61 protein-coding genes and 4 tRNA genes (2 of these 65 cut by a window edge) are annotated in these 57,671 nt (G+C 38.6%); 39 read left to right on the top strand and 26 right to left on the bottom strand.

From position 1 onward, the window contains the following. From UR08_RS06365 to UR08_RS06350, 4 genes are all read right to left on the bottom strand, one after another. Positions 1-8, bottom strand: a tRNA-Gln gene (locus UR08_RS06365); it reaches 67 nt to the left of the window's first position. A 6-nt stretch (positions 9-14) separates the two neighbouring features. Next, positions 15-98 (bottom strand) — tRNA-Tyr (locus UR08_RS06360). Positions 99-107: 9 nt separating this feature from the next. Then, positions 108-181, bottom strand: a tRNA-Thr gene (locus tag UR08_RS06355). A gap of 89 nt (positions 182-270) precedes the next feature. Further along, a tRNA-Glu gene (locus tag UR08_RS06350) sits at positions 271-342 on the bottom strand. A gap of 279 nt (positions 343-621) precedes the next feature. Here UR08_RS06350 and UR08_RS06345 point away from each other — a divergent pair. From UR08_RS06345 to glmS, 8 genes are all read left to right on the top strand, one after another. Continuing rightward, positions 622-2,451 carry an APC family permease gene (locus UR08_RS06345; RefSeq protein WP_115753737.1) on the top strand — a complete coding sequence of 610 codons (1,830 nt, stop codon included), beginning with the start codon at positions 622-624 and terminating at the stop codon, positions 2,449-2,451. A gap of 267 nt (positions 2,452-2,718) precedes the next feature. Continuing rightward, positions 2,719-3,597, top strand: coding sequence for an arginase family protein (locus UR08_RS06340; RefSeq protein ID WP_115752839.1), 879 nt, complete (start codon positions 2,719-2,721; stop codon positions 3,595-3,597). A gap of 185 nt (positions 3,598-3,782) precedes the next feature. Continuing rightward, complete coding sequence (locus tag UR08_RS06335) at positions 3,783-4,031, top strand: hypothetical protein (RefSeq protein WP_115752838.1); 249 nt, start codon at positions 3,783-3,785, stop codon at positions 4,029-4,031. A gap of 229 nt (positions 4,032-4,260) precedes the next feature. After that, on the top strand, positions 4,261-5,082 hold the full coding sequence (gene cdaA / locus UR08_RS06330) for a diadenylate cyclase CdaA (protein WP_115752837.1): 822 nt from the start codon (positions 4,261-4,263) through the stop codon (positions 5,080-5,082). Then, on the top strand, positions 5,079-6,443 hold the full coding sequence (locus tag UR08_RS06325) for a CdaR family protein (RefSeq protein ID WP_115752836.1): 1,365 nt from the start codon (positions 5,079-5,081) through the stop codon (positions 6,441-6,443). The genes cdaA and UR08_RS06325 overlap by 4 nt, the downstream gene beginning before the upstream one ends. A gap of 190 nt (positions 6,444-6,633) precedes the next feature. Beyond that, the gene (gene glmM / locus UR08_RS06320) at positions 6,634-7,986 is read left to right on the top strand and encodes a phosphoglucosamine mutase (protein WP_115752835.1); all 1,353 of its coding nucleotides are present in this window, start codon (positions 6,634-6,636) and stop codon (positions 7,984-7,986) included. A 67-nt stretch (positions 7,987-8,053) separates the two neighbouring features. Continuing rightward, positions 8,054-8,881, top strand: a complete 828-nt coding sequence (locus tag UR08_RS06315) for a hypothetical protein (RefSeq protein ID WP_115752834.1) — start codon at positions 8,054-8,056, stop codon at positions 8,879-8,881. A gap of 412 nt (positions 8,882-9,293) precedes the next feature. Then, entirely contained in the window at positions 9,294-11,102 is a 1,809-nt protein-coding gene (gene glmS, locus UR08_RS06310; protein WP_115752833.1) for a glutamine--fructose-6-phosphate transaminase (isomerizing), read from the top strand. A 47-nt stretch (positions 11,103-11,149) separates the two neighbouring features. Here the strand turns inward: glmS and UR08_RS06305 are convergent, their stop codons facing one another. Beyond that, complete coding sequence (locus UR08_RS06305) at positions 11,150-13,111, bottom strand: ABC-F family ATP-binding cassette domain-containing protein (RefSeq protein ID WP_115752832.1); 1,962 nt, start codon at positions 13,109-13,111, stop codon at positions 11,150-11,152. Between the two features lie 303 nt (positions 13,112-13,414). On the opposite strand from UR08_RS06305, the gene UR08_RS06300 reads away from it, so the two are divergent. Further along, entirely contained in the window at positions 13,415-14,056 is a 642-nt protein-coding gene (locus UR08_RS06300) for a redox-sensing transcriptional repressor Rex (RefSeq protein ID WP_036070572.1), read from the top strand. 114 nt (positions 14,057-14,170) lie between these two features. Next, positions 14,171-14,890 carry a DUF2238 domain-containing protein gene (locus UR08_RS06295; protein WP_115753736.1) on the top strand — a complete coding sequence of 240 codons (720 nt, stop codon included), beginning with the start codon at positions 14,171-14,173 and terminating at the stop codon, positions 14,888-14,890. 33 nt (positions 14,891-14,923) lie between these two features. Here UR08_RS06295 and UR08_RS06290 read toward each other — a convergent pair whose 3' ends face one another. Continuing rightward, positions 14,924-16,759: an LTA synthase family protein gene (locus UR08_RS06290; RefSeq protein ID WP_115752831.1), complete on the bottom strand. Its 1,836-nt coding sequence runs from the start codon at positions 16,757-16,759 to the stop codon at positions 14,924-14,926. A 215-nt stretch (positions 16,760-16,974) separates the two neighbouring features. Between UR08_RS06290 and UR08_RS06285 the strand changes: the two genes are divergently transcribed. From UR08_RS06285 to UR08_RS06265, 5 genes are all read left to right on the top strand, one after another. Further along, positions 16,975-18,363 (top strand): branched-chain amino acid transporter BcaP, encoded by a 1,389-nt coding sequence (locus UR08_RS06285; protein ID WP_240616047.1) that lies wholly within the window; start codon positions 16,975-16,977, stop codon positions 18,361-18,363. Between the two features lie 155 nt (positions 18,364-18,518). Beyond that, complete coding sequence (locus UR08_RS06280) at positions 18,519-19,475, top strand: magnesium transporter CorA family protein (RefSeq protein ID WP_115753735.1); 957 nt, start codon at positions 18,519-18,521, stop codon at positions 19,473-19,475. A gap of 18 nt (positions 19,476-19,493) precedes the next feature. Further along, complete coding sequence (locus tag UR08_RS06275; protein WP_115752829.1) at positions 19,494-20,138, top strand: GntR family transcriptional regulator; 645 nt, start codon at positions 19,494-19,496, stop codon at positions 20,136-20,138. 12 nt (positions 20,139-20,150) lie between these two features. Further along, on the top strand, positions 20,151-22,838 hold the full coding sequence (locus UR08_RS06270; RefSeq protein WP_115752828.1) for a YhgE/Pip domain-containing protein: 2,688 nt from the start codon (positions 20,151-20,153) through the stop codon (positions 22,836-22,838). Between the two features lie 260 nt (positions 22,839-23,098). Beyond that, positions 23,099-23,752: a GntR family transcriptional regulator gene (locus UR08_RS06265; protein ID WP_115752827.1), complete on the top strand. Its 654-nt coding sequence runs from the start codon at positions 23,099-23,101 to the stop codon at positions 23,750-23,752. 49 nt (positions 23,753-23,801) lie between these two features. Here the strand turns inward: UR08_RS06265 and UR08_RS06260 are convergent, their stop codons facing one another. Then, positions 23,802-24,332, bottom strand: a complete 531-nt coding sequence (locus tag UR08_RS06260; protein ID WP_165849955.1) for a GNAT family N-acetyltransferase — start codon at positions 24,330-24,332, stop codon at positions 23,802-23,804. Beyond that, positions 24,316-25,200 carry a DUF975 family protein gene (locus tag UR08_RS06255; protein WP_115752825.1) on the bottom strand — a complete coding sequence of 295 codons (885 nt, stop codon included), beginning with the start codon at positions 25,198-25,200 and terminating at the stop codon, positions 24,316-24,318. Before UR08_RS06255 ends, UR08_RS06260 begins: the two co-directional genes overlap by 17 nt. 190 nt (positions 25,201-25,390) lie before the next feature. Here UR08_RS06255 and UR08_RS06250 point away from each other — a divergent pair, with 190 nt between their 5' ends. The 3 genes from UR08_RS06250 to UR08_RS06240 all read left to right on the top strand — a co-directional run bounded on the left by UR08_RS06250 (position 25,391) and on the right by UR08_RS06240 (position 27,341). Then, positions 25,391-25,594, top strand: coding sequence for an Lmo0654 family protein (locus UR08_RS06250; RefSeq protein WP_115752824.1), 204 nt, complete (start codon positions 25,391-25,393; stop codon positions 25,592-25,594). Positions 25,595-25,676: 82 nt separating this feature from the next. Next, entirely contained in the window at positions 25,677-26,411 is a 735-nt protein-coding gene (locus UR08_RS06245; protein ID WP_115752823.1) for a metallophosphoesterase, read from the top strand. A gap of 24 nt (positions 26,412-26,435) precedes the next feature. Further along, positions 26,436-27,341, top strand: coding sequence for an alpha/beta hydrolase (locus UR08_RS06240; RefSeq protein ID WP_115752822.1), 906 nt, complete (start codon positions 26,436-26,438; stop codon positions 27,339-27,341). A 51-nt stretch (positions 27,342-27,392) separates the two neighbouring features. On the opposite strand, the gene UR08_RS06235 is transcribed toward UR08_RS06240, so the two are convergent. From UR08_RS06235 to UR08_RS06225, 3 genes are all read right to left on the bottom strand, one after another. Next, positions 27,393-27,956 carry a DUF420 domain-containing protein gene (locus UR08_RS06235; RefSeq protein ID WP_115752821.1) on the bottom strand — a complete coding sequence of 188 codons (564 nt, stop codon included), beginning with the start codon at positions 27,954-27,956 and terminating at the stop codon, positions 27,393-27,395. Between the two features lie 120 nt (positions 27,957-28,076). After that, the gene (gene pdxK, locus UR08_RS06230; RefSeq protein WP_115752820.1) at positions 28,077-28,898 is read right to left on the bottom strand and encodes a pyridoxine/pyridoxal/pyridoxamine kinase; all 822 of its coding nucleotides are present in this window, start codon (positions 28,896-28,898) and stop codon (positions 28,077-28,079) included. Between the two features lie 23 nt (positions 28,899-28,921). Continuing rightward, positions 28,922-29,788 (bottom strand): Cof-type HAD-IIB family hydrolase, encoded by an 867-nt coding sequence (locus tag UR08_RS06225; protein ID WP_115752819.1) that lies wholly within the window; start codon positions 29,786-29,788, stop codon positions 28,922-28,924. Between the two features lie 314 nt (positions 29,789-30,102). Between UR08_RS06225 and UR08_RS06220 the strand changes: the two genes are divergently transcribed. Next, positions 30,103-30,684, top strand: a complete 582-nt coding sequence (locus UR08_RS06220; protein WP_115752818.1) for a hypothetical protein — start codon at positions 30,103-30,105, stop codon at positions 30,682-30,684. Positions 30,685-30,699: 15 nt separating this feature from the next. On the opposite strand, the gene UR08_RS06215 is transcribed toward UR08_RS06220, so the two are convergent. Both UR08_RS06215 and UR08_RS06210 read right to left on the bottom strand, forming a co-directional pair. Beyond that, complete coding sequence (locus tag UR08_RS06215) at positions 30,700-31,101, bottom strand: hypothetical protein (protein WP_115752817.1); 402 nt, start codon at positions 31,099-31,101, stop codon at positions 30,700-30,702. Positions 31,102-31,108: 7 nt separating this feature from the next. After that, positions 31,109-31,306, bottom strand: a complete 198-nt coding sequence (locus UR08_RS06210; RefSeq protein ID WP_115752816.1) for a helix-turn-helix transcriptional regulator — start codon at positions 31,304-31,306, stop codon at positions 31,109-31,111. 235 nt (positions 31,307-31,541) lie between these two features. Here UR08_RS06210 and UR08_RS06205 point away from each other — a divergent pair, with 235 nt between their 5' ends. The 3 genes from UR08_RS06205 to UR08_RS06195 are packed head-to-tail and all read left to right on the top strand — an operon-like array spanning position 31,542 to position 32,781. Next, positions 31,542-32,099: a maltose acetyltransferase domain-containing protein gene (locus UR08_RS06205; protein ID WP_115753734.1), complete on the top strand. Its 558-nt coding sequence runs from the start codon at positions 31,542-31,544 to the stop codon at positions 32,097-32,099. 4 nt (positions 32,100-32,103) lie between these two features. Further along, complete coding sequence (locus tag UR08_RS06200; RefSeq protein ID WP_115752815.1) at positions 32,104-32,382, top strand: YwdI family protein; 279 nt, start codon at positions 32,104-32,106, stop codon at positions 32,380-32,382. Between the two features lie 15 nt (positions 32,383-32,397). Beyond that, positions 32,398-32,781, top strand: coding sequence for a DUF423 domain-containing protein (locus UR08_RS06195; protein ID WP_115752814.1), 384 nt, complete (start codon positions 32,398-32,400; stop codon positions 32,779-32,781). Positions 32,782-33,113: 332 nt separating this feature from the next. Here UR08_RS06195 and UR08_RS06190 read toward each other — a convergent pair whose 3' ends face one another. Together UR08_RS06190 and UR08_RS06185 are read right to left on the bottom strand one after the other, a co-directional pair. Next, positions 33,114-33,569: a MarR family winged helix-turn-helix transcriptional regulator gene (locus tag UR08_RS06190; RefSeq protein WP_115752813.1), complete on the bottom strand. Its 456-nt coding sequence runs from the start codon at positions 33,567-33,569 to the stop codon at positions 33,114-33,116. A gap of 18 nt (positions 33,570-33,587) precedes the next feature. Next, complete coding sequence (locus UR08_RS06185; RefSeq protein WP_115752812.1) at positions 33,588-34,364, bottom strand: SDR family NAD(P)-dependent oxidoreductase; 777 nt, start codon at positions 34,362-34,364, stop codon at positions 33,588-33,590. Between the two features lie 237 nt (positions 34,365-34,601). Between UR08_RS06185 and UR08_RS06180 the strand changes: the two genes are divergently transcribed. Further along, positions 34,602-34,889 carry a DUF3116 family protein gene (locus tag UR08_RS06180; protein WP_165849954.1) on the top strand — a complete coding sequence of 96 codons (288 nt, stop codon included), beginning with the start codon at positions 34,602-34,604 and terminating at the stop codon, positions 34,887-34,889. A gap of 83 nt (positions 34,890-34,972) precedes the next feature. Here UR08_RS06180 and UR08_RS06175 read toward each other — a convergent pair whose 3' ends face one another. From UR08_RS06175 to UR08_RS06155, 5 genes are all read right to left on the bottom strand, one after another. Next, entirely contained in the window at positions 34,973-36,919 is a 1,947-nt protein-coding gene (locus UR08_RS06175) for an ABC transporter permease (protein ID WP_115752810.1), read from the bottom strand. Next, entirely contained in the window at positions 36,906-37,673 is a 768-nt protein-coding gene (locus UR08_RS06170; RefSeq protein ID WP_115752809.1) for an ABC transporter ATP-binding protein, read from the bottom strand. Before UR08_RS06170 ends, UR08_RS06175 begins: the two co-directional genes overlap by 14 nt. Positions 37,674-37,907: 234 nt before the next feature. Next, complete coding sequence (gene hemQ, locus UR08_RS06165; RefSeq protein WP_115752808.1) at positions 37,908-38,663, bottom strand: hydrogen peroxide-dependent heme synthase; 756 nt, start codon at positions 38,661-38,663, stop codon at positions 37,908-37,910. 166 nt (positions 38,664-38,829) lie between these two features. Next, a complete protein-coding gene (manA, locus tag UR08_RS06160) occupies positions 38,830-39,792 on the bottom strand; it encodes a mannose-6-phosphate isomerase, class I (protein WP_115752807.1) in 963 nt (320 codons plus the stop codon). Positions 39,793-39,864: 72 nt separating this feature from the next. Beyond that, the gene (locus UR08_RS06155; RefSeq protein WP_420812333.1) at positions 39,865-40,575 is read right to left on the bottom strand and encodes an NADPH-dependent oxidoreductase; all 711 of its coding nucleotides are present in this window, start codon (positions 40,573-40,575) and stop codon (positions 39,865-39,867) included. Between the two features lie 140 nt (positions 40,576-40,715). Between UR08_RS06155 and UR08_RS06150 the strand changes: the two genes are divergently transcribed. After that, positions 40,716-40,952 carry a helix-turn-helix domain-containing protein gene (locus UR08_RS06150; RefSeq protein ID WP_115752805.1) on the top strand — a complete coding sequence of 79 codons (237 nt, stop codon included), beginning with the start codon at positions 40,716-40,718 and terminating at the stop codon, positions 40,950-40,952. Between the two features lie 38 nt (positions 40,953-40,990). Here the strand turns inward: UR08_RS06150 and UR08_RS06145 are convergent, their stop codons facing one another. The 6 genes from UR08_RS06145 to UR08_RS06120 form a co-directional block, all read right to left on the bottom strand. Then, on the bottom strand, positions 40,991-41,155 hold the full coding sequence (locus tag UR08_RS06145) for a FeoB-associated Cys-rich membrane protein (RefSeq protein WP_115752804.1): 165 nt from the start codon (positions 41,153-41,155) through the stop codon (positions 40,991-40,993). A gap of 15 nt (positions 41,156-41,170) precedes the next feature. Beyond that, the gene (feoB, locus tag UR08_RS06140; protein ID WP_115752803.1) at positions 41,171-43,165 is read right to left on the bottom strand and encodes a ferrous iron transport protein B; all 1,995 of its coding nucleotides are present in this window, start codon (positions 43,163-43,165) and stop codon (positions 41,171-41,173) included. After that, on the bottom strand, positions 43,155-43,388 hold the full coding sequence (locus UR08_RS06135) for a FeoA family protein (RefSeq protein WP_115752802.1): 234 nt from the start codon (positions 43,386-43,388) through the stop codon (positions 43,155-43,157). The genes feoB and UR08_RS06135 overlap by 11 nt, the downstream gene beginning before the upstream one ends. Positions 43,389-43,601: 213 nt before the next feature. Further along, positions 43,602-44,687 carry a DUF4097 family beta strand repeat-containing protein gene (locus tag UR08_RS06130; protein WP_115752801.1) on the bottom strand — a complete coding sequence of 362 codons (1,086 nt, stop codon included), beginning with the start codon at positions 44,685-44,687 and terminating at the stop codon, positions 43,602-43,604. Then, entirely contained in the window at positions 44,684-45,166 is a 483-nt protein-coding gene (locus UR08_RS06125; RefSeq protein WP_115752800.1) for a DUF1700 domain-containing protein, read from the bottom strand. Before UR08_RS06125 ends, UR08_RS06130 begins: the two co-directional genes overlap by 4 nt. Further along, positions 45,159-45,488, bottom strand: coding sequence for a PadR family transcriptional regulator (locus UR08_RS06120; protein WP_115752799.1), 330 nt, complete (start codon positions 45,486-45,488; stop codon positions 45,159-45,161). Before UR08_RS06120 ends, UR08_RS06125 begins: the two co-directional genes overlap by 8 nt. 220 nt (positions 45,489-45,708) lie before the next feature. Here UR08_RS06120 and UR08_RS06115 point away from each other — a divergent pair, with 220 nt between their 5' ends. The 15 genes from UR08_RS06115 to UR08_RS06045 all read left to right on the top strand — a co-directional run. Next, positions 45,709-46,551: a YusW family protein gene (locus tag UR08_RS06115; protein ID WP_115752798.1), complete on the top strand. Its 843-nt coding sequence runs from the start codon at positions 45,709-45,711 to the stop codon at positions 46,549-46,551. 255 nt (positions 46,552-46,806) lie between these two features. Then, positions 46,807-47,382 (top strand): hypothetical protein, encoded by a 576-nt coding sequence (locus tag UR08_RS06110; protein WP_115752797.1) that lies wholly within the window; start codon positions 46,807-46,809, stop codon positions 47,380-47,382. Between the two features lie 9 nt (positions 47,383-47,391). Further along, positions 47,392-48,024 (top strand): DUF5105 domain-containing protein, encoded by a 633-nt coding sequence (locus tag UR08_RS06105; protein ID WP_115752796.1) that lies wholly within the window; start codon positions 47,392-47,394, stop codon positions 48,022-48,024. A gap of 154 nt (positions 48,025-48,178) precedes the next feature. Continuing rightward, positions 48,179-48,397 carry a hypothetical protein gene (locus UR08_RS06100; protein ID WP_115752795.1) on the top strand — a complete coding sequence of 73 codons (219 nt, stop codon included), beginning with the start codon at positions 48,179-48,181 and terminating at the stop codon, positions 48,395-48,397. 184 nt (positions 48,398-48,581) lie between these two features. Then, positions 48,582-48,812, top strand: coding sequence for a YkuJ family protein (locus tag UR08_RS06095; protein ID WP_115752794.1), 231 nt, complete (start codon positions 48,582-48,584; stop codon positions 48,810-48,812). 175 nt (positions 48,813-48,987) lie between these two features. Next, complete coding sequence (cbpB, locus tag UR08_RS06090) at positions 48,988-49,440, top strand: cyclic-di-AMP-binding protein CbpB (protein WP_115752793.1); 453 nt, start codon at positions 48,988-48,990, stop codon at positions 49,438-49,440. Continuing rightward, entirely contained in the window at positions 49,437-50,315 is an 879-nt protein-coding gene (locus tag UR08_RS06085) for a LysR family transcriptional regulator (protein ID WP_115752792.1), read from the top strand. Before cbpB ends, UR08_RS06085 begins: the two co-directional genes overlap by 4 nt. Before the next feature lie 45 nt (positions 50,316-50,360). After that, positions 50,361-51,071 (top strand): 2,3,4,5-tetrahydropyridine-2,6-dicarboxylate N-acetyltransferase, encoded by a 711-nt coding sequence (dapD, locus tag UR08_RS06080; RefSeq protein ID WP_115752791.1) that lies wholly within the window; start codon positions 50,361-50,363, stop codon positions 51,069-51,071. Positions 51,072-51,141: 70 nt separating this feature from the next. After that, positions 51,142-52,254 carry an N-acetyldiaminopimelate deacetylase gene (locus UR08_RS06075; RefSeq protein WP_115752790.1) on the top strand — a complete coding sequence of 371 codons (1,113 nt, stop codon included), beginning with the start codon at positions 51,142-51,144 and terminating at the stop codon, positions 52,252-52,254. 29 nt (positions 52,255-52,283) lie between these two features. Further along, complete coding sequence (locus UR08_RS06070) at positions 52,284-52,928, top strand: response regulator transcription factor (RefSeq protein WP_115752789.1); 645 nt, start codon at positions 52,284-52,286, stop codon at positions 52,926-52,928. Further along, the gene (locus UR08_RS06065; protein WP_115752788.1) at positions 52,925-54,046 is read left to right on the top strand and encodes a sensor histidine kinase; all 1,122 of its coding nucleotides are present in this window, start codon (positions 52,925-52,927) and stop codon (positions 54,044-54,046) included. Before UR08_RS06070 ends, UR08_RS06065 begins: the two co-directional genes overlap by 4 nt. 99 nt (positions 54,047-54,145) lie before the next feature. Beyond that, positions 54,146-55,087, top strand: a complete 942-nt coding sequence (locus UR08_RS06060) for an ABC transporter ATP-binding protein (protein WP_115752787.1) — start codon at positions 54,146-54,148, stop codon at positions 55,085-55,087. Positions 55,088-55,101: 14 nt separating this feature from the next. Further along, entirely contained in the window at positions 55,102-56,202 is a 1,101-nt protein-coding gene (locus UR08_RS06055) for an ABC transporter permease (protein ID WP_115752786.1), read from the top strand. A 4-nt stretch (positions 56,203-56,206) separates the two neighbouring features. After that, positions 56,207-57,352: an ABC transporter permease gene (locus UR08_RS06050; protein ID WP_115752785.1), complete on the top strand. Its 1,146-nt coding sequence runs from the start codon at positions 56,207-56,209 to the stop codon at positions 57,350-57,352. A gap of 82 nt (positions 57,353-57,434) precedes the next feature. Continuing rightward, positions 57,435-57,671: the 5' end (the start) of an acyltransferase gene (locus UR08_RS06045; RefSeq protein ID WP_115752784.1), read on the top strand. It continues 579 nt past the right edge of the window; 237 of the gene's 816 nt are visible here — the first part of the coding sequence; the start codon lies at positions 57,435-57,437; its stop codon lies beyond the right edge, outside the window.

Genomic DNA, 57,671 nt, shown 5'->3' with positions numbered 1-57,671 from the left:
ATAGCCCAATAAACTGGTGGAGGAGAGTGGATTCGAACCACTGAACCCGAAGGAGCGGATTTACAGTCCGCCGCGTTTAGCCACTTCGCTACTCCTCCTAAATAAAGTGCCGACTGCAGGAATTGAACCCGCAACCTACTGATTACGATTCAGTTGCTCTACCAGATTGAGCTAAGTCGGCATGTTATACCAAGTGAATCGTCACTTTATTATAGTATAACATTTTTTAAAATAATGCCAGTTTTTTCGAAGAAAAAAACTGGGCTTTGATGACCCGTACGGGATTCGAACCCGTGTTACCGCCGTGAAAGGGCGGTGTCTTAACCACTTGACCAACGGGCCAAACTTTGAAAAGAAATTTCACAGCCAAAAACTATTATATAAACTGTCGCGGCATTTGTAAATAGTTAAAATAAAGTTTTTTTTTTCTGAAAATAAGACCTCCTTAAAATAAAGATTATGTAAGGATTACCTTCGTCAAATTTCCGGTCGTAATGCTGTTAACATCAAGCTGTATTCGATTTGTAATAAAAAGTTGCACATATTGGTTGAGCCCTGTGCTATAATGTGTGATATTGTATAGCTTGTTGTACGAAATTCAAAAAAAGGTAGGGAATGAAATTGGCATCGCCTTTAAAAAGATTACTCATTGGGCGCCCGCTTAAAAGCTCAGAAGCAGGAGAACAAAAATTAGGGAAACTAAAAGCTTTAGCTGTGCTTTCATCAGATGCACTGTCTTCCATCGCATACGGAACAGAACAAATTTTGCTTGTTTTAGTTGCTGTGAGTGCAGCTGCAATGTGGTATTCGATTCCAATCGCACTTTGCGTATTGGTTCTTTTATTTGCATTAAATCTTTCTTATAAGCAAATCATTCATTCATATCCGCATGGTGGTGGAGCTTATGTAGTTTCACGAGAGAATCTCGGGAAAAATGCTGGGCTTATAGCTGGTGGTTCACTTCTTGTAGATTACATGCTTACGGTTGCGGTTAGTATTTCTTCAGGGACAGACGCCATTATTTCTGCTGTTCCATCCCTTTATCCGTTTGCCGTTCCACTTGCGGTGTTTCTCGTTATTGTTGTAACAATCATTAACCTACGAGGGATTACGGAGTCTGCTAGTATTTTAGCCATTCCGGTTTACCTCTTTGTTTTTTCTATTGTTGTACTCATTTTAACGGGAATTGTTAAGATTCTTTTAGGGATGGATGCAACACACGAAACGGCTTCAATTGGTACGCACGTGCAAGGTGTGACTTTGTTTCTATTATTAAGAGCGTTTGCATCTGGATCAGCCTCATTAACTGGAATTGAAGCGATTTCTAATGCCGTACCGCTATTTAAGAAACCGCAAGCTAAAAATGCTGCTAAAACACTGACGATTATGGCAACGATTCTAGGGTTCTTTTTCCTTGGAATTACTGTGCTTGCTTTCGTTTATGGCACCGTGCCAGAACTCAAAGTAACCGTTCTTTCGCAAATTGCAGAAAATGTTTTTGGCAGGAATTTCATGTTTTATTTTATTCAAGCAACGACTGCCCTAATTTTAGTACTCGCGGCTAACACGGGATTTTCTGCTTTTCCGCTTCTGGCATTTAACCTTGCAAAAGATAAATATATGCCACGTATGTATTTAGCAAGAGGGGATCGGCTTGGCTATTCAAACGGTATTATTACGCTTGCTGTCGGCTCGATTTTACTTATCATTTTATTCAAAGGAAAAACAGAATTACTTGTTCCGCTTTACTCTGTAGGGGTGTTTATCCCATTTACACTTTCACAAACAGGGATGATTATCAAATGGTGGAAAGAGCGTTCAGAAGGCTGGCATAAAAAGCTGGCTGCTAATTTGCTAGGGGCGATCATTTCTTTCACTGTACTCATCGTTTTATTCCTTACACGAATTGAATCGGTGTGGCCAGTTTTCGTTTTCTTGCCAATTATGATTTTTGTTTTTCATCGGACAAGAAGTCACTATATGAATTTAAAACGGCAACTTCGAGTGGATGAATCGATGGACATTGATGTTTCTGATTTTAAAGGAAATGTTGTGATTGTAGCCGTTTCTGATACTACAAAAGTCGTGGAAGGTGCACTAAAATATGCCAAATCAATTGGGGACACAGTTATCGCGGTTCATGTTTCGATTGATCGGGTGCAGGGAAAAGAATTCGTCGAGAGGTGGAATCGAATTCATCCTGAGGTCCGTGTTGCTCATCTTTATTCGACCTATCGTTCGATTTCTGAACCGCTGATGAAGTTTATCGATACAGCTAAACAAAAAGCGGATCACGATAACTATTCATTAACTGTGCTTATTCCTCAATTCATCCCTAAAAAAGGTTGGCAAAACTTGTTGCATAACCAAACGAGTTTAATGATCCGAACAAGGTTGATGATGCAGCGCGATGTTGTTGTTGCTACTTATCCGTATCATCTAAAGGAATGAATGCGAATTAAAACGGAGAACCTTTTTCTAATTCGCTTTTGGAATGAAGCAAGTTTAACAAAATCATTCAAACCTGTAAAAAAGGAGCTATTAGATTTTTACAACTAAAATTACTTTAAAAAACGCATTTTCCTAAAAAGAAAATGCGTTTTTTAAAACTCTTTTGTATATAAAAAAACAAATTTAGCATTAACCGAAATTTTTTATTTTTGAGTTGAAGCATGATAAAATGAGTGTATTATTAATAAATAGAAAATAGGTGGATGAATGATGTTGAAAGTAGGAATATTTGGAATTCCGTGGGTTTTTTCAAATCGCCGACAAGGAACCGCGTTAGCTCCTTTCGCGATTCGCTACACGGGCATTTTGGATCAACTCGCAAACTCAAGAATTGAGCTATCTGATTTTAAGAATTTGGATTTTTGCACGGAAGAAACGCTTTTTTTAAGTTCAGAATTGAAAGCGGTTACAAGTGAAATGTTAAATCAAATGGAGCCGCTTGATTGCATGCTTCAACAAGTAGACACTTCCCTTGTTCTTGCCGGAGATGAGTGGAATGCATTGTTACTTATTGGTGCTGCGCAAAAACAAAGTCCGGAAAGCGTCTATGTTATTCTCGATGCGCCAGGACAAACTGATTCTTTTGATTCTTATCTAGGCGTTTTAAAAAAACTTTTTGAGGGAAAACGCTTGGGTTTAAACAACTTGGAGTTAAAACCTTCACAAGTCTGCATTTTGAGTGCCAAACGAGAATTTGAAAGTGAAAAGACTTTTTTTGAGAAAGAGGGCATTCAGTATTTCGGCTTGACGGACATTGAAAATTTTGGCTTTAAAGCAGTTGTTTTGAAGGTGCTCGCTTGGGTTCAAGGAGGAAAATCGCAAGTTCATTTATTGTTGAGTGCGAGTGCGATAGATCCGATTTTTGTTCCGGGAGTGAATCAGGTAACGCCTGGTGGGCTGACTTATAGAGAAATTGCTTGTTTTATGCAAGTTATGGCGGAGGAGATTTCTTTTTCGTCAATCATGATTGCGGGATTAAACCCACTTCGAGATGAAGGAAATAAATCTGCAAAATTCATGGCCAGATTGCTTGAAATTTATTTTCAAGCACGAACTTTAGTAGATGAAAACAGGTTGAAAATTTAAAATGAGTTGAAATGATAAAACTGAGACAAGAAATCAGATAAATTCCATCTTGAATTCATTAAACTTGACAATTTTGTGAACTTGAAAAAACGCCTTGAAATTGGCGGCTGCGAGTCGTATACTTATATTAAGAGACAAGTTCATGAAGGAATTTGAAGTTATTTGGAAGGTGAGGAGTACGCGAGATGTCAAATCTGGATATTCGTTATTATGTTGTACCCATGATTGTTATTTTCATACTTGGCATTGCTGGAATGAACGGAATGACTTTCCCAGTACTTGATTTTCTCACAATCGTGCTTGTTGCTTGCATTTCTGGTGGTGTGGTTGGTGCACTGCATCAGCTATTTTGGTTTGGTATGAGTTTTACTACAGAATATAAGAAAAAAAGAGCTCCTAAAAAAGATTTAAAAACCCAATATCATGAAATTTAACAGGTAAAAACATCCTCCAATTTTTAAGAGGGTGTTTTTTTATATTTCTTGGGAAACCTTCTTAAAAAGGCCTTAATAAAAAAAGCAAAATCTTCTTCATTTCTCATGTGATATTAATCGTTGTTAGAAAGCTTTTATGGTACAATAATAAAAGTGAATCTGTCCGAATGGTGTCGGATAGTTTGTAATTATCTAGGCAAGTTTGCCTAAAAAAGACGGAGGCGAAAAGATGAGCTTTTCAAACATTTCAATTCTACATTATCTTGCAAACATCATAGACATTCTTGTTGTTTGGTTTGTAATCTATAAGCTGATCATGCTCATCCGCGGAACAAAAGCTGTTCAACTTTTAAAAGGAATTTTCATTATTATCGCGGTAAAAGTCATCAGTAGCTTCCTCGGTCTTCAAACAGTTGAGTGGATTACGGATCAAGCGTTAACATGGGGATTTTTGGCGATTATTATTATTTTCCAACCTGAGTTGCGACGAGCTCTTGAAACACTTGGACGGGGAAATATTTTTATGCGGATTGGTTCGCGAATTGAAAAAGAGCAGCACCAAATTGTGGATGCGATTATTGATTCAACCAAGTATATGTCAAAAAGGCGGATTGGTGCACTTATTTCAATCGCCAAAGACACGGGGATGGAAGACTACATTGAAACAGGGATTCCCCTTCATGCCCACATCTCTTCACAATTGCTAATCAATATTTTTATCCCGAATACGCCGCTTCATGATGGGGCTGTTATTATTAAGGGAAATGAAATTGCTTCGGCAGCAAGTTACTTACCTCTTTCGGATAGCCCATACTTATCTAAGGAACTTGGAACGAGGCACCGGGCAGCGCTTGGGATTAGTGAAGTTACAGATAGTTTAACCGTTGTTGTTTCAGAAGAAACGGGCGGAATTTCTGTCACAAAGAGTGGCGAGCTGTTTCGAGATGTGTCAGAAGAACGTTTAAAAGAGATTCTTGAAAAAGAGCTTGTTAAATTACCAGAGAAAAAGACAACCTTCTTTTCTAAGTGGCTAGGAGGCGGTAAAAAATGATGGATCGAATTTTAAATAACAAATGGTCGATTCGCATTGTTGCCCTTGTGTTAGCAGCCATTTTGTTTACTTCCGTAAGTACGGATAATAAAAATAGCGGTGGAACCTTTCAAACCACTACCCAAAATGATACAGAGGTTATCCAAAATGTTCCGGTGGAAGTTTACTATGACAAAAAGAATCTTTATGTTTCAGGACTTCCAGAAACCGTATCGGTGACGATTAGTGGACCGAGAAGTATTGTGCAAAATACAAAAGCGCAACAGGATTTCAAAGTATATGCAGATTTGCGAAATGCTTCAATTGGTGAAAAAAATGTAAAACTGCAAATCAAAAATCTTTCCAATCGCTTGAAAGCTACAATCAGCCCGCAAACGGCGAAAGTGAATGTACAAGAAAAAGTCACGAAGAAGTTCTCGGTTGATGCTGAACTAAGTAGCAATGCAGTTGCGCGAGGTTACAAAGCTGGGAATATTAAAATCAGCCCAGGCAAGGTTTCTGTCACTGGCGCGAAAGACACAGTGGAAGAAATTGCATATGTTAAAGCGAATATCAATGATAACAAGAAACATAAGGAGGACTTTGAGTCCGAAGCGACTGTTTCGGCGTTTGATCGAAACTTAAATAAATTAGATGTCGAAATCAGCCCACAAAAAGTGAAAGTAAAGGTACCGGTAAAAAAGGTGGGGAAGTCCGTTCCGCTTAAATTAAAAGCGGAGGGCAACTTGCCAGATAATATTTCCATTCAAAGTATGACAGCGGATCAAGATGAAGTGGTGGTTATTGGTGATGATGCTGCACTGAAAAATGTTGATCAAATCACTGTCAATGTTCCAGTTGCTAATTTAACTGCGGATACAGTAAAAGAAGTTACAATTCCAGTTCCGAATGGAGCTGAAGCAGTGCAACCTTCTTCTATTGAAGTGAGGATTAAGACAACAAAAAAGTCTAGTAGCAGTGGGGAGTCTTCAGACAAAAGTAGTGGCGAGAGGAACGAAGACAATAACACAAGCAATGATACAAGCGAACAAAATAATGCTGGTCAAGAAATTGGCCAAGAGGATACAGAGTCTTCTAAGACTTTATCAGGGCATAATATTTCTGCGCAATCTTTGCCATCAAATTTAACAGCGACTTTAGTTTCACCAGCAAATGGTAAAGTTAACCTGACGCTACATGGAAAAAGTAGTTTGCTAAATGATCTTAATCCTTCCAGTGTAAGTGTGATGGCAAATTTAGCTAATGCAACAGTGGGACGCTACAGTGCTAGAATTGAAGTTGGTGGACTTCCAAGAGGAGTTACTTATTCATTATCTACAAGTACGGCTATTTTTACTATTGAAGAAAAAAGTGACGAGTAATGTGTAAAAGCAAGCCAAATGCAGTCTTTGAAAGCGATATTTTAGACTTTAGGTGAATTTTTCTTATAAAAAAGGTATAATGTAATCTGCAGTGAATTTTGCTAGTTAAGAGAAAGAATAAATTTGCTTGATTTTAAGCAGTAGAAAATTGGATTTTAATGTTTCTTTGAATAGAAGGAGAGAATTAATAATGGGTAAATATTTTGGAACAGACGGAGTTCGTGGAGTTGCTAATGAAGAATTGTCACCTGAACTAGCTTTCCGATTGGGACGCATGGGTGGCTATGTGTTAACAAGGCACGTGGGAGAACATCCTCGAGTACTTGTTGCACGTGACACGCGTATATCGGGGGAAATGCTTGAATCGGCGCTTATTTCTGGACTCGTTTCTGTTGGAATAGAAGTTATGCGACTTGGCGTGATTTCAACACCGGGCGTAGCTTACTTAACGACAGCGCAAGGCGCCTCAGCAAGTGTAATGATTTCTGCTTCACATAATCCAGTACAAGACAATGGAATTAAATTTTTCGGATCTGATGGTTTTAAACTTTCGGATGATCAAGAGCTTGAAATCGAAGCATTGTTAGAGCAAGAAACGGACGATTTGCCTCGCCCAAGCGCTGAGGGACTTGGAACTGTAAGTGACTATTTTGAAGGTAAACAAAAATATTTACAGTTCTTAAAACAAACGGTTGATCAAAGTTTTGACGGCTTGCTAGTGGCGCTTGATTGTGCAAATGGAGCTACGTCTAGTCTAGCAACTCACTTGTTTGCAGATCTAGAAGCGGATACAGTTTCAATGGGGGCTTCGCCTGATGGTTTAAACATTAATGATGGCGTGGGTTCAACTCATCCTGAAGCGCTAGCAGCTTTCTTGAAAGAAAAAGAGGCAGATGTCGGACTTGCTTTTGATGGCGACGGGGACCGTGTAATTGCAGTTGATGAAAATGGAACCATTGTGGATGGAGATAAAATCATGTTCATCTGCGCGAAATATTTAAATGAACAAGGGTTATTAAAACAAAGTACTGTCGTTTCGACCGTGATGAGTAATCTAGGCTTTTATAAAGGCCTAGAAGAGCTTCAAATTCATGATGTTCAAACAGCTGTTGGAGACCGTTACGTGGTTGAAGCTATGCGAAATGGTAACTATAATCTTGGTGGCGAACAATCTGGACATATTGTTTTCCTTGACCATAATACAACAGGTGATGGGTTACTTTCTGGAATTCAGTTGATTAACGTGATGAAAGCAACTGGTAAAAAGCTTTCTGAACTTGCTAGTGAGATGCAAACTTATCCGCAAAAACTCGTGAACATTCGTGTAACAGATAAGCATGCTGTAACAGATAACCCGAAAGTTCATGCTGCGATCGAGGTAGTTGAAATGGAAATGGCCGGAAATGGCCGTGTGCTTGTTCGTCCTTCTGGGACTGAACCGCTTGTGCGTGTTATGGTAGAAGCTAAAACAGCAGAGGAAACAGAAAGGTACTGCAACCAAATTGCAACTGTTGTGCAAGAAGAAATGGGTTTAGATAAATAAAATTTAACCAAAGTCCCGTTATCGCGTTTTCGGTAGCGGGATTTTTATTTAGAAGGGATTTGAAAAAATGATAGAGCGAGCTCGAAAAATAAGCGCGAGTGTTATTTTTATGCTTGGCTTTACACAGTTTCACAGCTTTTTGAGTGCGGTTTATAGTTATTTTAAAGAAGAGTATTCGTTCGTATGGAATCAGTGGGTAACGGGTCTTTTTGTGATTTTACTTTTTGGATCTGGCTTTTTACTTTTAAAGAAAAATCCCGTTCGAATTCCTGCCCTTGTAGTCTTGCTCGCGTTCGCACTTTTCCATGGGCTATCAACCTATTTTTACCAATTTAAATTGTTGGAAAATTTTGGGGGTGATGACTTTCCATTTGAATATACCGGCGTCACTTTAATGGCTATTTCAATTCTTTTATTTGTATTTTTATTATTTATCCGAGGTGATACATCAACGAGTGTTGACGTACAAGTGGAAAAGTGGAAGACGAAATGGCGCATTTCAGGTATAGTGACTGCATTTCTTGCTGCAAGTCTCGCCATTTGGGCACTAGTCTCACTCATCCTTGAATATAATCGGCCGTCAAAGGATAGCGCTACTTTCAGCTTTAATACAAATTTCGATATGATTATCGCAAGCTTAAGTGCTGTTTTACTTTTAGTGGCAGCAATTCTCACTTTCAAAAAAGGCTCTTATCTTCTGGCAGGAATCGTTTTGGGAATTGGTTTTATTTACTTGATGAATTATGTCTGGTTTGACGAATGGATGCGCTATGCGGCTAAAAATGGTTTGAAACTGGCTGAGGGAGAAAATCGTATTTTTGGTATCTATTTATTAATTGCTTTATTTGCCACACTTTCAGGTGTATTTCAATTAGTTGGAAAAAAAAGAGCATAATGCTAGCTGGCATTATGCTCTTTTTTGTATAGACCAATTTTATTAGGATGACTAATTGTAGGGCTTGACGACATATACATTTTATTGTAAACTTAGGGAAGTTTCCTTGAATACTGAAAAAGGAGGATCGTTAACAAGTAAATAAAAGCGCCAGAACTGATTGCAGTCTATAAATAAGCAGGTGAAATTCCAGCTTATCTGAAATCAGTTGACGAGGAGGAGATTAATCGAGAATTCGGCGGGAGTCTCCCGGCTGTGCATGCAGTCGTTATGCTTTAGCTACAAACCAATCAGGTGACTGGTTGAACAGAGCGCTAAAGAACATGCGAAATACCCTCCAAGGAAACGTGAAAAATAAAGGCAGTAAGGAAATTGGATTCGTCTGTCTTAAATTAATTGGAGGCTTTTTGTTATGTGTGGAATTGTTGGATATATCGGAAGAAATAATGCGAAAGAAATTTTACTAAATGGACTTGAAAAATTAGAATATCGTGGTTATGATTCGGCGGGCATCGCCTTACTAGATCATGAACAATTGACGGTGATTAAAGAAAAAGGACGGATTGCTGACTTGCGCAAAAAAGTGGGAAGTGAAGCTTTTGGTGAAGTTGGAATTGGTCACACGCGCTGGGCAACTCACGGCAAACCAAGTGAAGAAAATGCTCACCCACATCAAAGTGCAACGGGACGTTTTGTGATTGTGCACAACGGAGTTATCGAAAACTATGCTTCTCTCAAAGAAACTTACTTAGAGGGTGCTCAGTTTAAAAGCGATACAGATACAGAAGTTATCGTTCAACTGATTGAAAAATTTGCGCAAGAGGGTATGAAAACGAGTGAAGCTATGCGTAAAACTTTACAACTGCTTCATGGTTCTTATGCAATTTGTGTGATCGACAAAACGCAGCCAGATACACTTTTTGCAGCTAAAAATAAAAGTCCGCTTTTAATTGGCGTAGGTACTGGGTTTAATGTTATTGCAAGTGATGCAATGGCTGTATTAAAAGAAACAAGTGAATTTATTGAAATTGCAGATGAAGAACTTGTTATTTTGAGCCGGGATCAAATTAAAATTGAAACACTTGATGGTGAAGAAGTGGAACGCGCTCCATTTACAGCAACTATTGATGCTTCTGACATCGAAAAAGGAACTTATCCGCATTATATGTTAAAAGAAATCGATGAACAGCCAGCTGTGATGCGCCGTATCATCCAGTCTTATCAAAATGAAGAGGGAGACATTTCTGTTGATCAAGCTGTACTTGACGAAATTCTTGCTTCCGATCGTATTTATATTATCGCTTGTGGAACAAGTAGCCACGCGGGGTATGTCGGTAAGGTATTAATCGAGCGGTTGGCTAAAATTCCAGTGGAAGTTCATATTTCTAGTGAATTTGGTTATAATATGCCGCTACTTTCTGAAAAACCGTTATTCTTGTTTATCACGCAAAGTGGGGAAACGGCGGATAGTCGCCAAGTGTTAGTGAAGGTGAAAGAAATGGGGCACCGTACGCTTACGCTTACGAATGTACCGGGATCAACGCTTGACCGAGAAGCAGACCAAGCCATGTATCTCTATGCTGGTCCTGAAATTGCGGTAGCCTCAACGAAAGCTTATACAGCGCAAGTGGCCGTGTTAAGCATTTTAGCGGTAGCAGCAGGGCGCGCTCGCGGAAACGAAGCAGCCAACCAATTTGATATTGTATCAGAGCTTGGAATTGCAGCAACAGCCATGGAAGCTATGGTTTCGAGTAAAGAACTTGTGGAGCATATTGCTGGCGAGTTTTTAGCGACAACACGCAATGCTTTCTTCATAGGTCGGAGTGTTGACTATTTTGTAGCAATGGAAGCGGCACTTAAGCTAAAAGAAATTTCCTATATTCAAACAGAAGGGTTTGCAAGCGGTGAGTTGAAACATGGAACGATCGCGCTTATTGAAGATGAAACGCCTGTTTTTGCGCTCATTACGCAAGAAAATATCAATTGGAATATTCGCGGAAATGTCAATGAAGTTTTAGCACGTGGGGCGAATGCTTGTGTATTTGCGATGGAAGGCTTAGAACAACCTGGAGATCAGCTTATTTTGCCGCATGTGCACGAACTTTTAACGCCGCTTGTTAGCGTTATTCCTTGTCAGCTACTAGCCTATTATGCAGCACTTCACCGGGATTGTGATGTGGATAAACCACGGAACTTGGCGAAAAGTGTAACCGTTGAATAAATAAAAAAACAAGCTCACGGATGATTATCTATCCGTGAGCTTGTTTTTTATTCTTCAGTCAGTGCTTCAATTTCCACGCTTAGCGTTTCCCAATCTTCCATTAGTGCTTCAGCTACTTGTTTTATGCTATCCAGCTCTTCTGTAATTTGAAGCGTTTTTTCATGATCGTTAAAGACGTCAGGTTGCGTTAAAAGTTGTTCAAGTTCTGCAATTTTACCATCGGCATCTTCCATTGCGGTTTCAATTTCTTCAAGTTTTCTTGTTTTTTGACGGAACAATTTTTGATTTTCTTTGCTTTTTTGATAGGATTCTTTACTTCCAGAAATACTTTTTTCTTCAATTTGCCCCGCTTGAAGTTTCTCTTCGAATTCAAGTTGAGCGATTTCTTTTTCATAAGCTAGTTTTTCAAGATAGTAGTCGTAATCACCAAGGTAAACGCGAGCGCCTTCTGAACTAAGTTCAACAACTTTAGAAGCTACTCGGTTGATAAAGTAGCGGTCATGCGAAACGAAGAGAATCGTTCCCGCGAAGTCAATTAAAGCTGCTTCAAGCACCTCTTTACTATCAATATCAAGGTGGTTGGTCGGTTCATCTAGAATCAGCACATTGGCTCCTAACAGCGTGAGCTTGGCAAGGGCAAGTCGCGCTTTTTCTCCACCACTCAATGTTGATACAAGTTTTAAGACATCATCTTCAGAAAAAAGGAAATTACCAAGCGTTGTTCGAATGGTTTTTTCATCTAACTCTGGATAGTCATCCCAAAGTTCAAGAAGTACGGTTTTGTTTGAAGAAAGTTTTGCTTGTTCTTGGTCGTAGTAACCGATTTTTACACCAGTCCCGAATCGGAAACTTCCGCTTAACGGGGATAGCTCTTGAATTAGTGTTTTAAGCAGTGTTGATTTTCCAACCCCGTTTGGTCCAACAAGAGCAATGCTGTCTTGGCGTTTGATTTCAAATGTTAAGTTTTTCGAAACGGTTTTTTCTTTTTCATAGCCAATTGAAAGATCTTCAACAAACAAAACATCGTTTCCCGAAGCCCGTTCAAATTGGAAACCGAAGTGAGCCGCTTTTTCTGCTCCATCGGGCCGGTCAAGACGTTCGATTTTTTCAAGCTTTTTGCGACGACTCTGAGCGCGTTTAGTGGTTGAAGCGCGAACCAAATTACGGGCAACGAAATCCTCCAGTTTTCCAATTTCAGTTTGTTGTTTTTCAAACTCTTTCCATTCTCGTTCTAGTTTTTCTTGCTTTAAGATTAAGTAACGGCTGTAGTTCCCAGGATAATGCTGCGTTTTAGTACGGCTGATTTCATAGACTTGGCTCACTACTTTGTCGAGAAAATAGCGGTCATGTGAGACGATCAAAAGCGCACCCGAGTAGTTTTGTAAGTAATTTTCAAGCCAAGCAAGCGTTTCGATATCAAGGTGGTTAGTCGGTTCATCAAGAATCAGCAAGTCTTCCTTCGATAAAAGTAATTTGGCGAGCGCGAGCCGAGTTTTCTGCCCACCGCTCAGTGAAGAGACGAGCTTATCATAGTCTTCTTGATAAAATTTAAAGCCATTCAAGATTGAGCGAATTTCCGCTTCGTACGTGTAACCGCCACGTTCTTTAAAAAGGTGTTGCAAGTTATCATATGTTTCAAGAGCTTGTCTTGAAGACTCAGGATCTTCATATAAACTTGCATCCGCAAGTCGCTGCTCCATCGCACGAATTTCTTTTTCAAGTTCAATTAAGTCATCAAACACAGCAAGCATTTCATTCCAAATGGTTTTGCTAGATTCAAGTCCTGTATTTTGTGCCAAGTAGCCAATCTGAACATTTTTTGGATGCGAAATGGTTCCTGCATCATAACCAATTTGTCCAGCAAGTATTTTTAGAAGTGTTGACTTTCCTGCACCGTTTCGGCCGACAAGCGCGATCCGATCGTTCGTTTTCACTTCGAGTTTAATATTTTCTAAAATGACTTCTGCACCGAAGTATTTTGCAATTTGTTGTGCTTGTAATAGAATCATTTTTCTCTCTCCCATCTCTCTATTAGTTTAGCTTAAAGCAGTATTTCATGCAATCACATAAAAAAATATGTGAAAAAGTTAGCTTTATTTGTGATTTTACGGTAAAATAAAACAGAAGAATCTTTTAAATTAACGGATTAAGTTGTTTTTTTAAGTTTTTTGAGCAAAAAGATTGTGCATTGCTTGTGAAATGTTTATAGTAGAAAAGCAAGCATTGTGAAAGTCAGAACAGTTTCAGACTAAATTAACTGCAGAATTGTAGTCAAAAAGTGAATTTTAAGGTAGAAAGGACGATTGAAGAACATGGATGAAACAACAAAAATCCCACAGGCGACGGCGAAGCGTTTACCGCTTTATCATCGTTATTTGAAATATCTTTATGAATCAGGCAAGGAGCGTGTTTCTTCTGCTGAACTAAGCGAGGCTGTGAAAGTCGACTCTGCAACGATTCGTCGTGATTTCTCTTACTTTGGGGCTTTAGGGAAAAAAGGATATGGCTATAATGTTTCTTACATACTTGATTTTTTTGGTAAAACGCTTAGTCAAGATAAAGAAACCAATGTGGCTATTATCGGAGTCGGAAATCTTGGGATGGCTCTGCTTCACTACAACTTCATGAAAAATAATAATATACGTGTTTGTGCAGCATTTGATGTAGACCCGGCCAAAGTGGGTACAGTTCAACAAGAAATTCCGATTTATCATTTGAATGATATGGAAGAAATTTTAAAGGAAAATCAAGTTGAAGTAGTCATTTTAACGGTTCCAGCTGACGAAGCTCAGGAAACAGTGGACAAACTAGTGGAAGCAGACGTGAAAGGGATTTTAAACTTTACGCCAGCTAGAATCAGTGTTCCTAAACAAGTTCGCGTTCATCATATCGATTTAACGACGGAACTGCAAACGCTTATTTATTTCTTGGAAAACTATCCTTCCAAAAATTAAAACGCTTTTGCGCCGGCATGAGGAGATCATGTCGGTTTTTTTCTGACTATTTTTGGGTAAAGAAAGGCGAAGAGCCTTGTTAAAATGATTGGGAGGTACAAAAGAATGAACTGGATTAAAAAATTGAATTGGACGCAGTGGGTGGCGCTATTTATTTTTGCGTCAATGGCGGTGTCACTTGTCTTCACGGTATTTGAAATTTTCACCGCGCCTGTCGAGCAACCCGTACACGGCCCAAAAGTAACCTTACAAAGTGACTATATCTTCTTACTAGTTGAAATTATTTTAGGAATTTTGATCTTGGCACTTCCGTCGATTCTTGCAAGAAGCTTTAAGTTTGAAATTCCTGGTTTGGTGTACTTACTGTTTATTATCTTCCTTTACGGATCGATTTATCTTGGTACGATTCAAAAATTTTATTCGATCGTTCCATATTGGGATAAAATTTTGCACATTTTCAGTGGTGCGATGTTAGGGGCAATTGGTTTTTCTTTTGTCAGTTTACTGAATTTCAATGAAAATGTTGTCTTAAAAATGAAACCAGGATTTGTTGCCGTATTTTCTTTTTGTTTCGCAGTTACGCTTGGCGCATTTTGGGAAGTCTATGAATACACTTTTGATGGCTTGCTTGGGCTCAACATGCAACGATTTGAAACATCAGGAGGAACGCCATACGTCGGACGTGCTGCACTTGCAGATACAATGGGGGATATCATCGTGGATATCTTAGGCGCACTTGTGATTGCAATTATCGGTTACATTGCGCTGAAGAAGGGCTTGCCTTGGATGAAACAATTTACTTTCAAACGGAAAAATTGGAAGAAAGACAAATAAAAAAACCGCGTTTCCACTCGGAAACGCGGTTTTTTACTTCTCGTCTTGCTTTTCTTCATCTTTTTGTTTCGGGAAATTTTCCACGTAGCTATCTGAGTATTGCAGCAGCTTCCGGCTCGCATCAAAGCGTTCCTTAACGGCATCATTTAATGGCATTTTCGAACCATTATAATGTGTAGCTTTCCCGGTTTCAAAGCTTTCATCGGGTGCGTACATATAATCATTAGCGAAATAACTACCTTCAGGCATCGTGTAGCGTTCTGGAACAAAGTTGGTTTTAGAATTTAAAATATCTTCCCCGAACATAATTTGGTTGTCCGATTTAATGCCGAGTAAATTTAAAACAGTTGGCATCACATCAATTTCCCCACCAATATTATTAATTTTTCCAGTTTTTTCAATTCCTGGAGCGTGAAGGAAAAATGGAATCCGGTAATCATCGGCTGGTTGGGCTTTTAGTTCCGTGGAACGATTGATATATTTCTTTTGATTATCAGGAAGCGCTGTTGTGTCAATAATATGGTGATCCCCATACATCACAACAACAGAATCATCCCAAATTCCTTTAGCTTTTAGTTCGTCAATGAATTTGCCAAGTTGTGTATCCGCATAATGTACAGCTTGGAAATAATCCCCAAGTTCAGTGCCTTCAAGATCTGCTGGAAGTGTTAATGTTTGTTTTTCCTCTGGGATTTTAAACGGCATGTGTGAACTTACAGAAATCAGTTGTGCATAAAAAGGTTCTTTATTATTATAGTGCTCTTCAAGGACAGGTAGTGATTTTTTATACAAGACTTCATCACTTGCAGAAAATCCAATTTTGTCTTCATCTCCGAAGAATGAACGATCATAAAACTTATCAAAACCAACAGCTGGATAGAAATTTTCACGGTTGTAAAAACTTGCATCGTTCGTATGGAAAGTCGCTGATGTATAACCTTTTTTTCCAAGAACACGAGGTAAACCTGGAATCACTCGATTTCCATAAGTTTGAGTATTGGTATAATAACCACTTGGGAAAGTAGAAGTATAAACGGACCATTCCGCATCAGCCGTGTTTGATTTTGAAACAGTTTGGAAAAAGGAATCCGAATAAAGGGTTTCATTTTGCAATTTGTCAAGCGTTGGCGTAATTGACTTACCATTGATTTTGACACTTGTCAGATTACGCTGCAATGATTCAAGCTGAATAATGATTAAGTTTTTTCCTTTAGCAGTTCCAAAATATTTAGGATTTTTCTTAGGCGTAACGCCCTTTAATTTTTGAACATTTTCGGCATTTAAATCGGCTGCGCGAACATGGGCGGTTCCAGTAAATGCCGTGGCGAGATTAAAAGTAAAAACTCCCATTTTTTCCGCACGTTTTGTATCACTAATAATATTTTTGTTCATCATGTCATAAGTGAAAAGTCCGATCAGTAAAACTAAAATGGAAACAATAGCCCCAAACGAGTTACGTTTGATTCGAAACGACTTAAAGGAAACATGCTTTTTAAGTCGTAAATAAAGAACGACAGGCAAAAGCAACAAGTTAGCAAAGAATAGCCAGTCATACCATTTTAATAAACTTGAGGCGCTATCTTTTACAACGCCGACTTCTCCGATTAATGAGAAGCTGTGATATGTCGGAATTTCATGATAGAAGCGACTATATAAAACGAATACCAACATGAGTACACCGACAATAAAGGTGAGTCCAGCATAAACATAAACATGATAACGTTCTTTTACAAATGCATGAACGAGTAGAAGAATGAGAAAAACGAAAGCCAAATCTGCTATGAAGCTAAGAAAACTTGGATCTTGAAAGATTTGAAAATAAGCAAATGCGAATTGGCCAACGATCAAAAGTAGATAAATGATTAGCAATGCTATAGCCTCTTTCTATTTTAAAATAATGGATTTGCACGAAGGCAACTTTTCCAGTTAAAGTTATTTTACAACAAACCCGATGTAAGTACAAATATTCTCGCCAATTTGAAAGAAAACAAAAATAATTTTATTTCTTTAATGCTATTGAACTTTAATGTGTAAAAATGTATGATAGAAAAAAGTTGTATTCGTGTAAAGGGAGTGTGAAAAGTTTGTCCATCTTCAGAAAAAAACCGATTCATGATTTAATTCATAAAAATAAAAGTGGGAGCATTCAATTAAAGCAAACCTTAAATGGGTTTGATTTAATTTTACTAGGTGTAGGAGCGATTGTTGGAACTGGGATCTTCATTTTACCTGGAACTGTTGCTGCACTTCATTCTGGTCCAGCTATTGTCTTTTCCTTTGTTATTGCTGCTATCGTTTGTGCACTTGCAGCGATGTGCTATTCAGAATTTGCATCGGCAGTACCAGTTGCGGGAAGTGCGTATACCTATGGGTATGTGATTTTTGGCGAATTTATCGCTTGGCTACTTGGATGGGCGCTTTTGCTTGAATACGGGCTTGCAGTGGCTTCTGTTGCGAGTGGCTGGTCTTCCTATTTAAATGCTTTTCTGAGAGGGTTCCACATTGAGATACCAGCTGCATTTTCTAATTCTTTTGATCCAGCAAACGGCACTTATATTAATATTCCAGCTATTTTAATTGTTTTTTTAGTGGCTTTCTTATTAACGCGCGGAATCAAAGAATCAACACGTGTCAATACAATGATTGTATTTCTTAAAATTGGCGTTATCTTGTTATTCCTTATTGTAGGCGTATTTTATGTTAAACCATCGAACTGGCAACCTTTCATGCCATTTGGTTTTTCTGGTGTTTTAAACGGGGCAGCGCTTGTCTTCTTTGCTTACCTCGGATTTGATGCTGTATCTAGTGCTGCTGAGGAAGTGAAAAATCCAAGAAGAAATATGCCCATTGGGATTATCGGTTCATTACTTGTTTGTACACTGCTTTACATGGCAGTTTCGGTTGTCCTTACTGGGATTGCTTCATATAAGAATTTAAATGTTTCTGATCCAGTTGCTTTTGCTTTACAATTGATTGATCAAAACTGGGTGGCTGGTGTCATCTCACTTGGTGCTGTTATCGGTATGTTGACTGTTATTCTTGTCATGCTCTATGGTGGAACACGGCTTGTTTATGCGCTAGGCCGTGATGGCTTGCTACCCAAAATGATGGCAGAAGTAAGTCCAAAACATCATACGCCTGTGAAAAATACATGGATTTATTCAACGATTATTGCCTTTTTTGCAGGTGTTGTTCCTTTAAGTCGCTTGGCGGAACTTGTCAACATGGGAACACTATTTGCCTTTATGATGGTTTCGTTTGGAATTTTATTCCTTAGAAAAAATAAAGAAGTTTCACAAGAAGGTTTTAAAACACCATTTTATCCCGTCTTACCAATCATATCTACTTTACTTTGTCTGTTTTTAATGACGCGTCTCCAACCTCTTACATGGCTTGTATGTAGTATTTGGTTCGCGATTGGATTAATCATTTATTTCTCTTATGGAAAGAGGCACAGTCAGCTGAATAAATAATAGAGAGTGCAAAGATGTTTGCTTTAGTAAACGTCTTTGCATCTTTTTGTATTGAGTGATAAGATAGCATCTGTCGTAATGAACAAAAAAGATGGGACAATGCGCGAAAAAATTGCTAATATAGAAGTAGAGATTTTATGAAGCGAGGGAAAAATATGATTGAGTTCTTTGAGACAGGTGATCAGAATAAAATCAAACAGATTGATAAACCAAGTGAAAACTGTTGGATCAAAGTGACGGCGCCAACAAATGAAGAGATTTATCAGCTATGTGAGAAGTATGGGGTTCCACGTGATTATTTTTTCGATGCACTTGATACAGAAGAACGCTCTCGGGTAGAAATGGAGCGATTGGATGAAACGTTTAAACATTCGCTTGTTATTGTTGATTGCCCGTATGCTTCTAAAGATGAACTTGGCTATAAAATGTATGAAACTTTGCCGATTGGAATTATCTTAACGCATGAAATGATTATGACTGTCACGCTCAAGAAGACACCAGTGCTAGAAAATATTGGTACGGATAAGACTGAAAAATATTATAATACTGGAAAACGCGGACAGTTTTTACTTACTATTCTTTACGCGGTATCGTTTTATTATTTGCGTTATTTGAATGAAATTATTCGTTCAACTAATCAGTTGGAGCTAAGAATTAAGCAATCTATAAAAAATGAAGAACTGTATGCGTTTATGGCGGTCCAAAAAAGCCTTGTATTTTTTGCTACTGCTTTGCAATCTAATAAAGCAACGTTAGATAAAATTGCGAGCTTTGGACACTTCATGTGGGATAAAGGAAATCGAGACTTGCTGCAAGATGTACTAGTTGAAAACAAACAAGCGATTGCAATGACAGATACGTATACACAGATTATTAGTGGAATGTCGGATATTTTTTCTTCTGTTATTTCCAATAACTTGAACATGGTCATGAAATTTTTGACGTCGTTTACGATTATTTTATCGCTCCCTACTATTATTGGAAGCATCTACGGAATGAATGTAAAATTACCCTTTGCAGAATATGCACACGCGTTTTCTCTGATCATGATTTTTACACTCGTCGTAACACTTGTTGTGACACTTATTTTTTGGCGGAAAAAGTATTTTTAATGAAGGAGGAAGGCTTGAGTGCCCGAAAAAGAAACCTTTGAAAAATTAGCTTACATCACGATTAAAGAAAAAATTTTAAGTGGGAAATTGCGAGTTGGCGATCACATTGCTGAAGCGTCCATCGCAAGCGAGCTAAATATTTCGAGAACGCCTGTCAGAAAGGCGCTCGCACAACTTGAAGCTGAACAGTTGATTGAAACGAAAGCAAATCGAGGAGCTACCGTGATTGAAAGTGAAATGTCGGCGGGGCATTTTGTTTCTCTGCTTGAAATTGTCGAAATGCTAGTGCTTCAAACAATCTCTAAATTAGAAAATAAACGAATCCCGTTTGATGCTCAAATTTTTGAAGAAAAAAAAGAAATGCTTCGGAAACACTTGCAGAAAAAACACGAAGATCTTTATATGGAAGTTTTGTTTGATTCGTTAAAAAGCTTTGTTCACCACATGCAAAATAGTTATGCAGATCGTTTTATTCAAATGCTCGAGAGTGACTTTGATTTAAAAGCTCAGAAGGAGATCAAAGTATTGCCGATTATTCTGGCTGAAGAAACGGAAAAAGGAATGAATTCAGTTCTAAAAAATCTGCAGAACGAAAGTTATGAGGAAGCTAAAAAAGACGTGAAAGAATTAATTAATAAATTTATTGTACAAACATTTAGATAGGAGGAGATTAAAATAAAAAAAGTACTTGGAATTTTTATTTTAGACTGGCGTCGAGTTTTTAAAGCGCCACTTGCACTTCTCCTTGTTGTTGCTCTAATTATTTTGCCTTCGCTTTATGCGTGGTTCAACATTGAAGCGCTTTGGGATCCATATTCGAATACCAAGGGGATTAAGGTAGCAGTTTCCATCGATGATAAAGGTGCGGAAGTTTCTGTTCCTGGACAAGACCAAACGGTAAATGTAGGGACGGAACTCAAGAAAAACTTGAAAAAAAATGATAAGCTAGGATGGACTTTTGTCAGCAACGACGAAGCGCAGAAGGGCGTAAAAAGCGGCAAATATTATGCGGCTATCCACATCCCAGCAGATTTTTCGAAGGATATGGTATCTGTTGTGACAGATGATGCGAAGAAACCACAGATCGATTATTCGGTAAATGAAAAAATCAATGCGATAGCACCCAAGATGACAGACGCAGGAGCTTCAACAATTGTGAATCAAATTAGTAGTGAGTTTGTTGGAACGGTCAGTAAGTCTGTACTTGCCGAGTTTAATAAAGCTGGGATTGACCTTGAAAATGAACTACCAACTATTCGAAAGGTGAAAAATAAAGTTTTTGCGGTTCAGGATGCTATTCCAGAAATGAACAAAATGGGAGAAGAAGCGCAGAAAATTGAGTTGAAACTTCCGGATATCAAAGAAAAAGCAGCACAAGTCGAAGAACTGAGTGACCGCATACCGGAACTAAATGAAGCTGCATCTGAGTTGCTGAAAGTGGAAGCGGCCATTCCTAAAATGGATGAACTGGGTGGAGAAATTTTAACGCTGCAAACGAAGATACCTGAAATTCGCAAAGTGGCAGCTGGTATTAACGAAGTAGCGGCAAATTTTGGTACGGTGAAGAAAACGCTGAATGATGCCTTAGATGAATCTAGTCAAGCGCTTGGGATTATTAATACGGCGGAAGCGGCGCTTCCAGAAGTAAAAAAAATTGCTGCAGATGGTAGCAAATATGCGAGTGAAGTATCGAAATTTGCAGATCAAGTGGATGCTTCTTTTGATACGGTGGCGCCGGCAATCAAGACTAATTTGACGCTGATGAAACAAGTTGCAGATAATGTTGTTGCGATTACGGATGATCTTAAAAATGGGAATTTGACTCCAGAGGAAGCTTTAAAGGCGCTAAATCAAATTGAAAAACAAATGGCGGACCTGGAAGAGATACTCACTAAGCAAATTGATCTTTTAACGGAGCTCAATGATACCCTTCCGAATCACCCTTTAGATAGTTTTATTTCTGATTTGTCGGGAATGAAACAAGTATTAGCTGAACAAAAAGAGACAGTTGAGAAGTTGAAGCAAGATGTTCAGGCGGGTAAACAACCAACAAAAGAGCTCGTAGATCGCTTAAATAGTGAGGCGAAACAAGTTAGCGGCAAGCTGGACCAAATTCTTGGAGAATATGATAGTACGATTGTTCCAAGAATTAAGGCGGGGCTTAGTCAAATTAAAAAGGACTTGACAAGCTCGCGTGAACTCTTGAAAACGGCGCAAGGGAAATTGCCTGAGATTGCTGATGTACTCGCGAATTCGAAAAAGACCCTTCAAACGGGTCAAACGTATTTGAAAGAATTTCAAGCGAAGCTTCCAGAAATTGAAAAAATCTTGAAGGAAACTTCTCAGTTAATTGATACGAAATTAGATCAAGTGATTTCTGGAATCAATCAAGCAGCAATCTTTTATCAAAATGATTTTCCTGCGATTAAGACAAAATTACATCGTGCTGGAGATTTTGTTCGGAATGACTTACCGCATCTTGAAAAAGAGTTGAAAAATGCTTCTCAGTTGATTAAAGAAAAAATGCCCGAACTTGAAAAGGCCGTAACGATTGCAGCTGACCTTTCGAGGAACGAACTTCCTACATTTGAAAAAGCCATCAACCAAGCGGCTTCTAAGATTAACGATTTTGATAAAGAATATAATCTGCAAGAAATTATCTCGTTTCTTCGTAATGATGCCGATAAGGATAGTGACTTTATCGCGAGCCCAGTACAGCTTAATCAAACCGAATACTACAAGATTCCAAATTACGGCTCTGCTTCTTCACCGTTTTACACGGCGCTTTGTCTTTGGGTAGGGGCTCTTCTTGTGATTTCACTTCTCCGGGTTGATGTTGAGGTTCCAGGTGGCATCTTCACGAACATTCATCGCTATTTTGGACGACTTTTAACTTTTCTTTCTATTGGTTTTTTACAAGCTTTGACAGTGACTATTGGAAATATTTTCTTACTCCATGTCTATATTCGTGAACCTGTTTGGCATGTACTGTTTAGTCTTTTCATCAGCATGGTCTTTATGACGATTGTTTACACGCTTGTTTCTTTATTTAATAATGTCGGAAAGGGAATTGCGATTATTCTCCTTGTTCTACAAATTTCTGGGGCAGGTGGAAACTTCCCAATTCAAGTGTCACCACCGTTTTTCCAAGCCATTTATCCATTCTTACCGTTTACGTATGCGGTGAACTTAATTCGCGAAAGTGTAGGAGGGATTTACTGGCCAGGTGCTTATCTAGATATTGCTGTCTTGCTTGGCTTTATGATTTTATTTATCTTGATTGGGACACTTCTGAAAAAACCACTTGATCGAATCGTGCCGAAACTTTCAGCAAAAGCAAAACAAAGTAAATTAATTCATTAATAATCACTTCTTTTGGTATACAATCAAAAAAGAAATCAGAAACAATAAGAATTTATTTGGATGGAAAAAGTGTCAAAAAGTTGTCAAAAATTCGTTTTGGGGTTCTTTTTCATGGGTATATGGGAACTATGTACCATTTATCTGGTTTTTTGAGATGTTTTTTTTGATGGATTCTTGAAAAGCCTAAAAAATCAGCTTTGTTTCAGCTACGGCATGTGGTATAATATGAGAAAGTTCACCGATTGAAGGAGCGTTATAAATTGAAAAGTAAACGAGACTATAAGACCCTCGATAAAGTTGTTTATTACAGTGTTATTGAAAAAATCAAGAATGGTGAATTGAAGCCCAATGAACATCTAACGGAAGAAAGACTTTCTAAAGAGCTAGGGGTTAGCCGTTCACCAATTCGGAAAGCTATCACAGCACTTGTTGCAGAAGGCATCTTGGACTACAGAACTTACAGCGGCGTGGTTGTAAAAGACACCCTTGTGGATTCCACACGTTATGTGCAGTTACTTGAAGTGGTTGAATTGTTTATTAAGGCAACTCTTGAAAAACTTGAACAAACTGAAGAAGAAATTGATATTGATGAACTTGAAAAATGTATACAATCAATGGACCGTGCTTCTTATTTACGCGATATGGATGAATATGTTTTTAATGAACACCAGTTTTTCTTACGTTTGATCAACTACTCCGGAAATCCTTATTACAAGGAAATGACAAAAAAAGTATTTTTCAACATCAATTATTTCTCAGCAGATCCAATTAACCAATTTTCCGAGGAAATGCGGGAACATAATATCAAGCAACTGACTGCTATTGTCGAGTTGTTAAAAGAACGCCGTTATTTAGAAGCTAGTGATGAAATCAAGACACTTCTCTTAAGCTATGGCGCAAATGCTTTTCGTTAAGTTGAAATTTAAAAAGACTACCTTGAAATGAAGGTAGTCTTTTTTGTGCTTAATATAAGACTTTTTCATAAAGGGAATAGCCTTTTTGCACTCCTTTTAAAGTAAAGCCAGCTGATTGATAAAGTTTGTTTAGAAAAGGCACATCGCTTTTCGTATCAAGTCGTAATCTTGGAATTTGCTCTGAGCGTGTCAAACTTTCCGCATACTTAATCATGGCAAGGCTTAGCTGATACCCGCTAAATAAACGAGAAACCATTAAGCGATGCAAATAGCAAGCTTTTTTATGGGTTTTTTCTTGCCAAAGTGATTTATCCCAATCGCTTGGCGTGTTTTGTAAAATCATTGCTCCGGCAATTTGTTCATTTTGACTGACAAGGAAAACTTCGTTAGCTGTTATTTTTTGCATAAGATGATGAACGTCTTTTCCTTGTAACAACTCATTCCACTGTGTAGAGCCCTTATCTTTTAGCCACTGGGCAATTTCAAGCATCAATTTTTCTAAGGAAGAAGCATCTTCAGGCGTTGCTTGTCGAATTGAAAAGTTGATTCCGGAAACAAGGAGCTTATTTGTTTTTGTCATTTTCGGTGTCATCTTTTTCTTTTGTTTCTTGCGAGTGGTTATCGACTTGTTCAGTGTGAGAATCACTAGGTTCTTCGGTTTGTTCGAATTCTTCTTGGAAACCTGTTTCATAAGGGTCATTTTCTTCTAAGTTTTGTTCAACTAAGCTATACAAATCGTCGTGGAAACCTGCATAAGCCGTTTGTGAATAGGGATAGATGAAAATCGAAACGGCAACCAAGGCGAGAAAACCAAGCAACAAAACGAAGCTTCCGCCAAGAACGGCTCCTAGTGAAACAACAGAAAAGCTACCACTCTGTCCGTAATAACTCACATCTGAAAAAGCAGCTCCGGTTCCCATTACGGCAACTCCGATAATGAAAATAACTACTGGAATTAGATACCAAAGCAAGAATGTGAGAGAAAGCCCGAAAAGCTTTCCTTTGTAGCCGTTCATCATGTGACGACTTTCTGTGATGGCATCAAGCGCGGAAATTTCTGGATTGTCACGCAAAATATAGTAGGTCTGTGAGTACGAATACATTTTAATAATGCCGGGGACGATCAAGAGTAGCGACCAAAGCATGGTAAAAAGTGTAACGAGCACATAGGCAAGTAAAGTCCGACCAAAGTCGTTAAAGCCACTGAACATATAGCCAACATCTGGGCGTTCTTTTCGGCTTAAGGAAAGGTAGAACCAAGTGACACCAATTGTAAGAGGTCCTACCAAAAGAAAACTAGCAAGCCATCCGAGGATTGGGATAAATCCTAGAATGGAGCTTCCAGCAGCGATGATGAGATAGCTGAGGATAAATATCCCGATGGCTAGACCCCATTTGCCTTGTAGCGATTCACGCGCAGAACGACGTAGTTCTGAAATGGATTGCATGATATTGTCATCTTCCTTTCTTTTTTATAGAGTTTTTGTTAAGTTCATCCTAAAAATAGCATAAAATGTTCACGAAATACAGTGAAAACGTATTTTTATCCATTTGGCCGATTAATTTTCAAAAAAAGGGTTGTTTTTTTATTTTTTGGGGAAAAGGAAGGTAAGAGTTTCCGAGAGTGGAGGTGGCAAAATGAAAGAGAAGAGCAGGCAAGACTTGGAAGATCGCTTGATTGAGTTGCGACGTGAATATCAAGAACTTGTAGCTGATCCAGCAGGATTCGAGGATCCAATGCTTCAAAATGGACCGATCAACAGTTCAGAAATGCGCCTTGATAGCATTCGTCGTGAAATTGAAGAAATTGAGGAACGTCTTCGTAAGGATCCGATTGACTGACTTAGGAAAAAGATAAAAAATGAAAACGTCCGGCTTCACTTGGACGTTTTTGTTCCATCTGACAAGAAAAGGAGGAGAGGCGATGAAGCCGATTTTTGCGATTGGAGATGTTCATGGTGAAATTTCACTGCTTGAGAAGATGCTCAAAAACTGGAACAGAGAACGAGAGCAACTTTTATTTGTTGGTGACTTGATTGACCGAGGTGAGAATCCGGGAGCGGTGTTACGACTTGTGAAAAAATTGTATGAAGAAGCCGATGTGGTTGTTTTGAAAGGAAACCACGAAGCGATGTTACTAGATTGGTTGAAAAACCCTGCCGAAAAGATGAGTTATTACATTAGTCAAGGCGGCATGGAAACAATTCAATCCCTTCTCCTTGAAAATGTAGATGAATTTGCGACTCCAGAAGAGTTAGCAACAAAAATTATGGAAGAGTCGGGCGACTTGATTGCTTTTATTGATTCAAGACCGCTTTACTATGAAATAAATCAATATGTTTTTGTTCATGCCGGAGTTGATTTTAACGCTAAAAACTGGTATGATACGAAGCCTAGTGATTTTTACTGGATTCGTGAGCCCTTTTTGTTTGGAGAAAATCGAACTGGGAAAGTTTTTATTTTTGGGCATACTCCTGTTCAGAATTTACATAGTGATGGATCTAGCCGAATCTGGTTGTCTCAAGATCAAACCAGAATGGATATTGATGGCGGGGCAGTATTTGGTGGGAGTTTAAATGCTGTCGTCGTGGAAGAAAAAGCAATTACAAAAATCTTTATGGTTTCAAAAGATGAACCCTATCAAAGTGATTGCTCCTAGTTTAAAAATAAAGGAAGTGTCACCTTGCGAAAAGCGAAGTTTTTTGGTTTACTAGCCGTCATTTTATTGATTGGTGCAGCCGTGTTCGGCGTTTATTTTTGGAAAGCACAAGAAAAAAGCGAGGCGAAGGTGAAAGAAACAATAATTCCAACTGTTTTTGTGCATGGCTACAAAGGAACGGCCAATTCGTTTGGACACATGTTAGATCGTTTTGGATACGAAGCTGGCGGTAAGAAGATTGCAATGCGAATTGCTGTTGCTGAAAATGGCAAACTTGATGTTTCTGGCGGAATCGGAAAATACGAGAAAGATGGAGATTCGGCCGTCCAAATTTTGTTTGAAGATAACCGAGCAAGCCTAGCAAAACAAACACTTTGGTTACAAAAAGCAATGCGATATTTGCGAGAACGCGAGCAAGTCAAGACGATTAATTTTGTTGGTCATTCGATGGGCGGCTTAGCGATTTTAAGTTACTTAGAAAAGACACCCGCTGATGCGGCTTACCCAGTGCCACAAAAATTTATTGCGATTGCAACTCCTTTTGCGGGAATTGATAAAGCGAGTTACTTTAAATTGCAAAAAGATCCAGCCGCTCAGGATTTAAAGGCTGGTTCAGCAGCTTTACAACTTCTTGTAAAAGAAAAAGCAAGCATCCCTACAAATATCCAAGTTCTAGCGATTGCTGGAAATCGAAATAATTCAGGTTCCGATGGCTTAGTCAAAGTGAGTAGTGTCTTCTATGCGAAAACCTTTTTCCCAAAAGGAGCCTATCAAGAACGAATTGTTGCAGGGCCTGATGTGACACATAGTGGATTACATGAAAATGCGGAAGTCGATACACTTGTCGGTGGCTTTTTATGGAACTTACCAGATGGCATTAAAGGGGATAGTGATGCTAATCTTGATACTGTTCCAAATGCTAAAAAATAAATTTGATGTCGTAAAAAACACCTGCCGAATTCGGCAGGTGTTTTTTAGTGTTTAATAATAAGGAGCCATAAAGAGATAAACAAGTACGCCTGTAAAGCTCACATAAAGCCAAATTGGCATTGTCCAGCGCACAATCTTTTTGTGTTTTTGAACTTGCATCGTCCAGCCCCAAACAAGAGCGAATAAAGCAAGTGGCACAACAATAGCTGCAAGAAAACTATGTGTGATTAAGATGAAAAAATAAAGTGGGCGAACAAAGCCAGTTCCACCGAAAGTATTTGGCTCAGAAGACAAAAAGTGGAAGCTTAAATAAGTAACGAGAAAGAAAAGTGTAGAAGTAAAAGCAGCTAAAATGAAGCCACGATGAAGTTTTATATTTTTCTTCACTACAATCGCCCAAAGTGCAATTAACAAGAATACAAAAGTAAAACTATTAAAAATAGCGTTCATACGTGGTAAAATCGTTAAATCAAAATGAACCGTTCCCTGATAGCCAATCGGCGAAAAGAATAACAATAAGATGATAACAACAGCAACTGCCGAAAAAATCATAATCGGCCAAAAATAATTTTTATCAGATGTCGATTTGGAAAGCTTTTCTTTATTTTGCTCCATGGTTATGTAAATCCTCCTTAAAATCAAATCACCTTTATTATACATGAAATAGTTGATGCAAGAAATAAAAAAAGCTAAATCAAATTCGATTTAGCTTTTTTTAAGTAGGCTTTCGCCTATTTATTTAATTCTTTTTTCAGCCTGATTGTAGGCGCCGTGCCAAACTGGACCGATAAATTTGTTTAAAGCAAACCCATTTTGAATAGCAGCCGTCACAAAATCCTTCGCTTTTTGAACAGCCTCAGGAACGTTCATTCCTTTTGCAAGTCCCGCTGTAATTGCAGCAGCAAACGTACAACCAGCACCGTGGTTATAATCAGTATCCACTTTTTCTACTTCATAAATTGTGAAATCCTTGCCATCATAAAGAAGATCAATCGCTTTGTTGCTTTCAAGTGCTTTTCCGCCTTTGATAACAACATATTTAACGCCAAGCTGATTAATTTTTTCAGCGGCACGTTTCATGTCTTCAACCGTTTCAAGTTTTCCAAAACCAGAAAGCTGACCAGCTTCAAATAAATTTGGTGTTGTCACAGTTGCAACTGGAAGAAGCAAATCACGGATGGCTTCCGCATTTTCAGGTTGAATAAGTTCATCTTCCCCTTTACATACCATAACCGGATCAATCACTACATTTTTGAGTTGATACTGATCTATTGCTTCTCGAGTGGCTCGGATAATATCTACAGAACCAAGCATCCCTGTTTTCATCGCGTCTACTGGGCCACCAGAGAGGATGGTTTTAAGTTGCTCGCGAACAAGACCTGCATCAATCGGCGTTACCCCATGCGCCCAGTTGTTATCCGGATCCATCGTTACAATCGTTGTGATCGCACTAAAACCGAATGTACCATATTCTTCAAACGTCTTTAAGTCAGCTTGAAGACCAGCTCCGCCACTCGAATCAGAGCCTGCTACTGTTAACGTTTTTTTGATTGTCATTTTTGTTCCCTCCAAATTAGTTTTTAGGAATTGGTTTCGAGCATTTTATAGATGGCTGCTGCGACGCCATTTTCATCATTCGTTGTCGTAATAAATTTGGCTTCCTTTTTAACTTTATCTTCTGCATTTCCCATCGCAACACTATACCCAGCCATTTTAAGCATGGAAATATCATTCATGTTGTCACCGATTGCAAAAGCTTCCTCAAGTGAAACGCCAAGTTTTTCTACGTAATATTGCAGTGAAATTCCTTTTTGCGCTTCGTGATTTGTAATTTCAATATTATCCGAAAAAGAAGAAGTAATCGCTAGTTCATTTGAAACATTCAGTGCTTCGCGGGCTTGCTTTAAAACGTCAGGATCCGGGGAAAAAGTAATGAATTTTAAAATTTTCATTTCGTCATTACTGAAAATCCGTTCAGGATCTTTAATTTCATGAATGTTTTTCGCCTCGAAACGGTTTTCAATTTGTTCCGTAATCATTTGGACAGTTGATTCTGGATGGAGTTTTTGAAACATCTCAATCATAAAAGCTTTGCCTTTTTCACGATCGACAGTAACCGGACCAATGTTAGTAAAAATCTCGGTGTACATACCCAAGTCAGTCAAAATTTGAAAGGTCTTTTTGGCAAGATCTTTGTCGATAACATGTTGCAATTGAATTTTTCCGTGTTCATCACGAATTTCAGCGCCGTTCATGCAAATCGCAGGTGCAAATAAACCAGCTTCATTGATAAGACGCATAGCATCATCATACATTCGTCCCGTACAAAGGACAAAGTGAATGCCTTTTCCGCGTGCGTATTCAATGGCTTTGACATTTTCTTCCGTCACACGGATATCAGAATTTAAAAGCGTTCCATCCATGTCAGAAGCAATAACTTTGATCATAAATAAGATTCCTCCTGTGTTTTCCTTGACCCTTCACTAGCATAGCACTTTTTGAGGAAATTTGCAGTAATATAAGCGCACCTAAAATAGGCAATTACAAATTTTATATGGTGAGATTGTAAGGACAAGTGGACCTATAAAATTGAAGGCCGTAATAAGATAAAATTCTTTTTAAAATCCAAAAAAACAAGAAAAACAGCCATATTTGGTCATTCACGACAAAAAATAGATGTTTTATGACATTTTTGATTTTGAAAAGTTTTTTTATGCTATACTCAGGCTGTAATAAAAATCAACGAAGAGAGGTAGCAACTATGAAAAAAAGAAGGATAAAACGTATAATGCAAATAGTGGTAATCATTCTTTTTACGTTTTCCACATTGTTTCCTGTAATGCATGTACTAGCAGAAGGTAATTCGTGTGAGCGAGCGACAACAAAGAAAATAAATGTTCATGCGCAAGAGGTTTCTGCTCAAGCAAGTGACGCACAAGTGATTGGCGGCTATGATAATTTTGTGAAAAATGACGATTTGGTTAAAGCGGAACCGACAAACATAATTCCTTTAGCTAGAAGTCATCAAGCTTTTGGAGGAGGCGGCTCTAAATACAATTTAGTATCTCGAAACACAGTTAGTCTTAAGTTTACAAATACTGCTTATGCAGCTTTAATGAACGGAGGACTTGCAGCAATTCACAAAGGAGCGGCTATAGCAGGAGTAGTTGCTCAAACCTTTGATATCTCATATGTTAAGAAATATTCATATATGAGACAAAGCATTTATCGGATGGCAGATAAAAATTATGTTTATTATAAAGTAGTAGATGAATTTTCAAACAATAAAAATAACTTTTCAAGAGGATCTGTAAAGACAACTTACTCGAAAGTAAAAAAATAAGAAGCCTTGTGCTTCTTATTTTTTCTTGAGAATGTATAGTCCCAAGGCATAGATCATAAGCAAGATAAAAATGAACTGAGCAATGTTTCTCGTATTGATTATAAAATGACCATTGAGATTAATTAAGAATAACAAAATAGGCGCTATAGCTAGTAAAGCAGTTAAAAAGTAAAATGAAAATTTACTTCGATTTTGTACGTAGCGTTCATCGTCTTCATTTTGGTTTAATCGCTTTTTTATGCTTGAAAATCCAACGAGCAATACAAAGGAACTTCCGGCTAAACCACCTATTAAGGAAGGTAATGTGTCAGATAAATTAGAGTGTGTGACAGGTAGTCCCAACATAACATAGCCTAAAAAGAAGCCATATATTGAGAATAGAATTACTTGGCAAGCGTTAATCATGTATTTTTTCATGGATGTGTCACTCCCTATATTGGAATAATTCTTCGATGCGTTTGTTAAAATAGATAGACAACTTGAAGCTGAGCTCTAAACTGGGATTATAGTTACCTTTTTCGATGGCATGAATCGTTTGTCTGGAAACTCCTACTGCAGATGCAAGATCTTCTTGTGAGATTTGTTTTTCATAACGACACTCTTTGACAAGATTATGAAGCACTTCTCTATCACACCTTTGTAAACTTTACTTTACGTTATTATAGAGCAATATTTCCGCGTTGTAAAGTAAAGTTTACATGCAGGGCTTTTATATACAGTTTTCGTATTTTAAATTTATGATTTGTATCTGTTTTTGAGGAAATTTGCAGTTTTCTTGTACGAAAAGGAAGCTTTTTGCTTCGTTCCATGAATTTCGTTATAATGAAGGGAGCAAAGTTGGAAGCGGGGTTGTGTGGATGAAAACTGAGGTGGAAAAAATGATCGCGGGAGAATTTTATGATCCGTCAGATCAGGAACTGGTTTACGCAAGAAGACGAGCTCGCAAGTTAACAAGAGAAATCAATGAAACGCTTGACCCGAAAGTAAGAGCTGAACTGTTAAAACGATTGTTTGAAAAAACAGGGAAAGAATTGAATGTAGAGCCTTGCATTCGCGTTGATTATGGTTCAAATATTTCTGTTGGCGAACATTTTTTTGCTAACTTTGATTGTGTGATTTTAGATATTTGTAAAGTAGAAATTGGAGATAACTGTATGTTCGCACCTGGTGTACATATTTATACAGCAACGCATCCGCTTGATCCTGTTGAACGAAATCGTGGCTTAGAGTTTGGAAAGCCTGTTTCAATTGGAAATAATGTTTGGATAGGCGGGCGAGCGATTATTAACCCAGGCGTAACACTTGGCGATAATGTCGTTGTAGCGTCTGGCGCGGTCGTTACTAAAAGCTTTGGCGATAATGTAGTGATTGGCGGTAACCCAGCTAAAATAATAAAGGAAATTCCTGGAGGTTAAACAAGTGGAAATCGATACACAAGTCCTTTTCAAAAAGATGGAAGAGGAGCTAAATTTGGCAAGAGAAACTTCGGACGAAACGGAGCGTAAAATCCACTTAGGGGCACTAAAAGTTCTAGCAGAAGTGCTTTTAACGGACAAAACGGGCAAGAAAGCGGCGGTGCCAGAGGATAAGATTTGGGAAAAGATGACGGGCACACGTCCGCCGCAAATTCAAAAGGAAAAAAGTGAAAAAATGAATTTCGATGACGGGGCGAATGGCGAGTCATTATTTGATTTTTAGAAGGAGTGGAGCAGCATGAAAAAAGTATTAATCACAGGCGGAATTTTTGCGATGCTTTGTGTGGCAATTGGAGCTTTCGGGGCTCACGCATTAAAAGATATTTTAGGAACTAATGCGTCAACTTTCGAAACAGGAGTTCAGTATCAAATGTTTCATTCAATCGGTATTTTAGTTTGTGGCTTATTATTGATGAAAGAAAATAGTCGGTTGTATACCGCTGCTGCTGTGTTATTTTCAATCGGGATCATTTTGTTCTCGGGAAGTTTGTACACCCTGAGCATCACAAAAATTTCGATTTTAGGCATGATCACCCCATTTGGAGGCGTTGCTTTTCTCGCTGGTTGGTTATGTTTAATCATTGGCGCAGCACGACAAAGCTCATTTTTTAGTAGGTATTGAAAAAAATTTATCGGTTTTGTAACTTTAATTACATAAATTCATTTAATTGTTATCGGATATTAATGTTTTTGTAGTACAAAAAAAGGTTTAAGTGAAAAAAATCGGGTAAATAAACAGTAAGCAACGATGACTTATTACTTTTTCTCCCTTTTTAGTAGTGGGTCATCCTTTCTTACCTTAAACTCCCTTTTTGTTTGGCGCTTTCCCTCGAATGGGTGGAGCGTCTTTTTTTGTGCAAAAATTTAGTTTCAGCTAACTCGAAATAAAAAGACTACCAGTTTCGTAATCTGGTAGTCTAATTTTTATGAGGTTAAAAAATGAACAAAAAGGCGTTAAAACTTTTTACGCTGAATAATTTGTTGTTCCGTTTTCGTGCCTTCAATTTGTTTAGTGAGAACATTGATAAGTAAATCTATATCGATTTGATCTGCAAGCAACGTTTGGATGCGATTATTAAACTGCTCTTCGATTTTGGTTGCTGCTTTTAAAATGTCCGCACCAGAATTTGTGAGGTAAATAGCAGATTTTCTGATATCTTTTGGATTCACTTTTTTAATGACATATTCTTTGTCAATTAACCTTTGTACAATACGGCTCGGGCTGTCTGAACCACATATTAAAAGTTCACCAATCTCGGAAATGGAAAGACCATCTTTAAAAGAGAGTATTTTTAATACTTCATTTTGGCTAGGCGTGATCTGTAAAGAAGCAAGCATTTTACGATAAATGTCTTCTCCTTCTCTATCCGCAGCTTTAATCAGGTATCTAAGCTCTTCTATCTTATCCATTTTCGATTCCATTCCTTTCTACTGTTTCAGTTGCTTTTTCATTATACCATAAACAAGATTTGCCATTCTATTTCTGGTGAGTAAACGAGGAAGGATGCTACTTGTAAAATAATTATTGAAGCCATCAATTTTAGAAATTTTATTTTGTTTCAAAGCTTTGACGCTTGCTTGAACCACGCCTTCTGGTGTTCGTAAATTGCCATACGCAACACCACCACTTGCAGAAAAGAAATTAGTATCTGTTGCGCCTGGTGAGAAGGCAAGTACTTGAACATTTTTATCTCGGCATTCCAAGCTGAGCGCTTCTGTAAAGGATAAAACAAAGGCTTTCGTTGCTGCATATACAGCCATTGTAGGAATTGGATGATAGGCAGAACTGGAAGCTATATTAATAATTTGCCCGTGATTTCTTTTGATCATGCCGTCTAAAAAGAGTTTCGTCAAATCAAACAAACTCGTTACATTTAGCATGATTTGTGTATGTTGCAAAGAAAAATCTGTGTCATAAACATTGCCACTCGTGGCAAAGCCAGCACAGTTTATTAAACGATCGATAAGTAAACCGTCACCTTGAATAGCTTGGAAGATTTCTTGCGGAGCACTTTCTTGCGTGAGATCAAAGTTTAAAATTTTCACGTCGATTTTAAATTTTTTCTGATATTCGGCTTTCATCTTTTGCAATTTTTCTTTAGAGCGTGCAACTAAAACTAAATTTTCTTTTTGGCTAGCATAATAAGCTGAAAATGCCTCGCCAATGCCAGATGAGGCACCAGTAATGAGTGTATAACGATTCATGAGAATACCACCTTTTTAATTAATGTCTAGACATGTATGTCTAGACATTAATTATAGAGGATTCTCTCAAAATTGCAAGCTTTTTTTGACATCTAGGAAAAAAGAGAGCTATTTTCTTGATTTGAGAAGTTTTTGATTGGATTTCGCCATGATGAAATTTTACGAAAACAAAAATTCCTTTTAGTGGTTTGCTTTGCTATAATAAGATTAAATCAAGCATATTAGGGTGAGCGCATTTTGAAGGAACCAACAGAAAAGTTAAAGTGGATTACATTGAACTATGTATATGATCCGAATTTTTATTTCGTTAACTTCCAAGAGGAACGATTTGATGCGCTAACAAATCACGATAAAAACTTTCCTTCTCGTAATGAACTTTTACTAACGATTTATTGGTTAGAATGGAAAGGTTTTGTGATTCGCAAACAACCGTTTATTCAGTCTAAGAAAACGTATTTGATTACAGACAAAGGGAAATTATTGTATTGGCAACTCGAGCGAATGGGGTTTAAAAAGGATTTTTGAGGGGAATCGGTGTGGGAAGCTCGCTTTCCGTTTTTTTTTATTTCTCTCCAAATTGTGTTACATGTAACAATTTGGAGAGATTTTTATTTGTTTTTTCCAATCACAATGTTGGTGTAGCTGTTTACAGTCAATAGATAATAAATGATATACATGATTGTGTAGCTAACCGTTGAGATGAGGACAGGAAAGGTGAGGTCGACCTCAAGCAATTTAGCAAGGCAAAGCAGCGCTACACTACTATGAGCGATTCCTAGTACTAGGGGAATCAAAAAAATAACCAGAATTTGTCTTGCGATACTGAAGCGAATTTCTTTACGAGTTACACCGATTTTTTTGAGCACCTCATAAGTTTCACGATCATTATAAGCTTCCGTTAGTTGTTTGAAATAAATGATACTGCCAGTTGCAGCGAGAAAGACAAGCCCAATGAACATGCCAATGAACATGAGTACACCAGAGGTATTCATCATCGTACGGTAAACGGCGGGGTAGCTTAGCAAAGAATCTCTTTCTGGAAAGAGTTTATCCATTCGTTCGCTTATCGTTTCCGCAGTTTTTGCATCTCGCACGTTAATCGAAACAACTTTTTTAATTGGCTTTATACTGAATTGGGCGATTGCTTTATCAGGTAAAACCACTGTGGCAGAATATAAAGATTGAATCACAATTTGGTTATTATAGTGGATAGTGAAACCAACTATTTTATCATTCCATTTAAAATTTAAATTTTTAGGTTCACGACTAAGTGTTTTATGATCAAGATTAAAGTAAGAAGGATACGCGATTAGCGCTTCACCAGGCTTAAAAGTAGGCTGTGTGTTTTTAGGATAAATCTCCTTATAGAGTCGCGTATAGTCTGTTTGACTAATAGCCAGATAATTTTCACCGTCAAATGGAAAAACGGATGGGACTTTTTTATTTGTTTCAATCGGATGTACTTCATAAACGGGTGTCTCTTGCTGAAACGTGACAGGATGTGCGCGATCTGAGTGTGCAGCAGTGATTATTTTTTGGGCTATTCCGTCATCTTCAGGCTTAGTATATTCAAATGCGGTTATAATTTCATTTTTAGCGGTTTGATTTGCATTGTAATAGAGACTTCCCATTGCACCGATTGCAGACAAAGTAATCGCACTAAGTATCGCGATGATTGATAGTGTTTTTGTATTTGAAAGAATTCGGGAAGATAGTTGCGAATTGGTTATGAGATTCATTCCTCGATAGAAAGAGTGCTTCGCGATACGAACTTTTTTTAGTAGGTAAGGCAAGAAAAAAGCAATGAATAAAGCCGTACCAAGAATTGTGAGAAATAAAATCAAAACGGCAGTATAACCAAGTCCAATTCTTGCCCAAATGGAATTTTCAGTTTTAAGTGGTTGTAAGGCAATAAAATAACCTAAGCCAATTAAACTAAGCGATAAAATTGATAGAAGCAAAGAAGGTTTTAATGCCTTTTCACGTTTTCGTTCTGAATAGAACAAATCAAGCAGCGAGTGCTGATAGATAATTTGAAAGCCTAGGAGCGAAGTGAAAAAAGTGATAAGTACAAAGATAATGCTAGTATTGATAACAGCATCCCAAGAAAACACAAAGGTGCTTAAAACACGGTCATCCATCATATTAAGCAAGATGGCGACAAAAAGTTTGGATAAAAAGCTTCCTAAGATGATACCAACGATCAAAGCGCCGATTCCCATGATGAAATTTTCATAAAAAAGCATCCGCCCAATTTGGCCTTTTCGAAGACCTAGCAAGGAATAAAGACCAATTTCTTTTTTTCGTTTACGCATGAAAAAGTTATTTGAAAATAAAATAAAGATCGCAATAAAAGCAAGTAGAATAATAGAGGCCGCTGAAAAAACCACACTAAGCTTATCTGAACGATTAATGCGATGGGCAATTGTTGGGTCTTTCGAAAGCACGACAAACATATAGTAAATCATGATGGAAAAGCTCATCGAAGCAAAGTAAAGGAAGTAATGAATGAAATTATGTTTGACATTTTTTTTGGCAAGATCAAATAATGTCATTCACATTGCCTCCGAGTTTTGCTAAGATATCTAAAATCTTTTGAAAGAATTCTTTGCGTGATTTAGAGCCTCTATAAATTTCAGTATAAATCTCGCCATCTGTAATAAACAAAATGCGTTTACAAAAACTAGCTGCAAAAGCATCATGTGTCACCATGAGAATGGTCGCTTTTTCATTTTCATTAAGGTCTTGCAGGCTTTCCAGTAAATCAGCAGCGGATTTAGAATCCAGTGCCCCTGTGGGTTCATCTGCAAAAATAAGGTGCGGATTCGCAATAATTGCTCGACTCGCGGCTGTGCGTTGTTTTTGACCTCCAGAAACTTCAGTTGGGTATTTATCTAAAATAGAATGAATGGAAAAAACAGCACTGATCCGCTCAACGGCTGCCTCAATTTCAGCTACTGGCCGTTTTTCAAGCGCGAGTGGTAAAATAATGTTTTCTCGAATTGAGAGTGTATCAAGCAAATTATAATCTTGGAAAATGAAACCGAGTTGTTCTCGCCTAAAAAGAGACATTTCTTGTTCATTCATTTCTTCCAGATCATGGCCAGCAATTTTCACTTCACCAGATGTGGGATTGTCGATTGTTGAAAGGACATTCAGCAAAGTCGACTTTCCCGCGCCAGAAGGACCCATGATTCCAACAAATTCGCCTTCGTATATCTCTAGACTGATGTTAGAGAGCGCAGTATAGACATTTCCTTTACTTCCATACACTTTACGAACATGTTTGGCTTCTAAAACGGGTTCCATAATTTTTCCTCCTTTAAAAAACTCCACTTTTAGTTTACGATAAATGGAACAAACTTGCCTGCTTGTAAGATGACAAAAAAGCTTATTAGCCTTACAAATTCGTCATCTTGAGACTAAGAAGTTGCAACGGTTCTATTGTAGCGTAAAAAAGAACCGTCTGACAATGTCTAACCTAAGCTCATCAGAATACATAAAAACAGGCAAGTCCCACTGCGGGTTCTTGCCTGTTTGATTTTAAATTCTAAAGAAAGCCTCGATTTCTTCCAGTGGAAGGAGGTTGCCCACGAAAAAAGCACCAAATTCGCCAAAACGAGCGCTTGTCTCATCAAAACGCATTTCTGTAACGATTCGTTTGAAGTCTAATGCGTCATCTGCAAACAAAGTAACGCCCCATTCATAATCATCTAAACCGATTGAGCCACCAATGATTTGGCTGACTTTACCTGCATAAGTTCGACCGATTGAACCGTGATCGCGAATCATTCGGCGACGCTCTTCCATGTCAAGCATATACCAGTTATCATTGCCTTCGCGTTTTTTGTTCATTGGGTAGAAACAAATATGCTTTTTCGGCGGCAGCTCTGGATAAAGTCTAGCGCGAACGTGTTTGTTTTCGTAAGGATCTTCATCGCCTGCCATATGTGCCGCTAAATAATTGCTTAATTCGACAACCGAAACATATGAATAAGTTGGAATTAAGAAATCCGCAATTTCAAGTTTGTTAAAGCGATTTTCAATTGCATTGATATCTTCAAGTGTTGGGCGAAGCAAGAAAAAGACAAAATCTGCTTTTTGACCAATGATCGAGTAAAAAGTTTGTTCACCTTCACCAATATTTTTCGTTAATTCAAGTTCGGAAAGAAATTTGCTAAATTCTGTTAAAATCCGCGACCGTTCTGCTTCCGAAAGTTCGCGCCAGCTCGTCCAATCTACTGAGCGAAAATCATGTAGACAATACCAGCCGTCTAGCGTTTTTACAGCTTCATTCATGTAGGACACTCCTTTATGTATCTTATTTCACTTAGTGTTAATTTTATCACACATCAAAAGCAAAGTCTTTTCTCATGAACTGGAACCTGCGGTAAGACTACTTGAATGAAAAAGTCTAAGCAAAACTGTGCGCACAAAAAAACTCCCCCGAGGAGGAGTCTAAAAACTAATGATGGAGAGGAGGTGTTGAAGCGATCGCTGTAACATTTCCATCAATGATCCAGTCGGTCACTGTGTAAGGTAAAACAAAGTGATCTCCCTTTTGAATCCGTTCCGATTTCTCGTGAACGATCAGTTCCGCTTCGCCGTCTAAAATACTGACAAGCGTGTAAGGCGCCGTTTTTTCAAAGGAAGTCTTGCCGTTTATTTCCCATTTATACACGCTGAAAAATGAATTGGAAACAAAAGTGGTGATCTTGGCGTGATCTCGTTCAATCGTTTGGATATCTAATTTGGCATCTACATGTGGAATAGTCGTGACATCAATGGCTTTTTCAAGATGCAGCTCCCGTTTATTTCCGTCTTTATCCGTGCGATCATAGTCATACACGCGATAAGTCGTATCTGAACTTTGCTGCGTCTCTAGAACAAGCGTCCCAGTCCCAAGCGCATGAATCGTTCCACTTGGCACATAATAGAAGTCTCCTGGCTTAATTTTCACTTTGCGAAGCAATTTATCCCATTCCCCGCTTTGAACCATCTCAGTAAATGCTTCTTTTGATTCCGCATTGTGGCCATAAACGATTTCTGCATCTTCAGCACAGTCGATAATATACCAGCATTCCGTTTTCCCAAGTTCGCCATTTTCATGTACCTTCGCATAGGCATCATCGGGATGCACTTGCACCGAAAGATCCGTATTGGCATCTAAAATTTTAGTCAGAAGTGGAAAAACAGCTTCACTGGGATTTCCGAAAAGCTCTGGATGCGTTTTCCAAAGTTCATCCAAAGTTTCCCCTTGATACGTCCCATTTTTTATCGTAGAAGGACCATTTGGATGAGCCGAAATGGCCCAATCTTCCCCCGTTTTATCCGTCGGAATTTGATATCCAAAATAATCATGCAACTTCGTGCCGCCCCAAATGCGTTCCTGAAAAACAGGTTTCAAAAATAATGCTTCCTTTTCCATCGCTAAACCTCCAAAGTTGAGCATTTAAAGCTCATTTTCGAATAAAAGTATATACTAACTTTCACAAAAAAGCTACTTGGAACCCTTTAAGAATCCCTGCTTTTTCAAAAAATCCGTAATCCCATGATAGTAAGGCTTATCATAAAAATTGGCCATTCGTTCGGTGTAGCTAATTCCGCCTTCTCGCCTCGAGTAGGGAATGATTGTTTCATCATAAGCTTCGAGAAGCGGCAACGTATCAGGTTGATAGACTTCCTCGAAATAAACCGCTTCTTTAGGTAAGCGTGGCTTTACAGGCGGATCTTGATTGGGAACTCCGATACAAAGACCGACAATCGGAATGGTCATCTCAGGAAGGCCGAGAAATTCTGCTACTTCTGAAATATGGCGCCGAATCCCACCGATACAAACAGTTCCGTATCCCAAGCTTTCAGCAGCTGTTAGTGCATTTTGGCAAGCAAGCCCAATATCCACAGAAGCAATCAATAATAAGTCTTCTTCGGACTTTGTTGTGAAATGCTTTTGATGTTTTTCACTGGCAAGTTCAACACGATAAAAATCCCCAACGAAAACCAAAAAAACGGAACAATCGGCAACATATGGATTTTTTGTATACTCCGCTAGTTTTTGCTTCCGAGCTTTATCTTTTACACCAATAATTGAATAATGTTGCCCATTGATCCAAGAAGGTGCACTTTGCGCAGCACGAATAATTTGGTCAAGCTTGTCCTCAGGAATAGGTTCATCCGCTTTATAAGAACGAATAGAGCGATGGTTCATCATTTGATTAATAACTGGATTCAAAACTAATCACCTCGTCTACTTATTTTCCTTAAGTATAGCGTTTTTTCGCCCGCCTGTTAATGATTTACTTGAAAAAAGCGGTTGATTTTTCTAAACTAGAAAAGAGAAGAGGTGCTCGTATGGAAACGAATCCGCAAGAAAAAGACCGAAATTGGTTGAATGAAACATTTTTTACAACAGAAGAAGCCGCAGCGTTTTTAGGCATTTCCAAGCAAGCGCTTCTGTCACTGGCTAAGCGTAACAAGATCGCAAGCAGCAAGAAGGGAAAAATGATGCTCTTTCACCGAATTGATTTGGAAATTCGGCAAGAAAAGCAAACGGCTCTTCGTGACAAATACCGTCCCTACGATAAATAAACCGGAATTTCGCTTTGAGCGAAATTCCGGTTTTTGGCTTATTTTAGATGGTCAGGTAGTGTTGTTTCATGTTCACAAGTCTCTTCAAGTTCGCAAGCGGCACATTTGCCTTTCTTGCTTCGTTTGATGTAGCGAACGAGCGCATAGACCGTGTAGCCGAAAATCAGCGCGCCAAGAAAGAGATTTAGTAAAAGAATTAGCATTTTTGTCGTCCTTTCTTAGAAAAATAAACGTCCTACTTGGTAAAAAATCAGCGTGAGTACGTAAGCCGTTGCAAGCGGATAAATGACCGCAAAAATGGTCCATTTCCAAGAAGATGTTTCTTTTCGGATTGCCGCAACAGTAGCGAGACATGGAATATAAAGTAAAATAAATAACATAAAAGCATAAGCGGATAGCGGTGTATAAAACTGTGTGACGATTTGCGTTAAGCTATTTTCGCTCACTGAATAGATGATGGCCATGGTGGAGATAATGACTTCTTTTGCAAGAAAACCCGGAATTAGTGTGGCTCCGGCTTGCCAAGTTCCAAAACCAAGTGGTGCAAGAAGCGGTGCGATAAACCCGCCGATTTTAGCTAGAAAACTTTCACCCATTGGCACGTCAAAACCACTAGGACCCGCGTAGTTAAGCAACCAAATCAGTACGGAACCCGCAAAGATAAAGGTGCCTGCTTTTTTCAAAAATCCTTTTCCTTTTTCCCAAGTGCTTCTCCACAAAGTGCGAAGCGAAGGAATCCGGTAAGGGGGAAGTTCGACGACGAAGACAGAGTTTTCATTTTTTAAAATTGTTTTGGATAGAATCTTAGTCACAAGAAGCGCCATGATGATTCCGATGACATAAAGCGACAAGACGACAAGCGCTTGGTATTTGGCGAAAAAAACACCAGCGAATAACGCGTAAACAGGCAGTCGCGCAGAGCAAGACATAAAGGGTGTAATCAAAATGGTAATCATGCGTTCTTTGGATTCTTCGATAGAGCGAGCAGCCATGATCCCTGGCACATTACAACCAAAGCCGATAATCATCGGGATGAAGGATTTTCCGTTTAACCCGAATAACTCCATGATCCGGTCCATGACAACGGCGATGCGCGCCATGTAACCTGAATCTTCCAATAATGAAATGAAAAAGAAGATAATCAGGATTTGAGGAATAAAGACAAGCACGCCACCAACACCAGCAATGATGCCATCTGTTACAAGTTTAACTAGGAAATCAACCACTCCGATCGAAGTCAGAAAGTTTGCGACGCCTTCTTTGAAAGGTCCATTAATAAGACCATCAAGCCAGTCAGAAATAGGCGTTCCGACCCAAGCAAAAGTGGTTTGAAAAACAAGCCACATGATCGCAAGAAAAATCGGGATGCCAAGAAAGCGATGCGTTACAATTTTATCGAGTTTATCGGAAAAAGGAAGGTGTGCTTTTTTAGTATAACTAACTGCTTCGAGCGTGATATCAGCAATAAAAGCAGAGCGAACTTTATGAATATGTTCTGCAAGCGACTTGCCTAGTTTTTGTTCTGCATCGAGGCGAATTTGTTCCGCTTGTTGATAGAAAGGTTCCTCTTGCAGTTTTTCATGAATAACAGGGTTTTGACTTAAAAATTGAAGAGCGAGCCAGCGCCGTTCTTTTTTTACGCGAATCTGAGCGAATACCTGAGAAAGTTCAGAAATAGCTTCATCCACTAAATCTCCATATTCTAAAAGAAGTGGCTTTCGAGGAGCGGGATGCTTTTCTGTAAGTGCCGCAAGCAAATCGTCTGTCCCTTTGCCAGAACGTGCAATCACAGGAAGAACAGGGATTTTGAGTATCCGCGCAAGACGAGGAATATCAATCTTAATGCCTCGCGAAAGAGCTACATCCACCATATTAAGTCCCATCACAACAGGTGCCCCATATTCGAGCAATTCCACCGTCAAATTCAAATTACGTTCAATTTGCGAAGCGTCCACAATATTGAGTATCGAATCGAACGACTCTTCATATAAAAAACGTGCGACGACACTTTCGTCACGCGAAATTGGGTTTAAATCATAAACGCCGGGTAAATCAACAAGCTTTCCTTTTTTCTCACGCAACGTACCTACTTTTTTCTCAACCGTGACGCCGCTCCAATTGCCAACGTATTCATAAGAACCTGTGAGCGCATTAAATAACGACGTTTTTCCCGTGTTAGGGTTACCAAGTAAACAGTATCTGCTATTTTCCATGCAGTTCTACCATGATTTCGCAAGCATCACAATTTCTGATACTGATGTGTTGGCCCTTTGTTTCAAAAGTGCAGGGACCACGGAAAAAACCTTTTTGCTTGATACAAAGTTCACAACCCTCAACACATCCAAGTGCGAGAAGCCGTTTTTTAAGCAAGTCACTCGAGATATTTAAATGTGTAATCGTCACATGATCGCCAACAGCTGCTTCGTTCAGTTGCATATCTTTTCCTCCTATGTTGCCCATCTACTGAGAATCATTATCAGTCAAGTTCATTTTATCACGAAAGCCGCAAAAGATGAAGAATTTTTATAGAGATTTTGAAAAAAATAGTAGAAACCCTAATTGGGCAAGAAACGAACGAGAGGCTACAACAATTTGTGCCACTAAAAAACTGCGCCGTCAAAAGACCACGCAGTTTTTACTAAGCTATCCTTATTCTTCTTGAATGACTTTAATTTCGCCTTTGGTTGTTTTTAATTCAATCCGAGCATTTTTTTGTTTGGTTTGCCAGTGAAAATCGGACTGAACCGAACCAAGTGGGGCGTTGATCGTAATAGGTTGTTTTTGATAATCCTTATTTAAAGTCAGTTTAATTAAACCGCTTTTACTTTGCACGTCCATTTTTTGCATCAAGTGCGTCTGCTCAACAATGATGACGCCATCCTCAGTGCGCACAACTTGATCGCCGCGATTATCGCGCAAGATACTTTTTCCTTTTTTGGTACTTAGAAGAAGCTTGCCGCGCAGTCCTTGAATGACTTCTGTTCCTTTGTTTGAATTAATGGTTAGCTGATCCAAGTGGGATGCGGTTGTGATCACTTTTCCTGAAAGGTTAAGAATTTCTCCTTTTGTGCCTTTATGGCGGTGAACCTGAGACATCCCTGACTGATTTTGTATCGTAAATTTGCCAGATGAATCTTTCAGAAATTGGTCACCCGTTTCAGCAAACATCGAGATATTGCCATCCCAGTAACTTAAATCGGTCAAACTCTTATCCGTATCAATTTCCGTCTCATCAAACTGACCATGCGAGCCAACCACTTCCCCGTCATAAATCGTAATCGCAAGGTTTTCGCCTCGTACATTATCTAAGCGCACATTAGCTTTATTTAAATCTACTTTCATTTTTCCAAGCGAGACGCTTTCAGGAATCCATAACGTCACTTTTTGAACGCTATAGTGAGGGCGGTGCCATTTTTCGAGCCAAGTATGCTTCGTTCCGATCGTTAAGTGAAAGGCATCTTTTGTTCCTTTGATCGCCTTCAGCTCTTTTGTTTCAGCTTTTGACATTTTTCCTTCTACTTGAAGGCTAATTTTACTATCTAAAGTTTGCTTAACACGCAAATCAATATCTTTTTCACTAGTGATCTGCAGATTTTTAATTTGATTTGCTGAAAGAATCCACTCTTTATGATAGCTTTGTCCAATATCCTGACTATTCTTGGCTATAAGACAGGTCATTAAGCCGATAAACCCAACAAGAATAAGTATAAAGGCTATTCCAAATTGTTTTTTCATGAAAATCGTCCTTTTCGAGTAAGATAGAAGTTGTAGAGAATTTTAAGCACTAAAAAAGCTAAGTAGCTGATTCCTGCACAAAATAGTGCCATAAAAATTTGGAAAACATGAATTTGCTGGAACAAAACGACATCAATTCCGAGAAAAACAATACTTGCAATTCCCCCTAAAAAGAAAAGAAGGAGAAGACAAGCTAGAAAAGCAAACCATAAAAAGGTGCTTGTTCGTTTTAACCATCCCAGTCTTGCCATCCGTTTATAAGCTTTTTTTTCAATCTCTTCTTCACTACTTGCTTCTATAAAGGCACCTGCGATTTGGGCAGGGGAACCAATTTCTTGGCGAATCGTTTCTTCGCTTTTTCCTTCTAGTAAGGCACTAGTTAAATATTCATCATAGTATTGTAGAAGCTCTTCACGTTCTTCTTTTGGAAGCCCCGAAGTAGCTTTATCCAATTCTTTTAAAAATTTTTGCTTATCCATGCTGATCAGCTTCCTCTCGTAAGTCTTGAAAACTTGTAACAAAGTGGTCCCATTCTTGAAGCATATCTTGCAAATAAACTCTACCAGTATTTGTAATATGATAATACTTTCTTGAAGGACCATTCGGTGATTCTTGCAAATAGGTAGAACAATAACCGTCTTTTACAAGCCGTCGCAAAGAAGGATACAGCGCACCTTCAGTAATCGGGATGTGTTTGTTTACTTTTTGTGTGAGGTCGTACCCGTATTGATCGCTGTATTGTAATAAGTACAACACGCAAATGTCTAAAACGCCTTTTTTAAATTGAGCGGTTGGACGCATTCTTTATTCCTCCTGCGAAATACTATTCATTTTTTTATATTAGTTTAAGTAGTTATAAGTATAGCATTATCAATGCTTTAAGGCAATTGCTAATTCACTACTATAAAAAAAATAGTAGAAAAAGGTTGACGTTTTTATGGGTTCAAGTTATAGTTAATTCAGCTAGTATAAATAAAATAATACTATGCAAACTATAAAACCATAAAGGAGAAATACAATTATGAACAAACTAGTTAAAGTTACAGCAGCAACAGGACTAGCTCTTACAATGGGGGTAGCAACACTTGCACCAGTAGTATCAGAAGCAGCAAGCGTAGAAGGGAACATTGTTTATCAAGACGCTTACAAAACAATCAAGACTTTCAGCAAATCTGATTTGCAAACACTAACAGGCGTTTCACTAACTGCAGGAAACGTGAACAAGGTTTACAACAAATTGACAAAGGCCGCAACTTGGGTAGATGCGGGTTACACAAAAGCTCAAGCATCGAAAATTGCACAACGCGTTAGCGCTTATACGAATCAATTAAAAGGCATCTTGCGTGGGATTGCAGCAAACGGCAATAAGAGCTTGAAAGTAATTTATGTAGATAAAACTTGGAACGAGCAAATCAACTTTGGTACTCAGTACACTGGTGGAAACTGGGACTGGGAAGATGAAGGCAACGACAATGGAACAATTGTTGAACCAGGCGATGACGCAGAAGACAACTCTGGTAGCAACAACGAATCTGTTAAACCTTCTACAGGTAAATTAGCAGTTAAAGAACTTGAAGTTGAAATCGAGTATAAAAACTTTGATGTTGAATTACAATATGAAGTGAAGAAAAATGGTAAAGTAGAAGCAAAATATGAAAATGAATTCACTGGTGAAAAAGTGAAAGGTGCGAAAGCGCAAAGTATCATTGAAGGAATTTTTGCTGATTTCAATATGAAGTCAACAAACAAAAATCAAATTGTAACTCACGTACTTGGCGAACTTAAACTAAAAAACAACTTTAAGAAATTCCAATATGAAGTAGAATTCCCGAATAAATCCGAATTTGAATTTAAAATTAAATAAGCTATTCAATCTTTAAAATAGATACACGAATGAAAATGACTCGATTTAATCGATCGAGTCATTTTTATGAGTATGAGTGAGAATAAATGTTAGAGTTAGGAAGATAGTTTTTAAAAACAGAGGAGAATTTGATGTCTCCGATATAATTGATTACAAGCAGTAAGTTTCATTAAAGGTGGCTATTATCCAAATTAGATAAGAGCATTTGTTCATAGTCTGTTTGGTTAAAATAATTATAAATTAGGAGGAAACATCATGAAAAGCAAAAAAAGAATGTGGTTTTTAGTATTAGCAGCAGGAATCTTTTTCGGGTTAAGTCAAACTGAGCCCGTCCAAGCAACTCCACTTTCTAGTTTCTCAAAAGTTCAGCAGGAGGCTATTCAAGCAAAGATTGATTCAATTCGTTCACGAGTAGAATCAAAAGTAAAAGCTGTTCATACAGAAAAAGTGGCTGTGAAAAAACAGGAAGTCGCAAAAAAACAAGCAGAAGCAAAACAATTTGCTGAGCAAAAACGTGCGCAGGTAGCTGCTGCTGAAAATAACAATCAAACAAAACAAGACAACTCATCTCGCAAGGAGAATGCTCCATCAGTTGGTGGGAATGAAGCTCCGAAAAGTTCCAGTCAGGCGCCTCAAGCGAAAAGTAGCACTCCAAACAGCGGGTCCTCTAATTCTCAGACAGACGCAACAACAAGTGCTAGTCAAAGAGGGCGTGCTATTGGAGAGAAGAACCGAGAATATGGGAAAAAGTTGAGAGATCCTAACCTTTCGGGTTCTGAACGTCAAAAAATCATCCAAGAAAAGAAAAATTATAATCGGAGTCATCACTAGGAGGAGCCAATGAGAAAAGGTATTTTTTTCAGTATGTTGTGTGCTGCGATTCTTCTGCTAGCCAGTTGTAGTCAGCCGGAAGAGGCAGATCTATCGGCAAAAGCACTTGTAGATAGCTATATTTATCAAGAAGATGTTCCAGAATTGCAAGAAATTTATGGGCTTGATGATACGCGTATCCAAAAAGAAAATGAAAATGAATTTGTGACGTCTGTTGAAAGCAAGCTTAATGGAATTGACAAAGAAAAAATCTTGAAACTAAACCAAAAATTTATTGCACATCTTAAGGAAACAACCAGTTATAAGGTTGATGTCGTTAAGGAAAGTAGTAAAGAAGCTGTAGTCTCAGTTAAAGTGAAGGGGCTTAACTTAAACGACAAAGCGGTACAAGCAAAAACAGATGAACTGGTCAAAAATGTGGAGTCTAAAATCACGGCTGACAGCACAGATGAGGATATGAAAAAACTGGTTAATCAAACAAGTTTTGAAATGCTTGAGTATATGTATTTAAATAGCCCAGCTAAGAAAAAAGAAACCAAAGTGACGCTTCGTTTAAAACGTGATGATGATAATCACGAAAAATGGCAAATCGAAAACGAAACGGAATTCTTTGAAAAATTATACGCTGCATTTGGCTTGTAAGAGAAAGAGAGGGACTTAAATTGAAAAAGTCCCTCTTTTTGTTTTGAAAAAAAGTTGCATATTTCGTTTGTTTCCCGTAAAATGAGGACTATAATAATTGAGAATCGTTTTCAATCACTAGTCGCTCAAAATGTAAGGGGAAGGAGTTTGGCGTATGTCAAAGGCTGGAAACTATGAAATGATGTTTTTCCCAACGCGAGAAGGGTTGCTAAAAGTACATGCTTATGGTTTTAATCCGTGTGGTTCATGGGGAGAGGTATTTGTGACTCTTGGATCAGAAACAATTTGTGTGAAAGGTTTTAATCGTAAAAAAACCATCATGCGAGCTGTTAAGTTAAGTCTTCAATCTGTTGAAAATGAAAAAACAGATTAATCATACAAAAACCGTCTTGATTTTCAAGGCGGTTTTGCTTTGTTTCAAGTAGTTTTAAAAAATATTGCGTTAAATTTTAAAAGAATACTTGCTTATTGGGTGTGATTTGCGCTAAAATTTGATAGTATTATTAAGAAGTGGATGAGGAAAACTCATCGGGTGGATTTTGAGAGGAGAATGCGTTATGTCTCAGTTAAAAGGAATTATTCAACGGTTGGAGGCTATGCAGAACGACGACGCTGCTGAAACACAATCGAGACGATTTGAAAAAGAAGGAAAGGTCATTTGTGAGGTTAAATATTTCGAGCCTTCCCAGTCTTTTGAAGTCGAAATTCACGATTCAAACAGTAAGTATAATTTTGATGATATTGATATGACAGCAATTGAAATTTTCGAAGCTTTACAAGAAAATTAAGCAGAAACAACTAGAACAGATTCTTCTGTTCTAGTATTTTTTTGCCTGAAAAAGGGTTTATTTGGGAAGCAATCATGGCGTGACTATGGTAAAATGAAAGCGAATGTTTAGGTGGAAGCGTTTGAAGGAAAAGAAAAAAGATTCAAGACAATACTTGAGAAGAGGAAAGATAAAAATGATTTCAAATCAATTTGGATTTTTTATAAAAAATCAACTTGAAGAAAATATGATCTCTGCCGAAAAGGTTGCTCACGTACAGCTTGGAAATAATTTAGAGCATGCGCTTTTAGTTTTAACAAAATGTGGCTATTCTGTGATTCCTGTTTTGGATTATAACTTTAAACTTTATGGCTTAATTAGTGCAGCGATGATTACAGAAGCCATTTTAGGACTTGAAAAAATTGAATTTGAACGGCTGGAAACGTTAAAAGTGGAAGATGTTATGCAAACTGATATTCCAGTCGTGAAAGAAAACTTTGATGCGGAACGTGTGGTTAGTATGCTTGTGGATGCTCCTTTTATTAGTGTCGTGAACGAGGAACAAGAATTTCAAGGGATACTCACGCGTCGTGTGATTTTGAAGCAAGTGAACCGGTTTATTCATTCTAAAGTGGAGGACAGAACATGATTGTAACAGAATATGAATTGCTCGTTTGCTTGGCTGATGAGCTTAATATGCGAAAAAGTGCCGAAAAGCTTTTCCTTAGCCAGCCCGCTCTCTCACAACGACTGCAAACGATTGAAAGTCGCTGGAATACCAAGATTTTTGTTCGTACGCAGAAGGGACTTTTGTTGACGCCTGAAGGGGAAGCCATCGTGAAGCATGCGGCAAGTGTCATTGAAAGAGAACGGGAAATCCAAGAAAATTTGGAAGCAATGGAAGGTGTGGTCCGCGGGACGCTTCGAATTGCTTGCGCAAGCGTTGTCGCCCAATCGTTTTTACCGCGTGTTTTGAAGGAATTTTCGGCGCGTTACCCGAAAGTGCGGATTTCACTTCAAACAGGTTGGAGTAGCGAAGTTCACCAGCTTCTTGCCCAAGGTGTGGTTCATTTTGGAATTGTCCGCGGGGCTACGAACTGGAAGAGTGTCCGCAAGCCGCTATTTAAGGACAAACTTGTTTTGGTAGATCAAGAAATTGAGCGGATTGAAGAGGTTTTTGAGTCGGAGCGACCATTTATTCAGTTTAGAAGTGATTCAAACTATTATCAGGTCATTCAAGACTATTGGCAACGGAATTTTGGGAAAATGCCGAAGCAAGCGATGTTTGTCGATCAAATGGAAACGTCACGGCAAATGGCGTTAAATGGAATTGGGTTTGCAATTTTACCGGAAATTACGCTTTTAGGGGATACGGAAGGCATTCATGAGATTCCGCTTGTTGAAAAAGACGGGTCGGTACTCGGGCGGGAAACGACATTGCTTGCTTATGAGCAGTCGCTCGCTCTTCCGCAAGTGGATGCTTTTATGAAAGTGATGAATGAATACCTTGCAACTCATCTGTAGCTATGGCAAACTTAAAGGAAGATAAATTTTTAGGAGGATTAGTTAATGGAACAAATGGATGCGCACCAAATTATTTCGTTTATTCAACATAGTGAAAAAAGCACGCCTGTTAAGGTTTACTTGAAAGGAAATCTTTCGAAAATTGATTTTCCGGAAGGCGTTCAAACTTTTATCAATAATGAAGTGGGAACTATTTTTGGTGAATGGGCTGTTATTGAACCACTTCTAGAAAAATATCAAGCCGAGATTATGGATTCAGTGATTGAAAATGATCGCAGAAATTCAGCGATTCCGATGCTTGATCTTAAAAAAGTGAATGCGCGGATCGAACCGGGGGCAATCATTCGTGACCAAGTAACGATTCATGACAATGCAGTTGTGATGATGGGCGCTTCGATCAATATTGGCTCTGTAATCGGCGAAGGCACAATGATTGATATGAACGTTGTACTTGGTGGACGGGCAACGGTCGGCAAAAACTGTCACATTGGAGCAGGTTCTGTACTTGCAGGCGTGATTGAGCCACCATCGGCAAATCCTGTTGTGATTGAAGATGATGTTGTGATTGGGGCAAATGTTGTTGTATTAGAAGGCGTTCGCGTTGGAAAAGGTGCGGTCGTTGCTGCTGGCGCAATTGTTACAAAAGATGTTGAGCCAGGAACGGTTGTTGCGGGTATTCCGGCACGCGTACTTAAGGAACTGGATGCGAAAACGGCATCGAAAACAGAAATCATGCAAGGTTTGCGTCAATTATAAGAGTAAAGTGGCTGGATTTGGCGTACGAGGGTCAAATCCGGCTTTTTTTATGAAAAGGAGCAGATAAGCGATGGATCCATTTATTGAGATTAGAAGAAAACTGCATACAATTCCAGAAACGGGCTTCGAGGAAGTAGAAACACAGCGCTTCTTGCTTGATTTTATTGAAAACTTAAACAGTGATTTTCTGGAACTGAGGACTTGGCGAACGGGGATTTTGGTTCGACTTCGCGGTACGATAGGCGAGAAGACGATTGGTTACCGAACGGACATGGATGCTCTTCCAATTAAAGAAGAAACAGGCTTGCCGTTTGCTTCTAAGCACGATGGTAAGATGCATGCTTGTGGGCATGATTTTCATATGAGCATTGCGCTTGGTGTGCTCGCTTTTTTTGCTGAAAATCAACCGAAGAATCATTTGGTTTTTATTTTTCAGCCAGCAGAGGAAGGTCCTGGTGGGGCGAAGCCGCTTCTTGAAAGCGCTGAATTTGAGGATTTTCGCCCAGACGAAATTTATGCACTCCACATCGCGCCAGAGTATAAAGTTGGACAAATTGCAACAAGGGAAGGGCTCTTGTTTGCCAACACAGCTGAACTTTTCATTTCGTTTAAAGGGCTGTCTGGACACGCTGCTTATCCGCATCTAGCGAATGATATGGTGGTTGCGGCTAGCCAGTTTGTCGGGCAAATTCAAACGATTATCAGCCGGAATGTTGATCCGATGGACGCGGCAGTAATTACGGTTGGGAAAATCACTGGCGGCGATGTACAAAATGTGATCGCAGGTTCAGCACTATTAGAAGGGACGATCCGCACGGCGAAGAAAGAAACGATGGAGCTGATTTGGACGCGACTTAAAGCACTCGCGCGTGGCATGGAGGAAGCTTTTCAATGTGAAGTGGAATTTTTGCCAGGTTCAGCTTATCTGGAAGTTTATAATCACGCGGCTGAAACGAAACGGTTTGTGGAATTCGTAGAACAGGAATTTCCGGATGCTTACGTGGAAGCGAAGGCTGCGATGACGGGTGAAGATTTTGGTTATTTTTTGGATGAAATTCCGGGGATGATGTTTTGGCTTGGTGTTGATTCGCCGTACGGCTTACACCATGCGAAACTGAATCCGAAAGAAGAAGCGATTCCGTTTGCGATTTCTATTTTGACGGAATTTTTAGCGAAGTCTTAGACAACAAGCTGACCGGGGAGGTACAGTAGATGATTAAAGTGCTACTTGCAGACGATAATTCTTTTATCACTGGCGGAATGGAAATTATTTTAAATATGGAGGCAGATATAGAAGTTGTTGCGACAGTTAAAAACGGGCAAGAAGCGGTGGATTTTTGCTTAGAACATCCAATTGATGTGGCTTTATTCGATATTCGAATGCCTGAAATGAATGGCGTTCTTGCAACGAAGCTTGTCACGGAGCAAACGGAGACCAAAGTGATTATGCTCACAACGTTTGATGATGATGCTTATATCTTTGAAGCGATTCAAAATGGGGCTAAAGGGTATTTACTTAAAAATAATGATCCCAAAGAAATCATTCAAGCGATTCGAAGTGTTTTTAAGGGGCAAAGTATTATTCAAGATGAAATCTGGAATAAAATTCGCGAAACTGGTTTTCAAAGTAAGCCGCAACATACAGATTTAGACCAATTTGATTTGACACCGCGTGAAAAAGATATTTTAGTAGCGGTTGCAAGTGGCTGTTCGAACCGGAAAATTGCGGAGCACCTTTATATTTCGGAAGGGACTGTTGCAAACAATATCTCTGCTTTACTGAGCAAGCTTGAACTTGAACACAGGACGCAACTAGCCATTCTTTATTTTACAGGAGAAAAAGGCGGAACGTTATGAGAAGCTATAAATTGATTTTTGACGGTTTTTCCGGGCTTGCTGTTTTACTGCTTTCTTTTTATTTACGAGTTTCAAGTGAAGAAATGGCTTTGTATTTGCTTTTTGTCTTACTTTATTTGACGCTTTTGATTTGCATTGAAACCTGTAGTCGCTACGAGCTTTTATTTAAATTAGGGCTACTAGTCATGCTGATTTTGAGTTTTTCACTTGATTTGATTTATTATGGTTTGCTTTTTCCGTCCATGATAGTTACGCTTTTAAAGTCAAACCAAACAAATTTTTCTTGGAAATCGCTTGTTTTTCCGAGTGCTTTAGGGATTTGGCCACTGATTTTGGAGCGAGACGATTGGTTTCAATTGATGTATACGTTTTTTCTTGCAGGTACTATATTTATTCAGTTTTTGGTAATTAAGATGACTGTTTTTCTTGATAAGAAAGAGCAAGATGCTGAACGTATGCGGATTCAAGTAGGGAAACTGCGTGAGCGACTAGATCAACTTGAAGCGCAAAAAATGGAAGACAAATATTTGATTCAATTAGAAGAACGAAATGCGTTGTCTCATCGGATTCATGATGAATTAGGTCATTCGCTTTCAGGTGGATTGATTCAATTAGAAGCTGCAAAATTGGTGCTTCAAAAAGATATTCAAAAGGCAGAAGAGCTGTTAACCAATGACATTCAAATTAATCAAGCGGGGATTGAATCAATCAAACAAACACTAAAAGAAATGAAGCCACCACAAGAGAGTTTGGGCGTAACAAGGCTCAAACAGGAACTCAAGCAATTTGAAACGGAGTATCAAATTCGTTCGTTTTTCGGGGCGCGTGGAGTACTTGAGAAAATTAGCCCAGCCATTTGGTATTGTTTACAGCAAAATTTGACGGAAGGATTAACGAATATCTTGAAACATGCGAAACCTACGAAAGTTTCCGTCCAGTTAGTCGTTTTAAATAAGTTTATTCGTTTCGAAATCCAAAATGATGGAAAAACGCCTGAACAATTTACTAAAAGCCTTGGATTAGTGGGAATGGAAGAGCGGGCTGCAAAACTTGGAGGATCGGTTACTTTTCGCGCTAAAAATGGTTTTTTAGTGACTACTGTCATTCCGATACAATAAATCGTGAGAAATTCACGCTAAAGAAGTGAGAAATTGCACTGTTGGCAACTCTCGCTTTTTTTTATAATAAAAGAAATGAACGCGAGGAGAGAAAAGCGAATGAAAATTGTGGAAATGAAAGATGTGACCAAAAAATTTGACCAAGTCGTAGCAACCGATCAACTTTCACTTTCGATTGAGCGAGGGCAAATTTTTGGACTGCTTGGACCAAACGGGGCAGGAAAAAGTACCGCCATTAACATGTTATGCGGCTTAATCAAAAAAACAACAGGTGAAATTGATTTGTTTGGCGAACCGCTTCAAAGTGAGGCGCTTGATATTAAAAAGAAAATTGGGCTGGTTCCGCAAGACTTGGCTATTTATCAGGAGTTAACGGCACTTGAAAACGTGAAGTTTTTCGCGGGATTATATGGCTTTCGCGGTGCCGAATTAATCGAAAAAAGCAAAGAAGCACTCCGTTTTGTCGGATTGCTTGATAAAGAAAATATCCGTCCCGATAAATTTTCAGGGGGAATGAAGCGGCGCCTCAATATTGCTTGTGCGATCGCTCATACGCCTGAGTTAGTGGTGATGGATGAACCGACTGTTGGGATCGATCCCCAGTCGCGTAACTATATTTTGGAGTCCATCCGTGAGTTAAATAAAAAAGGCGCGACGATTATTTACACGAGCCATTACATGGAAGAAGTGGAAGAGATTTGTGATTACATTGCGATTATGGATCACGGCAAAGTAATTGCAGAGGGAACAGAGCAGGAACTTGTTAGCCTTGTTACAGATATCAAAGAAGTGAATATTGTGGTTTCTGAACAAATGGATGGAATAAAGGAAACGATCAAAGGAATCAAAGGCGTGGAGCAGGTGAACTGGACAGGCACGAGCACCTTGAACATTATCGCTAAAAATGAAACGAATGTGTTAAATAGCATTTTGTCCTTACTACTTGAGAGAAAACTTGAGATTTTGGAAGTGAATCAAGAAAAAATCAACTTAGAAACAGTTTTCTTGAATTTAACAGGTCGAAATTTACGGGATGAATAAGGGGAGGAAATCAAATGATTTTTCACAATTTGAAAAAACAAATCAAGTTAACTTTACGTGATAAAAATTATTTTATTTTTACACTTATTTTTCCTGTCGCTTTGATCTTTGTTCTCGGGAATTTGCTTTCGGGTTCCTTTAATCAAGATACTTCGGCTCATCTGCAAATTGTTTACACACAAGATGGTTCGAGTCAACTTGGGCAAGCGTTTGAACAGTTTGCGAAAGCCGCGGGATCCAAAAATGTCACTTTTACAGCAGAGAAAAATGAAGCAACTGGAAAAAAGAAAGTACAAAAAGGAAAAGCCACAGCTTTTGTCAGTACGGAAAATGAGGAGTTAACGGTTGTAACAAACTATCCAGAGACTGTCGAAAAAGCTATGCTAGATAGCTATATCGGAGCTTTTTCATCCGAGTATAGTTTTATAAAAGGAACAGCCAAAATTGACTCAAGCCAAATTGAAAAAGCGGTAGAGCGTGTCAAACTTCCAAAAGGGGCAATTAAAACGGAAAAAGCTTCGACAAGCGATAATGTATCATCGTTTGAGTATTATGCGATTGCCATGATTAGTATGACGATGATGATGGGACTTGTATACGGAATCAATAGTTATCGTGCTGAAAAATTGCGAAATACGATAGTTCGTTTAGAAACGGCACCTGTCAGGAAAACGCAAATTTTGTTTGGTAACTTTTTTGGAGAGCTGACAGTGCAAGTGCTTGCCTTAATCATTTTGATGCTCGTTTCTCAATTTGTGTTTGGCGTCCAGTGGGGCAAATACGCCATCTTTATTTTCGCTGTCTTTCTAAGCTTAGGCATTTTTTCAGTCTTTCTTGGGATGGCACTTGATATCTTTAGCAATGGGAATCCAGCCATTGCGGGAGCTTCAACGATCATTGTGAACATCTTTGCTTTCATTGGTGGCGCTTATTTTCCGATGATTTCGCCAACGATCCAGAAGTTTTCTCCCATCGGCTGGGCGAATATCAGCAGTCGAGAAATTCTTTATAATCATGATTTAAGTGCCATGACTATTCCAATTACGATGAACCTAGGCATGACGCTAATTCTCTTGTTGCTTGTGTTGTTTGTTCAAAAAAGAAGGAGGGCCTGAGAAGATGAGACAAACTGGGTGGATTTTTAAGCATAACTTGGAGATATTAAAAAAATCCAAAGTAAGACTTTTATTATTAGTCGGTCTTCCCATCGTAAGCATTCTTATTTATTTCTTTGCTTATGGTTCGAGCCTTGGAAGTGAGACGATTAAAATCGGCGTTGCGAATCAAGATAAAGGCTCCTACACAACAGCGCTTGTGAAGCTTTTAAAAGCTGAAAAGAATATATCCGTGACAGAAGTTTCAAAAGCGCAAGGCGAAAAAGAACTACTAGGCGGGCAAAAAAATGCGCTCATAGTGATGGAAAAAGGTGCAAATAACTCGATTCAGCAAGAAAAGCCATCTCACTTTAAGGTGAAAGCACTACAAAGTGAAGATACAGCCAAGTCCATTGAGCGAATGCTTGCAACTCAACTAGAAAAACTGGTTAAAATTGAACGAATCAGTGAAGGAAAAGACTTTAACAAAAGTTTCACGGCTTACGAAGCGGAGCAATTAACCGTGAAAAATGTGAATCTCTCAAGCAAAAGTGAAGTAGATAAAAACATGTCTGCTCAAATTATCGGTTTCTTTTGTATGATGCTACTTTACGCAGCAGGAAGCCTCGGGGAACTGCTTTTAAAAGAAAGAGAAGAAGGGACGTTTTACCGTTTGATGTCAACGCCCGTAAGCAGCAAGCAATATATTTTAGGCACAGCTTTGTTTTCACTAGTGACTTTACTTGCTGAAATTGTGATTTGTTTACTGGCAATGCGCTTTGCCTTTCAAATCGATCCAGGTACTTCGCTCGTATCGCTCTTTGCTGTCTTAGCTTTATTTGCTGTTTTTGCGATTTCCATCTCGCTTGCCTTTAGCTTTATTTTTAAAAGCAGACGAAGCTTATCAGCCGTGCAGACTACGATTTTCACAATTTCAACATTGCTTTCAGGAGCGCTTATCCCCATCCAGATCATGCCAAATTTCATGCAAAGAATTGCGGAATTCATGCCACAATTTTGGGTCATGGACGCAGTGAGCAAATTACAACAAGAAACGGAATTCTTTGGCCTTAGTCTCAACGTACTAGTATTACTAGGATACACACTTTTCTTCCTAAGCCTAGCTGCTTACCGCTACACGCGAAACAGTGAAATCAAATCCTTCATTTGACCGAAGGAATTATCGTTTCGATGCGCTTTGAAAAATGATATGATAAAACCATAAATCAGAAGCGATAAAGGTAGGGATAAACTTGGAAGTAGTGGAAAGTTATCAAGATGCCGAAAGTGTTCAATCGAATACGATTCACTTGAATCAAACAAAGGATAGTTATTTCTTAAATAGTAGCATTCGCTTTAAAGGGACGGGCAATCTACTTTTTGTAGAAGACGGAGCCAAAATCAAGGATACCAAACTGCTTTTTGCAGGAAATAATTCCGTGATTTACCTCGGGCGATCAGCTTGGCCTTATCAACTGGAAGCCGATCTT

Origin of the sequence: Listeria kieliensis (assembly GCF_003369925.1) — a bacterium.
GTDB lineage: Bacteria > Bacillota > Bacilli > Lactobacillales > Listeriaceae > Listeria > Listeria kieliensis_A.
This window is presented reverse-complemented; position numbering and strand designations above follow the sequence as displayed.

Coding starts and splice junctions, on each gene's coding strand:
- cdaA (WP_115752837.1), top strand. CDS start 4,261: ATGAGCTTTTCAAACATTTCAATTCTACATTATCTTGCAAACATCATA.
- UR08_RS06055 (WP_115752786.1), top strand. CDS start 55,102: ATGATTTTTCACAATTTGAAAAAACAAATCAAGTTAACTTTACGTGAT.
- UR08_RS06255 (WP_115752825.1), bottom strand. CDS start 25,200: ATGCAATCCATTTCAGAACTACGTCGTTCTGCGCGTGAATCGCTACAA.
- cbpB (WP_115752793.1), top strand. CDS start 48,988: ATGATTTCAAATCAATTTGGATTTTTTATAAAAAATCAACTTGAAGAA.
- UR08_RS06110 (WP_115752797.1), top strand. CDS start 46,807: ATGAAAAGCAAAAAAAGAATGTGGTTTTTAGTATTAGCAGCAGGAATC.
- glmS (WP_115752833.1), top strand. CDS start 9,294: ATGTGTGGAATTGTTGGATATATCGGAAGAAATAATGCGAAAGAAATT.
- UR08_RS06195 (WP_115752814.1), top strand. CDS start 32,398: ATGAAAAAAGTATTAATCACAGGCGGAATTTTTGCGATGCTTTGTGTG.
- UR08_RS06065 (WP_115752788.1), top strand. CDS start 52,925: ATGAGAAGCTATAAATTGATTTTTGACGGTTTTTCCGGGCTTGCTGTT.
- UR08_RS06085 (WP_115752792.1), top strand. CDS start 49,437: ATGATTGTAACAGAATATGAATTGCTCGTTTGCTTGGCTGATGAGCTT.
- UR08_RS06300 (WP_036070572.1), top strand. CDS start 13,415: ATGGATGAAACAACAAAAATCCCACAGGCGACGGCGAAGCGTTTACCG.
- UR08_RS06175 (WP_115752810.1), bottom strand. CDS start 36,919: ATGACATTATTTGATCTTGCCAAAAAAAATGTCAAACATAATTTCATT.
- pdxK (WP_115752820.1), bottom strand. CDS start 28,898: ATGACAATCAAAAAAACGTTAACAGTAGCAGGCTCTGATTCGAGTGGC.
- UR08_RS06150 (WP_115752805.1), top strand. CDS start 40,716: ATGGAAACGAATCCGCAAGAAAAAGACCGAAATTGGTTGAATGAAACA.
- UR08_RS06215 (WP_115752817.1), bottom strand. CDS start 31,101: ATGAAAAAATACATGATTAACGCTTGCCAAGTAATTCTATTCTCAATA.
- UR08_RS06220 (WP_115752818.1), top strand. CDS start 30,103: ATGAAAAAAAGAAGGATAAAACGTATAATGCAAATAGTGGTAATCATT.
- UR08_RS06190 (WP_115752813.1), bottom strand. CDS start 33,569: ATGGATAAGATAGAAGAGCTTAGATACCTGATTAAAGCTGCGGATAGA.
- UR08_RS06315 (WP_115752834.1), top strand. CDS start 8,054: ATGATAGAGCGAGCTCGAAAAATAAGCGCGAGTGTTATTTTTATGCTT.
- dapD (WP_115752791.1), top strand. CDS start 50,361: ATGGAACAAATGGATGCGCACCAAATTATTTCGTTTATTCAACATAGT.
- UR08_RS06115 (WP_115752798.1), top strand. CDS start 45,709: ATGAACAAACTAGTTAAAGTTACAGCAGCAACAGGACTAGCTCTTACA.
- UR08_RS06280 (WP_115753735.1), top strand. CDS start 18,519: ATGATTGAGTTCTTTGAGACAGGTGATCAGAATAAAATCAAACAGATT.
- UR08_RS06145 (WP_115752804.1), bottom strand. CDS start 41,155: ATGCTAATTCTTTTACTAAATCTCTTTCTTGGCGCGCTGATTTTCGGC.
- manA (WP_115752807.1), bottom strand. CDS start 39,792: ATGGAAAAGGAAGCATTATTTTTGAAACCTGTTTTTCAGGAACGCATT.
- UR08_RS06250 (WP_115752824.1), top strand. CDS start 25,391: ATGAAAGAGAAGAGCAGGCAAGACTTGGAAGATCGCTTGATTGAGTTG.
- hemQ (WP_115752808.1), bottom strand. CDS start 38,663: ATGAATGAAGCTGTAAAAACGCTAGACGGCTGGTATTGTCTACATGAT.
- UR08_RS06075 (WP_115752790.1), top strand. CDS start 51,142: ATGGATCCATTTATTGAGATTAGAAGAAAACTGCATACAATTCCAGAA.
- UR08_RS06135 (WP_115752802.1), bottom strand. CDS start 43,388: ATGCAACTGAACGAAGCAGCTGTTGGCGATCATGTGACGATTACACAT.
- UR08_RS06225 (WP_115752819.1), bottom strand. CDS start 29,788: ATGATCAAAGTTATTGCTTCTGACATGGATGGAACGCTTTTAAATTCT.
- feoB (WP_115752803.1), bottom strand. CDS start 43,165: ATGGAAAATAGCAGATACTGTTTACTTGGTAACCCTAACACGGGAAAA.
- UR08_RS06305 (WP_115752832.1), bottom strand. CDS start 13,111: ATGATTCTATTACAAGCACAACAAATTGCAAAATACTTCGGTGCAGAA.
- UR08_RS06170 (WP_115752809.1), bottom strand. CDS start 37,673: ATGGAACCCGTTTTAGAAGCCAAACATGTTCGTAAAGTGTATGGAAGT.
- UR08_RS06245 (WP_115752823.1), top strand. CDS start 25,677: ATGAAGCCGATTTTTGCGATTGGAGATGTTCATGGTGAAATTTCACTG.
- UR08_RS06185 (WP_115752812.1), bottom strand. CDS start 34,364: ATGAATCGTTATACACTCATTACTGGTGCCTCATCTGGCATTGGCGAG.
- UR08_RS06205 (WP_115753734.1), top strand. CDS start 31,542: ATGAAAACTGAGGTGGAAAAAATGATCGCGGGAGAATTTTATGATCCG.
- UR08_RS06340 (WP_115752839.1), top strand. CDS start 2,719: ATGATGTTGAAAGTAGGAATATTTGGAATTCCGTGGGTTTTTTCAAAT.
- UR08_RS06325 (WP_115752836.1), top strand. CDS start 5,079: ATGATGGATCGAATTTTAAATAACAAATGGTCGATTCGCATTGTTGCC.
- UR08_RS06120 (WP_115752799.1), bottom strand. CDS start 45,488: ATGCGTCCAACCGCTCAATTTAAAAAAGGCGTTTTAGACATTTGCGTG.
- UR08_RS06335 (WP_115752838.1), top strand. CDS start 3,783: ATGTCAAATCTGGATATTCGTTATTATGTTGTACCCATGATTGTTATT.
- UR08_RS06060 (WP_115752787.1), top strand. CDS start 54,146: ATGAAAATTGTGGAAATGAAAGATGTGACCAAAAAATTTGACCAAGTC.
- UR08_RS06050 (WP_115752785.1), top strand. CDS start 56,207: ATGAGACAAACTGGGTGGATTTTTAAGCATAACTTGGAGATATTAAAA.
- UR08_RS06155 (WP_420812333.1), bottom strand. CDS start 40,575: ATGATGAACCATCGCTCTATTCGTTCTTATAAAGCGGATGAACCTATT.
- UR08_RS06125 (WP_115752800.1), bottom strand. CDS start 45,166: ATGGATAAGCAAAAATTTTTAAAAGAATTGGATAAAGCTACTTCGGGG.
- UR08_RS06235 (WP_115752821.1), bottom strand. CDS start 27,956: ATGGAGCAAAATAAAGAAAAGCTTTCCAAATCGACATCTGATAAAAAT.
- UR08_RS06130 (WP_115752801.1), bottom strand. CDS start 44,687: ATGAAAAAACAATTTGGAATAGCCTTTATACTTATTCTTGTTGGGTTT.
- UR08_RS06100 (WP_115752795.1), top strand. CDS start 48,179: ATGTCAAAGGCTGGAAACTATGAAATGATGTTTTTCCCAACGCGAGAA.
- UR08_RS06260 (WP_165849955.1), bottom strand. CDS start 24,332: ATGACAAAAACAAATAAGCTCCTTGTTTCCGGAATCAACTTTTCAATT.
- UR08_RS06105 (WP_115752796.1), top strand. CDS start 47,392: ATGAGAAAAGGTATTTTTTTCAGTATGTTGTGTGCTGCGATTCTTCTG.
- UR08_RS06070 (WP_115752789.1), top strand. CDS start 52,284: ATGATTAAAGTGCTACTTGCAGACGATAATTCTTTTATCACTGGCGGA.
- UR08_RS06095 (WP_115752794.1), top strand. CDS start 48,582: ATGTCTCAGTTAAAAGGAATTATTCAACGGTTGGAGGCTATGCAGAAC.
- glmM (WP_115752835.1), top strand. CDS start 6,634: ATGGGTAAATATTTTGGAACAGACGGAGTTCGTGGAGTTGCTAATGAA.